The following is a 57,671-nucleotide window of genomic DNA, read 5'->3' on the forward strand; positions in this document are numbered from 1 at the left end:
CACCACAAAAAAAAAAAAAAAAAAAAAAAAAAAAAAAAAAAAACAAAAAAAAAAAAAAAAAAAAAACTCGGTAAAAACCCCCCCCCCCCCGAGAAACGAATGAATTTAACTATTCACCCTGAACGTTTTATAATTGCCCAATAATAAGTACTGCTGATCCATTAAAATCACCTGCCGCGGGTTTTGAACCATTTCCCACCACAGCAAACTTGACATAATCGCTACCTGAGCCATTGTATAACGTAGTCTGAAAACCGTCATTCGGCTTTACCGGCTTATTATTATATAGCATGACAACACCAATCCTCGGGTTTGAGGTTCTTATAGCATCGCCGAAAGATGCACTTTCTGCGATAAGGTTAACTTTAATATTTTGGCTCAGCGTGGTATTACATTTGTACTTAAGCTGACGGTTATCCTGATAAGGTGATGACAGTGCCGACGTTGTTAACACTGAGCTGTCAATCAGGCCAAAATTAATGTCCATCGTTTTCCCCTCGTTAATACTACATTCGACTGGAACAGGGATGATGGCTTGTTGCGTGATCAAACGATATATCGGTATTGTTGGACGATCGCCTGCATAGACATAGCGATATAAACTAGCCAGTTCCAATCCTGCAGGAATATGGAATGCACCACCGATTAATTTCCGGCGAAGTTTAAAATAGACCTTGCCATTGTTACCTACAAAAGCATCCTCCAGCTTGGTAACGCCCCAGCCCGTAGGCCCTTTCAGTGAGCCAAAATTGTAATCCGAAAAAGGAGGCGAATACTCACCATCAACTCCATTGGCAGCGAATACAATCCCGATACGGAAATCAACATCCTCCGTCAGTTTATTATATCCCGAGTACTTACCTGGCACATTGATACCTTTATCCACGGCAAAATAGGATGCACTCCTTGCCCCAACTGTACTATAACACCATCCCGGATAATGATTGGGTTGTGTGATAAATGGGACCGTTGCCGTCGCACCAGCCAGATTTGAACTAAATAAAGACGCATCTAATGATATAGACAAATTATTCATTGGATCGGCCCAGCATCCACCATTCGGCATTCCTGGTGGCACAGAGGGGACAGCATATGCCGTTGAAATGGTCAATGTCAGAAGCGTCAGTACCTTTATCGGAAAGCTGTTACCGAAAATGATTTTGATTAATTTCATGATTACCATCGCGAATTTATTAAATTTAAGATAAACGTTATTACAAGAAAAGATCGCGGATATTAATCAGATGGAACCCGATTGGTGATGACATTACAGCGTTCCTGGCTACATTTAAAAGTAACTTCTGGGCGGCCGCCATAGTCATTCAAATAGGTAAATACCGGAGCATTTCCATAATCGCCGATATCACCCGGCAACATTTCACTGGAGCCCGGCGCCAGCATGAATGGCGTAAAATCAGCGATTTTTTGTCCTTTATGATGGGTCTGCGCATCCACCAGCGTGATGTAATACGGGCTTGGATTTGCAATCTCCCAGCGATTATCCCGTCGGGTTAATACAAGCTGTGACTGCCATGGACTGGCAAGATCCCCATTTTTCAATCCCACAGGGCGATAGAAGATCTTGATACGATTTTGCAAAGCAATTTGGAAGGTATTCCCTCCCTTAACCCGGGGAGGGATCTCCCGCAGATTTAAGTAAAACAACGTTTCCCGGTCCTGCCGCAACAATCTCGCCGAAGGTAGCGCCTGTATTTTAATCTGCGAGTTTTCTCCAGGTTCTAAACGCTGAATAGGAGGCAGTATCAACAACGGCCCCTGGACACGCTTGCCATTTTCGTCCTCTATCCACCCCTGTGCAAGGTAAGGGTCATAAGGATTTTGATTAATCACCAACAGGCTTTGTGATGATTTATCACCGTCGAAAATGACTCGTGACTGCTGTATGGCAATCGCGGAATAGGTCATTGGGGAAAATATAAATGCCAACAGAAAAAGAAGGCGACTTACTGATAAAAACATAACGTATCCACTGTTTTTTCATCATCATCTAAAAATTAACCTACGCATCCAGTTAAATCTCGATCATCACAAATTTTTCAAATAATACCTATTGAATATTAACTAGCAAAGTTGCTGATGCATTAAAATCACCGCCAGTTGAAATATTTTCACCAATAATATTAGGGGATGCTGCCAGTATCAGACTATCTGCAGGATTAGGTAAATTGAACCATGTATTAATATCAACCCGGCTTCCATTTTTATAAAAAACAATCCCCATACCTTTCATGCTTGTATCAAGAATGTAGTCATAGGTATCTGATGTCCCTAAGATTTTCATTCTTAATCCGTCACCTGTACTCAAGCCGGTACATTTCACACTAACATTCAGATTCTTTTTAATCGTTACACCATCGGCGTCTTTCTTTGAAACATTTCCAAAAGGTACAATGATCTGATCGTCATTGTTGATAGTGCATGGGTTTTTATCAACAACGCGACCTCTGAAATTAACAGTCATCGTTCCCTTATCAACAGCGTAACCGGGTAGACAAAGCCCGAATAGAAACGCTATTGCAGCTATCTTCCATGCACACATATATCTTCCATTTTTTACTATTTCAGCAGTGGCAAGTCATCATCCAGATAAGATTATTATATACTGACGATAATAAGTTCCATCTAAGAAAAAAACGAAATTAGCCAAGTTAGATTTAATTATAATCAATTATGCTTTGGCCTGGAAATGTTAAATCATCCATGGGTTAATTTCGATAATTTCCTTTTCTGATAAAATCAGCAAATAATACATACGATATAAAAAAACATAATTTCTAAAAAAACAGTTAATAACACTACAATTGCACCATAAATGCATATTATATCAAGAGGATAAATGCTGAAACCGCGCATCTGGTAGTCAAGACCCATGCCATAACGGGAAAATTGTCAAGGACACGATCAGATTTGAACAGCGGTTCTGTCATCACCAACAACGTATCTTAACGCTGACATATATGCAGCATAAAATGCTGAAACAGAGATTTCGTCACCTCATTCCAGGAGGTATCCTGGCGCTTAATTTTTGCCAGTTCGTTGCAATTTTGTGAACCAATTCCCAACCCTGATGAAATAAAAGGCGCTGCTTTCTTCATCAAGTGAAATTTTTTGTTCATCTGGTAGAATGGCGTTCAGAAGAACATCAATTTTAAGATTAGCGAGCCGCTTAATGACCAACAATCCAACACAGCTTTCACTGCTACAGGACGACATTCGTCGCCGTTATGACACCTTAAGCAAACGCCTGAAACAGGTGGCTCGCTATATTCTGGATAACAGTAACAGTATCGCCTTCGACACCGTCGCTTCCATTGCACAGCAGGCGGACGTACCGCCCTCCACCTTAATTCGTTTCTCGAATGCCTTTGGCTTTAGCGGCTTCAATGAAATGAAGCAGGTGTTCCGTCAGCACCTGATGGAAGAAACGGTCAACTACACCGAACGTGCACGTCTGTTCCGCCAGACTGCGACAGATGAAACGCCAACGGCACCTGAAAATCCGGCTGAAATCCTCAATGTGTTCACCATGGTGAATTCACAGGCACTGCAGCAGCTGGCGATGCAGATTAACCCCGAGCAGCTGGAAAAAGCGGTCAAAATGCTCGATGAGGCCGATAACATCTATGTGATTGGCCTGCGCCGCTCGTTTAGCGTTGCCTCCTACCTGACCTATGCTCTGCGCCACCTTGAGCGCCGTGCATTTTTGATCGACGGTTTGGGTGGCATGTTTGCCGAACAGCTGAGCATGGTAAACCCAAAAGATGTGGTGATTGCCATCAGCTACTCGCCTTACGCGCGTGAAGCGGTAGAACTGGTTGAGCTGGGTGCCAAACGCGGTGCCCATCAGATCGCCATTACCGACAGCCAGGTGAGTCCGCTGGCCGCCTTTAGCGACGTCTGTTTCGTGGTACGCGAAGCGCAGGTTGACGGATTCCGTTCTCAGGTGGCTTCCCTGTGCCTGGCACAGACGCTGGCAGTTTCGCTGGCGCTGAATAACGCCAACTAAATGCATACCGGCGCTCGCCTCCTGCCTGCGCCGGTTCCACCTCATATCCGTTGATTCTTCCCTGCGGGCAGGCAAACCAGCAGTTCAAGTACCAGCAGCCCGGCCACCAGCAGCAGCGGCAGATCCCAGCTACCGACAAACTTCCACAGATAGCCCACCAGCAGCGGCCCTAATCCGGCGATCAGATAACCGACACTCTGTGCCATCGCAGAGAGCCGGGCGGCACTTTCACCACTGGCGCTGCGGACAACAAACAGATAAGTTCCCAGCCCCGGTCCGGCTCCCTGGCCAAATCCCAGCAGCAGTACCCACACCATCGCGCTATTCCCAGGGGCATACAGAATTCCGAGCGTACCCACCAGGCAGCACAAAATAGTGAGGACCATAAATCCGCGCTGATCGCGTGTGCGCGCCGCCAGGAACGGCACCAGGAACCCGCCAATCATCAGGCTAAACTGCGAAGCGGAAAACAGCAGCGCAGCACTTTCAGGCGATGAGCCTCGGCTGGTGAAAATAGTCGGCATCCACGCAAGGAAGACATACAGATTCAGCACCTGCAAACCAAAAAATAGCGTCACCGACCACGCTACGCGTTGGCGATAAAGATCGTTCCCCGCACCGTTGCGCCCCCCGGAAACCTGCCCCGCCGCAACGGAGTGGCGCAACTGTGGTAGCCAGATCAGCAGTGCCAACAGCGCCGGGAGCGCCCACAGCCCAAGAGATTGATAAGCGGCCATCTCATCCGCCCCCAGCGAAAGGAACAGTGGGAAAGCACCACCGGCACCGATGACCGCCCCGACACCCAGCATCAGAGCATAAATCCCCATTACCGATCCCATCTGCTGCGGCAGAAAACGCTTACGCGCCAGCGCGGGCATAATGACATTCATCACCGCAATACCCACACTGCCAATCGCCGTGCCCAGCAGGAGCATGGCCTCTCCTCCTCCGCGCATAGCACAACCGAGGCACAGCAGAACCAGGGCCACAAACAGCGCCCGCTCTTCCCCCATCCGCTGGCGCAGCTTCACGCCGGTCACAGAGAAAACGCTCAGTAGCACCAGTGGCAGAGTGGTCACCAGCAGCGTTGAGGTAAAACTCAGGTGCAGCGCCGACAGCAGCGGCCCCACCGTTGCAAAGATCAGCCGCATATTCAGCGACACCATGATGAAGCCCAGCCAAAGCAGCCAGAGCTGTCCTGGCCGCGCCATCGCGCCCCCGTCGAGGCGGCGATTGCCGTCCGATAATTCGTTCATTTCTCACTCCGAATTGGTGATTTCTATCCTCGCCCCGTTTGTGGCGCGATGTTGAGCCAGGCCGTGAATAGCCTGCGGGTCACTATAAGTTCTTAATGAGATTGTGTATCATTCGCTTCTTAGGCATAACGGAGCTTTGTTTAGGCAAGGCGGAGCCAACCCGCAGCAAGAAGAGGGCAAGATGAATTCAGCACCACGTTTCTGCTGGCAAAGACAGCCGAGCGCGCACGCTTCCTGCCGAGGGTTTGTCGATCGCTTACAGCTGGATGAAGGGCTGTCCATGGCCTACTGCCACTACCACCCCCGCAGGGAAGTCCGCGAGCCGGGTATTGCAGAGCGGGATATACGTAGCCTGACTATCGCCGTTGCGCTGGAAGGCAGCACCGTCACCCATGCCCGCGACGGCAGTCAGTATCATTTTCGTGCCGGTCACAGCACCGTTGCCCTGTTTTCCCGTAGCCACGGCGAGCGCTTTTTCCCGGCGGGCCAGCAGGTGCGCCAGCTACGGCTGATTATCGATGAGCCGCTAATGGAACAGTATGCGCTGACCGGTCTGCTCAGCGGTCGGCAGAGAGATAATCAGGTCCACTCTTTATTCTCCGGCCAGCACGGCAGCAGCATTCAGCAGCTGGCTGAGCGGATTGTGGCACTCCATGGCAGCGCGTCCAGCGGTCTTGAAATACAGATTGCGGCGCTGACGCTGCTGGCGGAACAGGCCCGATTGCTCTCCCCTCCGCCAGTCAATTCCCGGGAACTAAACGGTGTGGCCCAGGACAGGCTGGTACGCGCACGCGAATTGCTGCAACAGCATTACGACCGTCCACTCACCGTTGCCTGGCTCTGTACCCAGGTCGGCACCAACGAATTCGCGCTGAAACAGGGGTTCCGGGCGCTGTTCAATACCACTCCGCACCGTATGCTGACGGAAATTCGCATGGCTCACGCCTGGGAACTGCTGGAAAGCGGACTGCACGTCTCCACCGTGGCGTGGAAGGTTGGCTACCAGCATCTTTCCAGCTTCAGCGCTGCCTTCCAGCGCTTTTACGGCCGCACGCCCACCTCAGTCAGCGGTAAACGCCAGCCATAAAAAAACGGGCAGCCCGTAGGTGGCCGCCCGTTTATTAGCTTGTTTTCAACATCAACCTTTTCCTTCGGGCTTCAGACTGCATCGCTACAGCCGGAATCCCTCCGGGGTACATCACTACAACTAAACCAACTTACTTCTTGCGCGGATACTCATCGCTGTTCACCCAGGCGTGATCTTTCTCCCAGGTAAATTTCCATAAACGTACTGGCCCGGCCATGACGTTCAAATAGTAGTTGTCGTAACCGGCGATGGTCGCTACCGGATGGTAGCCACGCGGCACGGTAACAACGTCGCGGTTATACACCGCCATGCACTCATCCAGCGAGCGATCGTCGGTATAGACGCGCTGCAGGGCGAAGCCACGCTCCGGATCGAAACGGTGATAGTACGTCTCTTCCAGATAGGTTTCGTCTTCTGAATCTTCCTGGTCGTGCTTGTGGCTTGGGTAGGAGCTGGTATCACCTTCGTTGGTGTACACTTCCACCACCAGCAGGCTGTCGGCAGGCTTGTTGTCCGGCAGAATGTTATGTACCAGACGCTTGTTGTGGCCTTTGCCGCGCTGCTCCACGCCCACATCTTCAGGCGCGATCAGACGTGCCGGCAGATTGCCCTGGCTTGGCGAATTACATACCGCCAGTTCCAGATCGGACTCTGCCACCACTTCAATTTGTTCGTTGTGCGGCACGTAGACGGAATACGGCGGCGTGCGCTCAAACGGCGACATACGCTTACCGATATTCGGGAACTCGGCCTGACGGGTTTTCACCGAGGCCAGACCCGCAACCAGCACCAGACACAGCTCTTTATCACCGCTTTCAAGCTGGAGGGTCTGCCCTTTCTTCAGCAGATAAGCATCGAAGCCAACATAACGCCAGCCGGCACTTTCCGGGGTGACGTTCTGAATACGGCCCTGTGCATCGGGCTGCTTTGCTTTATTTAATAATGACATGCTGCTTTGTCCTTTGCCCACGCCGCCGCAAACTGCCCGGCGGCGCGGATTGTTGGTGAAAAGGATTAGCCCAGTGTAGGCATGCTGAACTCAGACACGGTTTTCTGGCCGCTCGGCCAGCGAACGGTGGCAGTCTTCATGCGGGTGTAGAAACGCACGCCGTCCGGACCGTGCACGTTCAGTGCGCCAAAGACGGAACGCTTCCAGCCGCCGAAGCTGTGGAAGGCCATCGGTACCGGAACCGGTACGTTAACGCCAACCATGCCCGCCTGCACTTCACGCACGAAGTCACGGCCGGTGTGGCCATTGCTGGTGAAGATAGCGCTGCCGTTACCGAATTCGTGGCTGTTAACCAGGTCCAGTGCGGTTTTGTAGTCAGGTGCGCGTACGATGCTCAGCACCGGTCCGAAGATCTCTTCACGCCAGATAACCATGTCGGTGGTGACGTTATCGAACAGGGTGCCGCCAACGTAGTAACCATCCGGGTTGCCTTCAACCTGAATGCCACGGCCGTCAACAACCAGCTTCGCGCCTTCCGCTTCGCCTTTGTCGATGTAGCCCAGCACTTTCTTCTGGTGCGCAGCAGAAACCACCGGCCCCATTTCGTTTTCGTCTTTACCTTTGTGAATGCCAGGACCCACGCGCAGCGCTTTCACCAGCGGAGTCAGTGCGGCAATCAGTTTGTCAGCAGTGTCATCGCCCACGGCAACGACGACTGGCAGCGCCATGCAGCGCTCGCCGGCAGAACCAAACGCCCCGCCCATGATGGCGTTCACGGTGGCATCCAGATCGGCATCCGGCATTACGATAGCGTGGTTTTTCGCCGCACCGAACGCCTGCACGCGCTTACCGTGTGCGCTGGCGGTAGTGTAGATGTGCTCGGCAACGCCGGAAGAACCCACGAAGCTCACTGCCTGAACGCGCGGATCTTTGTACAGCTGCTCGGCGTTTTCGTTAGAGCTGTGGATCACGTTGAACACGCCATCCGGCAGGCCCGCTTCGGTCAGCAGTTCAGCCATACGGACAGACGCTGACGGGTCCAGAGCCGGTGGCTTCAGAACGAAGGTGTTACCGCAGGCCAGTGCGATTGGGAACATCCACAGTGGCACCATCGCCGGGAAGTTGAACGGAGTAATACCCGCCACCACGCCCAGCGGCTGCATCAATGAGTAGCTGTCAACGCCGGTACCGACGTCCGCTGAGTTCTCACCTTTGATCAGGTGTGGGATACCACAGGCGAACTCAACGACTTCCAGACCACGGGTCAGTTCACCCAGCGCATCTGACCAGACTTTACCGTGCTCGCTCACGATCAGCGCGGCCAGTTCGTCACGATGCTGTTCCATCAGGGTTTTAAAGTTGAACAGGATACGGGCGCGGCGCAGTGGAGAAGTGCGTGACCAGCTATCGAAAGCGTTGTGGGCTACTTCAATGGCGTGTGCCACTTCGTCGCTGGTGCTCTGCGTCAGTTCACGGATGACTTTGCCGGTCGCCGGATCGTAAACCGGGATGGTTTCGTTGCTGGCGCTCAGGGAAGTTTTACCGCCAATAAAGTTTCCTACGATAGTCATGTTCTGGCCTCTTTGATGTGATAGTTCCCATGCAGGCAGTCTGAATCACAACGCTACCTGGCCGGGCAAAACTCTAATGCGTGGGATGACAGTATAATATTGGAATAAATTTTTCAAATATTTCACTTTAGAAAATTCGGTTTTAGCGGCATGGATCGCATTTTTCACGGTCAGGCTCTGCCGGGTAAATGGTCCTGCCTGCTGGCATCGCTAAAAAGCCCCCAGCGCAGGCCACATGCGGAACAGTGGTTTTACCACGTCACGATCACGCCCCCGGAATTGTTCGCGCTTTTCGTGGCGATTTCTCCGTGTTTTTGCTGGTGTTTTTTTATGCGCAGTGAAATTTTGAGAGGCGGATCTAAAAATTTAAATTTCATTATTCACTAATTATGAAATAAATGTTTTCTTATGCGTACTTTTACTGCACCATGCGGATCGGGTAAGACTGGCCCTGTGGTGGAGTTTTTTTTATTACCCTACTGAAACAGGAGCCATCACATGGCTATCGATCCAACCCGCATTTGCATTAACCGTAAAATTGCCCCAGCCCTGAGCATTGAAGCTTTTTTCCAGCTGGTGCAGAAGCTGGGTCTGAGCAAGGTTGAACTGCGTAATGATATGAAAGGCGGCAGCGTAACTGACGACCTCAGTCATCAGCAGGTGAGAGACCTGGCGGAAAAATACGGCATGGAAATTATTACGATTAACGCCGTTTATCCGTTCAACCAGATCAGCGACGATCTGCTGGCGCGCGCTGAAGGGTTGCTGAAGGATGCACAGGGTATCGGCGCGAAGGCGCTGGTCATGTGCCCGCTGAACGACGGTACGCCGGTTTCTGCCGAAGATACGGTTAACGCGTTGCGCACGCTGGCACCGCTGTTTGAACGCTACGGTGTAAAAGGATTGGTTGAGCCGCTGGGCTTCCCGGTCAGCTCGCTGCGCTCGGCAGGCCAGGCGTTAGCGCTGATCGACCAGGCGGACGTGCCGTTTACCCTGGTGCTGGATACCTTCCACCACCATCTGTATGAAGGCGCGGAGCAGGACTTCGCCGCCGGTCTGGATGTCAATCGCATCGGACTGGTGCACCTGTCCGGCGTGGAAGACGATCGTGAAATCAGCAAGCTGACCGACGAAGAGCGCATCATGCTGAGCGAAGGTGACCTGCTGAAGAGCGTGTCGCAGGTTCAGCGCCTGGAGAAGCTGGGTTACAAAGGCATCTACGCCTTCGAGCCGTTCGCTTCCAGCATGGACAACTGGACCGCTGCGGACATCGAGCGCGAAATCCGTCAGAGCATCGCACTGCTGCAGGACTAAACATCCCGTGGCCGGGTTTACCCGGCTGTAACGGAAAATCCGGCAAATCTGCCGGATTTCACTTCTTATCTGTGTCACTTAGCGGCCTTCCAGGGCCGCATTTTTTTATGCGATCGTCACCCGTTTTAACCGGAGCGTCGCCAGTATCGCCAGACACACCAGCAGGCTGCTGAGCAGATAAATCACCGGCACCCCGGCATAACTCATAATCAGCCCGGCCAGCGGACCGGTTATTCCCAGCGCCAGATCCATAAAGGCCGTATAGGTCGCCAGCGCACTGCCCTGATTCTGCGGCGGCACCACTTTCACCGCCACCACGCCAATCGCCGGGAACACCAGCGAGAAGCCGGCACCGGTCAACAGCGCACCCACTTTCGCCATCCACGGCTCCCACGAGCCCCAGACCATCAGCAGCCCAAACGCCTCAACCGCGAAACAGACCAGCGCCACGTTCAGTCCGCCAAAACGGTTGATGGCATTGGGGAACAGCATACGCGTACCAACAAACGCCACGCTGAACAGCGTCAGGGCGAAGGCCGCACCCTGCCAGCCTTTATCCTGATAGAACAGGGTAATAAAGGTGGCGATCACCCCGAAACCCACCGAGCCCATAGCCAGGATCAGGCCATAGCCCCAGATACGCCCGAGCACCGCGCGAAACGGCAGCGGTTTTCCCTTGCTGGTTTTCACCGCAGGCCGGGGGAACGCCAGCACAATCGCCACCAGCGCAATGGCGATCACTATCGCCGCCAGCAGCAGCAGACCACCCCACATATAGATTGCCACGCCCAGCGGCGCACCGATCGCCATCGCGCCGTAGGTGAAAATCCCGTTCCACGAAATCACCCGGCCAATATGCAGCGATCCCACCACACCCACGCCCCACAGCGTGGCCCCCGTTCCGGCAAAGCTCTGCCCCACGCCCAGCACCACGCGGCCCAGGCATAACAGCAGTAAACTCACGAGGGGAATGGAGCTGCTCAGTGCCGCCAGCGCGTAGCAGATGCCGCAAATCAGCGCGCCGAACAGGCCAAAGATCACCACTTTCTTCGGTCCCCAGAGATCGGCAAAACGCCCGGCATGAGGGCGGCTAAGCAGCGTGGCGAAATATTGCAGACTAATCACCAGACCGGCCCAGAAGGCGCTGTAGCCCATCACGTCATGGACGTATCCGGGCAGTACCGCCAGCGGGAGCCCGATGGTCAGATAGCTGGCAAAGTTGAAAATAACAACGGAGATAATGCGCAGATTTAAGCGCAGGCCGGATTGCGCGGCGTCGCCTGCTGACGGGTCTGACATGGAAATTACGGCTCGCAAAGCAAAAAAGTCGAGGCCTCACTATACCTGAACCGTTAGCGTCCTACGGATATTTATTCGCCGCAGCGGGCGCGAATACCGCCATATTTTCGTCACAAAGCCTCTCTATACTCCGCCCCACAGAGTCCCAAAGAGGATAACAATATGGTCTTTACTCCCCTGAACTTCCTTCAGGTGAGCACATGCTACCGGCCCTGGCCGGCGGCTGGTCAGGCACGCCCGCGCAATAACGGAGTGTCGCCATGACCCGCTCACCCGTCGCCGTTACGCTGAAAGGCATTGGTTATGCTTTTGGCGAACACCGCGTACTCAATCACATCGATCTGGCTATCGAACCCGGCTCTATCGTCGCCCTGCTCGGCCCTTCCGGCTGCGGCAAAAGCACGCTGCTGAAAATTCTTGCCGGGCTGCTGGAGCCGCAGCAGGGCACGCTGCATTTTGGCGAACGGCTGATTGCCAGCGCCGCGAAAAGCACGCCGCCCGAACAGCGCGATATCGGCATGGTTTTCCAGGATTACGCCCTGTGGCCGCATATGACGGTGGCGCAGAACGTGGCATTTCCCCTGCTGATGCGGCGGGTCTCCGCCCATGAGCGCCAGCAGCGGGTAATGCAGGCGCTACAGCGCGTCGGACTCGGCGATTTCGCCGCACGCAAGCCGTCCGATCTGTCGGGGGGTCAGCAGCAGCGTGTCGCATTGGCGCGCGCGATTATCGCTGAACCCAAAATCCTGCTGTTCGATGAGCCGCTATCCAATCTTGATACCGATCTGCGCGAGTCGCTGTGTCTGGAGATGGCCACGCTGCTGCGCCAGCTCGGCACCACCGCGGTGTACGTCACCCACGACCGGCGCGAGGCGGAGATCCTGGCGGATCGCATCGTCTGGCTGGCCGCGGGCTCCGTTTCTGCTATTCAAACCGTTACTTCACTCTCTGGGGAACCCGCATGACATTGTTTAATCCGATGAAGACAGGAGCTATTTTCGCCATGTTGTTGACTTCTGGCATGATGATCGCCGACGCACAGGCACTGACCGTTTATACCGCCGGGCCGGGATCGCTGGCAAAAGGCCTGGCCGCAGGCTTTGAAAAACAGACCGGCGTAAAAGTGAATATTTTCCAGGCCACCACCGGTAAGGTGATGGCACGACTGGAGGCCGAGCAGGCTAATCCGCAGGCGGACGTGCTGATTTCCGCCTCCTGGGATACCGCCGAAGAGCTACAGCAGCGCGGCTGGCTGCTGCCGTACCAAAGCCCGAACGCGGAAAAAGTCCCGGCTGAGTTCAAAACCGCCGACTATGTGGCGCAGGGGATCTCCGCACTGGGGATCGTCTGGAACACCAAGAGCGGCACCCCGGAGCCAAAAGAGTGGCAGGATCTGACCGCAGAAGCCTTTAAAGGTAAGGTGACCACGCCGGACCCGTCCCTGTCAGGTGCTTCTCTCGATCTGCTGATTGGCCTGCAAAACAGCATGGGCGATCGTGCATGGCAGCTGTTCAGCAAGCTGAAGGATAACGGCATGGTCATTGCCGGCCCTAACGCCCAGGCGCTGACGCCGGTGCTACAGGGTGCGAAAGCCGCCGTGTTTGGCGCGGTGGACTATGTTTCCTACGGCAGCATCCAGGACGGCGAAGCGATCAAAGTGATCTTCCCGGCCAGCGGTACGGTGGTGGCTCCACGCCCGATGATGATCCTGAAAAGCAGCCAGAATGCGGCGGATGCCAAAGCCTTTGTCGACTACGTGCTGTCTGAAGAAGGCCAGCAGAAAGTGGCCGATGCCTGGCTGATGCCTGCCCGTTCAGACGTCGGTGCCAAACGCCCGCTGCTGAGCGACCTGAAAATCCTTCCGGCACAGAGCAGCGGCAGTGCCGATCGCGGCAGCGTGTTAAAACGTTTCGCCGACCTGTTTAAACAACCTTAATCCCTACCCGGTGGCACCCTCAGCGGTGCCACCCTCCAGGATCGCCCATGAATTCTCGTCTGATGCCGCTGCTCACGGTGGCGCTGCTGGTGGTGCTGGTTGCGCTGCCGCTGTTGTTTATTCTGTTACAGGCGCTGTTCCCGCATCTGGCCCAGGGTTCGCTGGCCGGGGCGTTCAGCCCGATTCCGGCCCTGCTGCGCGACCCGCAGCTGCCTGCGCTGCTGAGCGGTACGCTTAAAATTGGCCTGACGGTGGCGCTGCTCAGCGCGCTGGTCGGCATTCCTCTTGGCACCCTGCGCGGGCTGTTCAATCTGCCGCTGGCGCGCCTGTGGGATCTGGTCATGCTGATCCCGTTCCTCACGCCGCCCTACATTGCTGCACTCAGCTGGATGCTGGCGCTACAGCACAACGGCTATCTGTATCAACTGATCGGCTTCGATCTCAACGATCTGCTGTTCAGCCAGAACGGCATTGCACTGGTCATGACCCTGAATATCTTCCCGGTGGTCTATTTTGCCGTGTCGCGCAGCCTGCTCGCCAGCGGGCAGCATCTGGCAATCGTGGCGCGGGTTCACGGCGCCAGCGCGTTGAGGGCCTTCTGGCACGTTACATTACCGATGATGCTGCCCGCGCTGGCGGCCGGGGTGCTGCTTTCATTTACTCTGGCCATTGAGGAGTACGGCGTTCCGGCGGCGCTCGGCTCCCGTGCTGGCGTGGTCATGCTGACGGTCGGCATCGAAGAGCGCCTGGCGGACTGGCCTATCGATCTGCCCGGTTCCTCGCTGCTGTCGATGCTGCTGGTGCTGGTGGCGCTGGCGGCTTACACCCTGCAACGCAAGCTGGTGGGCAATAAAGAAGTCACCAGCATTACCGGCAAACCCGCGCTGAACAAAGGCGCGCAGCTGGGCCACTGGCGCTGGCCCGCGCTGGTGCTGTTCAGCCTGGTGGCCTTCGTTGTGGTGATCATGCCGATGTCTTCGATGCTGCTCAGCGCCCTGCTTTCCACCCTTTCCGGAGGTATCCGGCTGGAGAACGTTACCCTGCGCCACTTCAGCGCGCTGTTTGCCCAGCACGGTGATGCGCTGGACGCGCTCTCCACCAGCCTCGGGCTGGCCTTTGCCGCCGCGCTGATTACCGGCGTGATTGGCTTTCTTGCCGCCTGGCTGGTGGTGGTGCGCAAAATCCGCGGGTCGGTCTTTATCGACGGGCTGTCGCTGCTGCCCGCCGTGCTGCCCGGGGTGGTGGTCGGCGTCGGGTTAATTTTGCTGTGGAATCAGCCGTTCTGGCCGGTAACGCCCTACAACAGCTGGCCGATCCTGCTGCTCTCCTACTGCTGCCTGCTGCTGCCGTGGCCGGTGCGCTACGTGGGCAGCGCGCTGAAGCAGCTGGGCGGCAATCTGGAACCGGCGGCGCGGGTACACGGTGCCAGCCAGTTCCAGGCGCTGCGCTACATCGTGCTGCCGCTGGTGTTCCCCAGCCTGCTGGCGGCGATGCTGATGGTGTTTGCTATCGGCTCGCGCGAGCTGGTGACCTCGCTGCTGCTGGCTCCGGCGGGTATGCAGACGGTATCGGTGTTTATCTGGCGGCAGTTCGAACAGGGTTCCGTCGGCCAGGGTATGGCGATGGCGACCATTGCGATTACCACCGGGCTGACGTTGATGCTCAGTGCGCTGGCGCTGATGCAGCGTCGGGAGCGCAGTTAGCGCCGCGATCATTCCTAAAAACGGCGGACTCACTGCCGCAGCCGCTACACTTGCTCCAGAGCGGTTAACAACGGAGGCGTCATGAGTCCACTGCCACAGGAGAAAATTGGGCAGAACATCCTGCTAAAACTGGCCACCCTGGTGGTTATCCTCGCCGGACTGAAGCTTTCGGCGGAGATCGTGGTGCCCTTCCTGCTGGCGCTGTTCCTCGCTATCGTACTGAATCCGCTGGTGACAGCGCTGATGCGGCGGGGGCTGCGGCGCGGCATGGCCATCAGCCTGGTGGTGGTCGTGATCCTGCTGATCATCGCCATGCTGGTAGGCATGATCGCCAGCTCGGCGGATGAGTTCAGCGCGATCTATCCGCAGCTCCAGTCACAGGCAGAGCAGAAACTCGCGGTGTTACAACACGCTGCCGCGCGTTTTCACATTCGGCTTTCCAGCGAAGCGCTGATGCAGCGGCTCGATCCGGGGGCGATGGTCAACGTGGCCACCAGCATGTTTACGCAGATTTCCGGCGCGATGACCCAGCTGGTGCTGGTGGTGATGACGGTGGTGTTTATGCTGTTTGAGGTCCATCACCTACCCTACAAGCTGCGTAACGCGCTGGTGAATCCACAAATCCGCATTGCCGGTCTGCACCGGGCGCTGAAGGGCGTCACGCATTATCTGGCCTTAAAAACGCTGATTGGGCTGATTACGGGATTCGCCGTCTGGCTGGTACTGCTGGCGCTGGGGGTGAAGTTCGCCCTGCTGTGGGGGGTAGTGGCCTTCCTGCTTAACTATATTCCTAACATCGGCCCGGTGATTGCCGGTATCCCGCCGGTATTGCAGGCGCTGCTGCTGAACACGCCGCTGGATGCCGGGCTGGTAGCCGCACTGTTTATCGCCATTCATATGCTGTGCGGCAATATGCTGGAACCGCGGCTGATGGGGCGCGGACTGGGGCTGTCGAGCCTGGTGGTATTCCTGTCGTTGATTTTCTGGGGCTGGCTGCTTGGGCCGGTGGGGATGCTGCTCTCCGTACCGCTGACCAGCGTCTGCAAGATTCTGATGGAAACGACGCCGGGCGGCAGCAAGCTGGCGATACTGCTGGGCAATGGCCGCCCGGTCAAATAATCAGTCGACGATAAACAGCTGTGCGCCGTGCTCGGTCCAGGAGCGGTGTGCTTCCGCATTATCGGCAACCTGATAGCTCATTCCCGCGCGCAGGGTAAAGACGCGGCCATCGTCAAGCTCGGTATGCAGCTCGCCGGACAGGCACAGCAGAATATGCCCTTTACTGCACCAGTGATCGGCAAGATAGCCGGGGGTATAATCCACCCGACGCACGCGCACGTCGCCAAACTGCTGCGTGCGCCACTGCGCGCTGCCGGTTTCCCCCGGATGTTCCGTTGCCTCAATCGTCGACCAGTCCGTTATGCCGAAAGGAATATCGCTTAATTTCATTGCCAAACTCCATGGAGTTAAACATTGAAATTACCCGGTTTATTCAAACATGCACACCGATTTCAGTCGAAAAAAATCCACCAGAGGGCAATTTTCGACGCGAAAGGTCGATTTCAACAATAATCGGCCCGTCGCCGGTCGCTTAAAATACATCATAAGAAATCCAGGCATTGACTAAACATTTAAGGCGAATTTTTCTACTTAAATCAGCCGCAGCCGCTGCGCATCAACGTAAAGTTGCTGCCATAATACTCACTTGCCTCATTCACCTTTTTTGCTGCTGTTGTTTTACCGCCGCCAGACACCACGGGAGAACACTTTGCTCGCGACTGAAAAAACCAGGCACGGCCTGCGCTGGCTGGTTGCCGCAGGACTGATACCGATCCTGCTTTGCCTGATGTTCACACTGCTGGAAGCGGGGCAAATGGTGAAGCGGCAGCTTGCCGTCACCAGTTCAATGCTGATGTCCCAGGCGGAGAATATCAGCGACAGAGCGCGGGTCATGACCGCCTCCCTGCAGGAATACAAAAATCATCGCTGCGCGGATATCAAAGATGAGCTGCAGGAATATGGCTCGATGCATCCCTACTTTCGCTCGGTGGGTCTGGTTCAGGACGGTAATGTTGTCTGTTCATCTACCTTTGGCGAACGCCAGGATTCAATAGAAGACATTATTCGTCGCCCGCTGCCGCCCGAACATAAAGACCTGTGGAGCCTCTCCGTTGCCGGAACCAGCGGAGTCAGAAATCGCCCTGCGGTACTGTTTATGCATGAAGACCGTGACGGATTCGCCAGCTACGCGCTGGTCGACGGGCAGTATTTCATTGATTTTATCTGGGCGGCAGGCATGCGCCACGATTATGACATTTCGATGAAATTTGGTGACGGATTTGCCATGTTTAGCGGCGTTCCTGCCACCCGCCAGAGTGATAAAAAGTGGGGGAACTACACGCTGAATACTCACTCTGAACGTTATGCGATCACCCTCAGCGTTACCTCTTCCCGCAGCGAGCTGCTTTATAACTGGCAGCAGGTGCTGTTCAGCCTGATGCCGATGGCGCTGATCCTTTCCCTGCTGTTTGTTGCGCTCACCAGCAACTGGCTGAAACGCAAAAGCTCGTTCCGCGATGAAATTCGCCGCGGCATAGAACGCAACGAATTCTCCGTTCACTACCAGCCGGTCTTTAATCTGCAAACGCAGAAATTTAGCGGCGCTGAGGCGCTGATGCGCTGGCAGCGCCCTGACGGACACTGGGTGCGGCCGGATGTGTTTATTTCCGCCGCCGAGTCCGAAGGTATGATTGTGCCGCTGACCCGCTACCTGCTGCAAAGGGTGATCCAGGACAGCGCGCAGTGGCAGCTGGACCCCGGCTTTCATCTCAGCGTGAATCTGGCCGCAGAGCATCTACAGCATGATGACTTCATGTCAGATATTCGCGCCTTTGCCGCCGGGATGGATCATCTCAAGCCGACGATCACCCTCGAACTGACCGAGCGCAGCCTGATCGGCGAAGATCGGATGGTTTCCCAGCGGCTGGCCGAACTGCGCCGTGAAGGGATCATTATTGCGATTGACGATTTTGGTACCGGGCACTGTGCGTTGTCATACCTGCAAACCTTCCCACTGGATTACCTGAAGATCGACAGGGGCTTCGTTAACACCATTGAATCGGTTGACGGCGAAACCCCGGTGCTGGATGCGATTATCTCGCTGGCCGATAAGCTGGCGTTAAAGGTGGTAGCGGAAGGGGTGGAGAACGAAATGCAGCTACGCTATCTGCAAAATCACGGCGTATCGCTTATCCAGGGCTACTACTTCGCCCGCCCGATGGAAAGCGCGGCCCTGTCAGAGTGGCTGCAGGAGCACAACGCCAACGGGTACCAGGATACCCGCGCCGTTTAATCCCCACATGCTGGAATATTCACCTGGTCGGGCGCTAATTAAGGCGCTCGATCGACCACCATTTCCCCTGGCTTCTGCACATCCTGCTTTTATCAATTTCTGAATTTTTTACCCGAAAAAATGCGACATCGCGCAGAGGTTCTATACTAAACGGTGGTGAGATGCGTGATTGGGCCGTGTAAGTACGCCATTGAAGCCCGTCGCCACCGCATTTTGCCGCTGGATTTTTCCTTCATTATCGCGCCGTCAGCTCATCTGCTCTGAGTGGTGATGAAGGAATTTTGGGATTAAAAACAGAAAATTACAGGGTGCTTGATATGATTTCACGTAGGAAGCGTGTCAAACCAATTGGTTTAAAAGACGTCACTATCATCGATGACAGTAGATTACGCAAAGCCATTACCGCGGCCTCACTGGGCAACGCCATGGAATGGTTCGATTTCGGCGTTTACGGCTTCGTTGCCTATGCCCTTGGTCAGGTATTTTTCCCCGGTGCCGATCCCGGCGTGCAGATGATTGCCGCGCTGGCGACGTTCTCGGTACCGTTCCTGATTCGCCCGCTTGGCGGATTGTTCTTTGGGGCACTGGGCGATAAGTATGGTCGCCAGAAAATTCTGTCCATCACCATTATCATCATGTCAGTCAGTACCTTCTGTATTGGCCTGATCCCTTCCCATGCCTCTATCGGCATTTGGGCACCGATCTTGCTGCTGCTGTGTAAAATGGCTCAGGGCTTCTCGGTGGGCGGAGAATATACCGGTGCATCAATCTTCGTTGCCGAATACTCCCCGGACCGCAAACGCGGCTTTATGGGCAGCTGGCTGGACTTCGGCTCTATCGCCGGTTTCGTGCTGGGTGCGGGTCTGGTGGTGCTGATTTCAACCGTAGTGGGTGAGGAGAAATTCCTCGACTGGGGCTGGCGTATTCCGTTCTTCGTGGCGCTGCCATTAGGGATTATCGGTCTGTATCTGCGCCACGCGCTGGAAGAAACCCCGGCGTTCCAGCAGCACGTCGATAAGCTTGAGCAGGGCGACCGTGAAGGCCTGGCCGACGGTCCGAAAATCTCCTTTAAAGAGATTGCTACCAAACACTGGCGCAGCCTGCTGTCCTGCGTCGGGCTGGTGATTGCCACCAACGTCACCTACTACATGCTGCTGACCTATATGCCGAGCTACCTGTCGCATAACCTGCACTACTCGGAAGATCATGGGGTGATGATTATTATCGCCATCATGCTGGGTATGCTGTTTGTGCAGCCGGTGATGGGGCTGATGAGCGATAAATTTGGCCGTCGTCCGTTTGTCATTATCGGCAGTATCGCGCTGCTGGTACTGGCGGTTCCCTGCTTTATGCTGATTAACAGCGGCGTGATGGGGCTGATTTTTGCCGGTCTGCTGCTGCTGGCGGTGATCCTCAACAGCTTTACCGGCGTGATGGCATCGACTCTGCCCGCCATGTTCCCAACCCACATCCGCTACAGTGCCTTAGCCAGCGCCTTTAACATTTCGGTGCTGATTGCGGGCCTGACGCCAACGCTGGCCGCCTGGCTGGTTGAAGCGACCAGCAATCTGTATATGCCGGCTTACTACCTGATGGTGGTCGCGCTGGTGGGTCTGGTGACCGGTCTGACGATGAAGGAGACGGCGAACATGCCGCTGCGCGGTGCCACTCCGGCAGCGTCGGACATTACCGAGGCGAAAGAAATCCTGCAGGAGCATCACGACAACATCGAGCAGAAGATCGAAGACATCAACGAGCAGATTGCCGAGCTGGAAGCGAAGCGTACGCACTTGATTAATCAGCATCCGCGGATTAACGAGTAATTCTTGAGGGCCGGGCATATCCGGCCCTTTTGCTATGTACCGATAACCACCATGCAGCATATTGATGCTGGCTGTAGTCATCCCCCTTTAGCTTCCACTATGGTCCAGACCGCAATTTATGCGGGCCAGACCGTGTGAAATATCGCGCTGTTGCCCATTTTCCCCGCAGTCAGTTGTTCAGATAAACCTTACGTGCGGCGCAGACACCATTTTGACTCACTAAACGGCTACACTTGTCCTTCGACCGAAAACTGAATCTGAGGTAAGAAACATGAAAATCAAAAGCTATGCGGCACTGGCTGCAGGACAGGCTCTGGAACTGTATGAGTACGAAGCCGGTGCGCTGGGCGCAGAGGAAGTGGAAGTCGAGGTGGAATACTGCGGCGTCTGCCACTCCGATCTGTCGATGATCGATAACGAGTGGGGCATCTCGCAGTTCCCGACCATCGCCGGACATGAAGTGATCGGCCGCGTGGCGGCACTCGGCGAAGCGGCAAAAACCAAAGGCCTGAAAATCGGCCAGCGCGTGGGTATTGGCTGGACGGCCAAAAGCTGCCAGCACTGCGATGCCTGTATTAACGGCGAGCAGGTCAACTGCCAGCAGGGCAGCACGCCAACCATTCTGAACCACGGCGGCTTTGCCGAGAAACTGCGTGCCGACTGGCAGTGGGTGATCCCGCTGCCGGAGAGCCTGGATGCGGCCAGCGCCGGTCCGCTGCTGTGCGGCGGCATCACGGTCTTTAAGCCGCTGCTGATGAGCAACATCACCGCCACCAGCCGGGTCGGGGTGATCGGCATCGGCGGCCTGGGCCATATTGCGATTAAAATTCTGCGCGCGATGGGTGCCGAAGTGGTGGCGTTCAGCTCCACTCCGGCCAAGAAGCAGTCAATCCTCGACATGGGCGCGGACGAAGTGGTGAACAGCCGCGATCCTGAAGCGCTGAAGGCGCTGGCGGGCCGTTTCGATCTGATTATCAGCACCGTGGCCGTTGACCTCGACTGGCAACCCTACTTCAATGCGCTGGCGCCGCAGGGCAAGTTCCACACGGTGGGCGCGGTCATGAAGCCGTTCCAGGTCAGCGCGTTTGACCTGATTATGGGCGATAAGGCGATCACCGGTTCTTCTACCGGTTCTCCGGGCCAGCTGCGTTCGCTGCTGAAGCTGGCCTCGCGCCGCGATATCGCCCCGAAAGTGGAGTTCTTCCCGATGTCGAAAATCAACGAGGCGCTGGACCACGTGCGCGCCGGTAAAGCCGATTTCCGCGTGGTGCTGAAAGCCGACTTCTAACCCCCGCGTCACGGTTGGCCACAGGGCACGCTGCCGCAGTGAGCCAACCCGCCATCCCCCTTCTTTAGCTACCTCCTGCAGGTGGCTTTTTCTTTTCAGTGCTTTGGCAATTGTTAAGATTTCGTCATTCCGGAACTTATCGAAACTTTAATTGTCCTTCGCGCCTGATAATCGTTTACAGCCACAACGCTAATACATATAGTTCTCATTCTCTTTTTTAATAAAGATGAAAACTGCGGCGCGGATTGGGCCGTACAAGCGCCTCACCGGTTAATACAGGGATAAATTAACACGCCAGAATCACCTTCCATTTATTGGGACTTAACAGCGCACGGTGCGGGAAAGCGTCAATAAATAACTGATAAATGAGGCCCGATTTTGTCTTCTTCGCGTACCCTGCCGCACCACCGTACAGCAGCATCCTCTGCCCGGTCCCTGTTTAAACCAACCCTGGCCGCTCTGCTGGTGCTCTCCGCACTTCAGCCCGTATTTGCCGCCGAGACCACTGAAAACACCCTGACCGTAGAAGCAAAAGCGGGGGACAGCGCAGCATCACCCACCGCTGACACCGACTACAGCGTTCCGGTCACCACCGCCGGGACCAAAATGCCGCTGGCGCTGCGCGATATCCCGCAGTCCGCAACCATTGTCAGCAAACAGCGTATGCAGGATCAGGCGCTGCAGAGCATCGGCGACGTGCTGACCAACACCACCGGCATCTCTGCATTTAATATCGACTCCGACCGCTCATCCTACTGGTCACGTGGCTACCTGATTAACAACTACCTGTTCGACGGCATCCCAACCGTGGTGGACGATATCTGGGACTTCGGCGATAACGCCGCCGATACCGCTATCTACGACCGCATTGAAGTGATTCGCGGCGCCAACAGCCTGAGCACCGGTTCCGGCTACCCGTCAGCCTCCGTTAACATGGTGCGCAAGCACGCCGACAGCAAGGTGCTGACCGGCAGCCTGTCTGCCGAAACCGGCAGCTGGGATAAGCAGCGCTACGTCGGCGATGTGACCGTGCCGCTGAACGAAGAAGGCACCGTGCGCGCCCGCGCCATCGGCGGCTATCAGGAAAACGACAGCTGGCTGGACCGCTACCACAAACGTAAACGTTTCCTGAGCACCATTATTGATGCGGATCTGACCGATTCGACCACGCTGTCACTCGGCTGGGATTTCCAGCAGAGCGAAATCCGCGATCCGAGCTGGGGCGGCATTCCAACCTGGTACAGCAACGGCGAGCGCACCCACTACGACCGCAGCTTTAACGCCGCGCCGGACTGGTCCTACAGCGACAAGCAGAGCAATAAAATCTTCGCCACCCTGGCACAGAAGTTTGATAACGGTTGGCAGGCGCAGATTAACGGCAGTCACAGCAAAACCACCTTCGATACTAAGCTGATGTACCCGTACGGCTACCCGGACAAAGACACTGGCCAGGGGGCTTACCTTTACAGCGGCTGGAACAAAGGCACGCGTAAAGTTAACTCGGTCGATGTCTACGCCAACGGCCCGTTTGAACTGCTGGGCCGCAGCCACGAGCTGATGCTCGGCGGCAGCTACAGCCGTCAGCAGAACGACTTTATGAACACGTACTTTGATGGCATGGTTTACAACGGCAACTACAACAACTGGGACGGCAACACGCCACAGGGTGACTGGAAAGACTGGACGGTGGAAGATGACGACACCATTCGTCAAAAATCTGCCTACACCGCAGCACGCTTCTCGCTGGCCGATCCGCTGTCGCTGCTGGTTGGCGCGCGCTACACCCAGTGGAGCGCTCGTGGGACCTCCGGCGACAAAGACAGCAAAAAAATCGCGCCTTATGCTGGCCTGACCTACGACATCAACGAGACGTACTCTGCTTATGCCAGCTACACCAGCATCTTCCAGCCGCAGAGCTCGCGCGATATCACCGCCAGCTACCTCGATCCGGTTAAAGGTAAGAGCTATGAAGCGGGCCTGAAGGGAGACTGGGCAAACAGCCGTCTGACCGCCACCCTGTCCGTATTCCGCACCGAGCAGAACAACCTCGGCGTAAATACCTACAGCTATATCCCGGGCACGACCGAATACGCTTACCAGGCGGTGGACTCCGTCAGCCGTGGGGTAGAATTCGAAGTGAACGGCGCGCTGACCGACAACTGGCAGATGACCTTCGGCGCCTCGCGCTATATCGCCGAGCAGCGTGACGGCACGGCGGTGAAACCAGAACTGCCGCGCACTACCGCCAAGCTGTTCACCAGCTATCGCCTGCCGATGCTGCAGGATCTGACCGTTGGCGGCGGCGTGAACTGGCAGAACCATACCTGGCAGGACGGCGTTTACGGCCCGCAGGGCTACACCTATGTTGAACAGGGCAGCTACACCCTGGTCAATCTGTTCAGCCGCTATCAGGTGACCAAGCAGCTTTCCGTACAGGCCAATATCAACAACCTGTTCGATAAAGAGTATTACGACTACCTGGGCACCTACGCCGTTTACGGTGCGCCACGTAACTTCTCCGTGTCGGCAAACTACACCTTCTGATGCGGTAAAAAACCTGTCTTTTGATGCCAGTCCGCTTCGGCGGCTGGCATTTCTCAGCACGATAAGCAAAAAAACGATCCGCATTATTGGTTTCCCGATACACTGCACCATGGACCGGATAAACACTGCTTATTCATGCACTATAATTCACCCGATCACAGCCATCTGAAATTGCGCTCAACGCGCTTTATCCGCCGCATGTTTGCCATGCGTCAGCTGGGTACATTTCTCTGTTTTAACCCGATCATCTCGGTGCTGCTGGAACTACAAAAAGGCAACGCCTTTTACGTTCTGCTGTTTATCAACGCCTTTGTCTGGCCCTGGGTGGCCTACCGCGTAGCGATGTCCTCCGCCGATCCAACCGCCAGCGAGCGGCGTAATCTGACCATCGATGCGGCCCTTGGCGGCTTCTGGGTGGCGATGATGGGTATCAGCCCAATGCCATCGCTGATCATCATGGCCGTGCTGGCCTCGGATCGTTACGCCGTTGGCGGCTGGCTACAGCTGCAATCGGCGATGCGGGCATTTTTACTGATCTTTATCCCGATGTGGATGCTGAACGGCATGCCGTGGCAGACCAGCTTTAGTACCCGTACAGTCTGGTTAACCCTGCCGCTGGCCGCTGGCTATATGTTCGTGCTTAGCGCCGTTTCATATAAGTTAACCCTGACGCTGCGGCGCAAAAATCGCGAACTTGAACGCATCTCACTGATGGACCCCAGCCTGGGCATCCCCAACCGCCGCCTGTTCGATCGTCGGCTGGAAAGTGAATATTTACGCACCCGGCGCGGTGAATGCCGTGCCTGGCTGCTGCTGCTTGATGTCGATAATTTCAAAACCGTGAACGACACCTTTGGTCACGAGGCGGGGGATTTCCTGCTGGCGGAAATTTCCGCCCTGCTGCGCAACGAGGTGGGCGAGCAGGATATTCCGGCACGCTTTGGCGGTGATGAGCTTGGGGTTATCGTCCACGATGCGGATGAAGTGGGCATACTCGCGCTGGCCGAAACCCTGCAGCAGAAAATTACCCGGCTGCGGCTACCGGCCTCGGCGGATTTTCACTGTTCGATCAGTATCGGCATTGCCGCCGCCAGCGAGGCGGAGAGCCTGCAACAGTGGTTGAGCCGCGCCGATCTGGCCCTGTACAGCGTGAAGCGAGCGGGCAGAAACGGCGTTCAGCTGTGGCGACCCGCGCCGGAGAACCCGACGGCATAAAAAAAGGTCCGGCCCCCCCTTACAGAAGCCGGACCCGATATCCTTACGGATAAAACGTCATGGGATATTTGCGACGCTCAGGAATCACCCCTCTTCCTTGAGCCATAATTTTTTGTACTTTATCGGGGGGATGCCGACTATCTGTTTAAAAACCCGATGGAAATTGGTCACGTTTTCAAAACCCACCTGCGTGGCAATCTGCGCGATACTGTCATCCGAGCTGAGCAACAGCGATTGCGCTTCACCAATGCGGCGGCGAATCAGGTACTGCTTGGGTGAATATCCCGAATAGGCCTTAAAGCTGTGGATCAGATAAAAGCGGTTGATATTCAGATCGCGCGCAATCGACTGTAGCGTCAGTTCCTGATTGTAGTGCGCATCGATAAACGTTTTTATTCGCTTGCCTAATACCTTGTTTTCACTGGTCGGGTCCGCCGCGGATTCCTGCCAGACTTTTTTGCAGGAAAGCAGCAGCGCTTCCACCGCGCTGTTGATAATTGCCAGCGTCCTCTGCTCTTTGCGGCTCACCTGCAGCCAGAGCAGCTCAAAAATACACAGCAGTTCACTGTAGCGGTCGCCGCTGGGGAGCACGCCCGGCTGCTTGCGATCTTCCAGCTGGTTGAGTTTCAAACCGTCAATATGCAGCCCGTCCAGCCCACAGCAGTAGATCAGTGCATCGCCGCTGACGTGCGGGCGTTCTTCATGGGTGATCCCGGCATTAAAGATCAGGATGTCACCCTCTTTCACCAGATAATGGACCCCGTCAATGCTGTAATCACCGCTGCCGCGCGCCATAAACATGATTTCCAGGCGCTCATCATGCTTGTGCATCACGCGCGGAATACCGGATTCCTCGCCGCCGATCTTGCACACAAACAACAGGCGTGGAAGACGCCATGCATCGGTGCAGAGCAGATCGCTTTCACTCTCTTTCAAAAAAACCAGCATCGTTACCTCGCCAGGCGGAGTGGAGCTTCAGATATCATCTGCCGTGGTTGCCAGCGAAGTCCCAATCTTTTACTGATTGAGTCAGTATTACCGCCGGGCGGCCCGCAAACAATCACAATGGTTGTTTTAGTGAACAATATAAGATCATGTAATTATTTAATAAAATTATCTGTACTGGCAATTTATCGCGTAAATTGCTTTTTTTAAGTCGCCGATAGCGAAAATCAGATCGGCTTCGCAGCCCGCCGCCTGTACTCTGCCGGAGCGGCAGGCTACCCGGCCTCCGCAATAATAGCGGCTGCCAGCCAGCGTACCGCCTGCTCTATTGCATCCCCGGTGAATCCCCCCAGACCGAGGATCAGCCCGGGACGACGGCTGGCATCAGCATACATATGCGAAATGGCCCGCACCGAAACGCCCGACGCCAGCGCCCGCCTGACGACCTGACGATCGTCCAGATCCTGCCTTAGCCACAGCAGCAGGTGCATCCCCTGATCGCCGGGCTGCACCGACGCCAGATCCGCCGGAATGAATCGCGCGATCGCCGCGATCAGTACGCTACGCTTTTCGGCATACACGCTACGAATGCGGCGAATGTGCCGATCCAGATGCCCCTCCCGCATAAAGTGGGCAAGCACATACTGGTCAGCGTTTGGGGGATGGCGATCCATCAGCATTCGGGCTCCCCGCCAGGCGTCCACCATGCCTTTCGGCACGACGGCATAGCCCAGGCGCAGCGACGGAAACAGGATTTTGCTAAAAGTCCCCAGGTAGATAACCTGCTCCGGAGCCAGCCCCTGTAGGGCAGGGAAAGGATGGCCGCCGTAGCGCAGCTCGCTATCGTAATCATCCTCAACGATCCAGGCCTGGTGCTCTTTCGCCCAGTTAATCAACATACTGCGGCGGGCCATAGACAGCGGCATGCCCAGCGGATACTGGTGCGAGGGCGTCACAAATACCGCCCGGGCTTCCGCACAGCGTGCAATCCCCTCCGCGACATCCAGCCCGGCATCATCGACCGGCACCCTGACCATCTGCTGCTGACGACCATGGCACTCAAAAATAGAGGTAATGCCGGGATAAGCCGGGTCCTCAACCCAGGCTTTATCCTCCTCCTCCAGCAGAACCTGTGTCGCCAGATACAACCCCTGCTGAGTGCCGGAGGTGATAATGACCTGTTCGGCATGACAGCGTACCGAACGGGATTTTCTGACGTATTCGGCGATAGCCTCACGCAGTTCAGGTGCGCCAGCGGGCTCGCCATAGCCGGAAGGTGCGCCGGGGCCTCGAGCCCTTATGCGATTGCCAATTCGCCGCCAGATATCGTCAGGCAGTGTGTCACCGGCAGGAACCGACACCGCAAACGGCACGGCCGGCATCGGTGAGATTTGCCCGGCGGCACGCGCGAAGCGCTGCGCTCTGGCAGAAAGCGGAGGGGGCGCCGAGTCCCGCAGCCGATCGGTCGGCGATTTATCCGGCAGGGTGAGATCGCTCGCTACCCGGGTGCCAGCCCCGCGCTCTGCCTGAAAAAATCCTTCAGCAATCAGTTGCTCATACGCAAGGGTCACCGTGCCCCGGGATAGCCCCAGTGCGGCGGCCAGTACGCGCGTGGAAGGCAGACGATCGCCCGCCTTAAGTTCCCCTCGCTGAATCGCCCTCTTCAACGCCCGCGCCAGCTGCTGGCTGAGCTGCCCCGACTGGCGATCTAACTCGCCAATAGAGGGAATTTCCACTACTGCTACGGTTCTGGACATGATTGTGGCCTGGTAATTTTGCGTGATACTGGCCCTTAATTGCAGGCCACTATTGGCGTAATTTAGCACGACCTTCTGCGGCAGGTCAGTAGCCAGCCACGCCCGTTCTCTTTCATGTTTACCAGGAGTGAACCATGTACCCTTCTTCTTTATTCAGCGAAAAACGGCCTGAGGTGCTCCATAGTCTGATCGCGGAGTATCCGCTGGGGATGCTGGTCAGCGCTCAGCAACAGCTTGAAGTACTGCATATCCCTTTTGAGTTTCAGCCGCGCGAGGGCGATATGGGCAGCCTGTATGCTCATATCGCCCGCGCCAATCCGCTGTGGCAAAGGGTGGCAGCGGATAGCGATGTGCTGGTGGTGTTTCGCGGCGCGGAGGCCTACATCTCCCCCAACTGGTATCCCTCAAAGCAGGAAACGCACCGTGAAGTCCCCACCTGGAACTATCAGGCGGTGCACGTCCGTGGACGCATCTCATTCCGTGACGATGAGGATTTTTTACGCCAGATGATTGCCAGCCTGACCCGGAAACAGGAGTCGGCGATGCCGCAGCCGTGGCAGCTTTCCGACGCGCCGGAAAATTTCATCAGCGCCATGCTGAAAGCGGTCGTGGGAATTGAGATCCGCATCAGTGAAATTGACGGGCTGATGAAACTGGGGCAGAACAAGAAAGCCGCCGATCGGGAAGGAGCCGTAACGGCACTCTTCGATCGCGGCCAGCAGAAGATTGCCGGGGCGATGCGGGCGGCAGGCAGGGAAAAACGTTAAACCGGCCCGCTGCGGGTCAATGCGGAGCGGCGGCGCAGAGCTACTCTGCTGGCGTCAGCAGCGCGAGCGCGATAAAGGCTTCAATATCTTCCGTCGCCTGCTGGCGTGCGCTGGCGGAAGGTTCAACGATCAGCAGATCGCTGTAGCCGTTGATCATCGCGCCCAGCTGGCGGGCTGTACGGAGTGGAGCGGCGCTGCTGAATACGCCTTCCGCAATACCGGCGTTAATAATGCCATCCAGCAGCAGCTGCCATTTATCCACCATCTGCCGGGCCAGCACTGCCCAGGTTTCATCGTGAATGGCCAGCTGCCACAGCGAACCGTAAAGCTGCCAGACCGCGTCCTGCACATCGGGCAGATAGGTTTGCATCAGCATCCGCAGCTGTTCCCTGGCGGGCTGACCGACGATCCTCGCTTTCAGATTATCCAAATCGGCCTGCAAAAATACGGTCAGCGCCTCCAGGCACAGCGCCTGCCAGTCACGAAAGTAGTGATAGATATGACTGCGGGAGAGGCCAAGATGCTCTGTCAGCTCGCGCGTGGTCACTTTTTCCACGCCTTTCTCAATAAACAATTCAATCGCGCCGCTCAGGATTCTGGCTCGTAGTTCTTCCGCAGTTTCTTTCATCTGTTATTCCGTGTGACCTCTGTATTTACTTAACGCAGTGAACCGGCCGCAAAACCCGCCGCAGAACCAGCGAAGTCAGCACCAGCAGCGCAGCGGCGCTGCCCAGCACGGCAAGGAAGGCGCGATCGAAAGCACCGTAGGCCAGGCCCGTCAGCTGAGCTGCACGCTCCGCTCCCATTCCGGCAGCAATGCGTAACGCTTCGTCAATGCTATCATAAGCCGCCTCCCCGCTGACCAGCCCTTCCGGCAGAACCAGCCCGTAACTGTAAACCGCCGTCATCATTCCCCCCAGCAGCGTCACGCCCAGTACGCCACCCAGTTCCCAGGAAACATCTTCAATCGCCGCGACCATCCCGGCTTTTTCTTCCGGGGTGTTGAGCATGATGGAGGTAGATGCAGCGGTAAACATCGCACCCAGGCCGCATCCGATTACAAACAGGGCCAGCATCTGCCATATCAACGCGCTGCTAAATAATCCCAGCAGGCAGATGATCCCCAGCGCGCTGAGCGTAAAGCTGAACATAATCACCGCCCGCTCACCGTAGCGCGGCAGCAGCACACCCGCCAACGGAGCCGCCAGTACCGACGCCACCGGCAGCGGCAACAGCATCAACGCGGACATCAGCGGCGACAGCCCCAGAACCAGTTGAAGGCGCTGGGTCAGTACCAGTTCCACGCCGGTCAGCGCAATCCCGGAAACGATAGCAATCATCACCCCACCGGAAAAGCCGCCATTACGAAACAGCGAAAAATCGATCATCGGCTGCGCAGCACGCTGCTGGCGACGAACGAACAGCGTCAGGAACAGTGCGCCGACGGCAGCAGAGGCCACAACAGAGAACAGCGATGCGTTGATGTTGCTCAGTTCTTTCAGAGCAAAAACCGCACCAACCAGACCGAACATAATTTGCAGCGATCCCACCAGATCGAAAGGCCGCTGGCGATTGCCGCCGCTGTGTGGGATGAGCCAACAGGCGAAAGGCAGCACCACCATGACCACCGGCACGTTGATTAAAAAGACCGATCCCCACCAGAAGTATTCCAGCAGCAGCCCGCCCAGAACCGGCCCCAGCGCCGCCGCACCGGACGCCACCGCGGCCCAGATGCCAATGGCCAGCGCCCGCTCGCGTTCATCGACAAATACATGGCGCACAATCGCCAGCGTGGCGGGCATCATCATGGCCGCGCCCACGGCCAGGAACACGCGGGAAGCAATCAGCAGCCCGGCGGTGGGGGAAAACGCCGCACACCAGGAAGCGAGGGCAAACAGCGGCAGGCCGATGATAAACAGCCGTTTGTGGCCCAGGCGATCGCTGAGCATCCCTGCCCCCGGCAGCAGACCGGCCACCACCAGCGGATAGGCGTTGATAATCCATAATTTTTCCGCCGCCGTGCCGTTCAGCTCCTGCATGATGCGCGGCAGCGCGGTGTACAGCACCGTCATATCAATGACGATCAAAAATAGTGTACTGGTGACGATCGCCAGCACCAGCCAGCGGTTATTAACGTGCATTGGAAACCCTCTCTGAGCGGCGTTGGTCGTCAGTCCGCACGCCGCATTGCAATTTTGAGCGGTTGCTCAAGAGCGGGAAATTACTTGAGCAACCGCTCAAAATCAAGAGGAGTTTTTACGGCAACGGCTAATGATCCGGCTATCAAACCGGATTCAGAATTGCCGTCACCTGGTCGGGGGTTAGCGATATGCCGAAGAAGTCATGATAAAAATCAAATACTTCCTTATTCATATCAACATCGCTAAAACGTGCCGGATAGAGCGTTTTCGCCAGCCACAGAATTTGCAGCACGGCTTCGCTGGTTTCCCGGCACCACCAGAACATGCCCTGCGGGTTGGTATACACCCGATGCTGCTGCACCGCCGCCACGCCCTGCCAGGCCGGGGAGTGCATGATCTCTTCCGCATCGCGGTGATTCATCGCCACAATCACCTGCGGATTCGCGGCAACCACCTGCTCCAGCGACACTTCACCGTTGCTGTTTTTGCGCTGCCCGAACCACTGTTCCGCCACGTTGCGCGCCCCGGCCAAATCCATCCAGTCCTGATTAAGCGAAGGCCGACCGCTGCTGGTCAGCGGGCTGCCCATGCTGTGATACAGCGAGACACGTTCGCTCGGCGGCAAATCCTTCAGGCCTTCACGGATCAGCGCCACGTTGCGGTCGAAATACGTCTGGTAGCGCACATCCACCGCCACCGCATCCGGCCCCAGCGCCTGCGCGGTGCGGGTAACCCGTTCGCGCAGCGCAGCCATTGAGTTCGACTTAAGCATCAGCGTGTTAATGCCCGCCGCCGTCAGCGCTTCCGGCTGGGCCAGCCGCATGCTTTCAGGCACGATCAGCAGCTGGGCATTGAGCGCAATCACCTGTTCGGCGCTGATTTCGTGGCCGTTGTTGGCGCTGATAACCGGCACGTTGGCCAGCCCCGGATAGCTTTGCAGCAGCAGCGGAATCCGCTTTGCCACGACTGACGTCCCCACCAGATTCTGGCTGTAGCCGAGCATGGCAATCGTCGCCGTTTGCGCGGGCCAGGGCGTGGCCACGCGGATCGTGGTGTGCCCCGCAGGCTCCGCCGCAGCGACGGCGGCAGGCAGCAGTATGATGGCCAGCAGCCTGAGCGCCCGCCGTTGAAGTCGTGAAATCATCATTATCTGGCGCACCCTCAGGTGCGCCCCTCGGTTATCAGAAGTCAAACGTCACCGACGCGCGAACCTCGCGGGCGGTACCGGCAAAGGCGCTGGCGGAGCTGCCGCTGCCGTCGGTATCGCCAGGGAAGATGGAGGCCCAGTAGCGCTCATTAGTGACGTTATTCACCATCAGGCGCAACGTGGCCGGAACATTGCCGATGCGGGTGCTGTAGCGCGTGCCCAGATCCAGCGTGGTATAGCTCCCGGCCCAGGTGCTGTTGGTGTTATTGGCGGCGCGCTTGCCGGTGTAGTGCAGATTCGCGCTGTAAACCAGTTCCGGCATGGAAGGCAGGTTGTACTCCACCAGCAGGTTAGATTGCACCTTCGGCACGCCCACCACCCGCTTGTTGCTGGTATCTTCAGAAACGGTATTTTTCAGTTTCGGATCGAGGAAGGTCACGCCGCTGTAAACGTTCAGCCCCTGCCACAGATTGCCGCTGGCGGTCAGCTCCAGCCCTTTATTCAGCTGGTCGCCCTGCTCTTTGTAAACCATATCGTCGGGGTCAACATAGGCAAACGGACGCTTCAGGCGGAACAGCGCCGCGCCCAGGTTCATGCCGTTCACGTCGGCCTTCAGACCGATTTCATACTGCTCGCTGCGGTACGGATCGAGGGTCGTGCCTTCGTTTTTCACGCCCTGGCCGGTCGGTGCGGTGCCGCCCTGCTCCAGCGAGTCGGCGTAGCTGATATAAGCCATCACCGACGGGGTGATTTTGTACATCAGCGCCAGGTTCGGACTGAGTCCGTCTTCATTCACCTGGTCGGTTTTTGCCGCCTGGTTATTGTAGCTGCGGGTTTCCAGCCAGCTCTGGCTCAGGTAGGCCATCGCCGACCAGCGCGGGTTAAAGGTCAGCGTATCGCCGATAGTCACGCTCTGCTGGCTGGTCACGCTGGTGCGATAGCGCGCGCCGCTGTTGATGATCCGCCCGTCGCCCGGTTCCTGCATTGCCGACGGATCGTAGTAGTTGCTGGTGCCCAGGCTGTAGCGCTGGCTGCTGCCCTTCGCCGAGTAGATCGACCAGACGTAGCCGCTGGTGGCAAAGGCAAGATCGTGGCCGATGCTGCCGGTATCGACGTGACCGTTCAGCGTCAACATATTGCTCAACACGCGGAAGCGGCCTGCGGCGGCGGAGTCGGTCACCGAGCGGCTGAGGGTTCCGCTGTTGCTGGTCAGAGTGTTCGACACGGTACGCATCGCGCGGTCGGCCTGCTGATAGCCCACACCGGCGGTCATCGACCAGCTGTTATCGAAGTAGTGGATCAGATGGCTGCTGATGGTGTCGGTGGTCAGATCGTTACCGGTGGTCGGCAGCGTGTAATTCTTGTTATTCGGGTTCGGGGCTTTTGGCAGGTCGATGCCGGTGCCGTAGCTGAAGCCGCTGACGTAGCCTTTTTGCAGGAATTCGTAGTGGCTGGCGTCCAGCTGTAATTGCGTACCCGGGCTGATATTCCAGTCCAGCGCCAGCGACACCAGCTTGCGCCGCAGAGTACTGTCATCGACGTTGCCTTCCCCCTCTTCATCCAGCAGATTCAGGCGATAGCCGAACTTATTCTCATCGTCAAAATGGCCGCCAAGGTCGATATGTCCGCTCCAGGCGTTGCGGCTCTGATAGCCCAGGGTCACGCGGCGCAGGGTCTGCTCCGTCGGGCGTTTGGCGACAAAGTTAAACTGCCCGGCCGGGCTGGCGGGGCCGTAAAGTGCCCCGGTCAGGCTGTTCAGCACATCCAGCCGCTCCAGCATTTCCACCGGGAACGCGGTGGTGGAAACAATATTCAGGCCATCAAGACGGCTGTTGGACACCACGCTGCCCTGCATACCGCGACTTTGCGGGCGGCCGACGTCCATCCCACCGCGCGCCTGCATCTGGGTGCTGGGTGAATACTTCAGCAGCTCGCTGACGCTTTTCGCCTGCTGGTTATCAATCATTTCATGAGTGACGGTAGTGGTGGAATACGGCGTATCCAGCCGATCTTTACTGCCCAGCGGACCCAGATCGGTCTCGGCGGTGGTGAAACCGGCTCCGGCCTTACTTTCATCGGTCAAATCGCGGGGGGCGCTGGCGGTGACGAGGATTTGCTGTTCTTTGCTGGGCTTTTCAGTACTGGCAGAGGACGCGGTTGATACCGAATTTTGGGCGGCGAAGCCCGGCAGCGCGACAAAAATCGCGCCGAGAAATATGTTTTTCATTAAGGAGTTAGCTGTCGTTATATAAAATACTATATTACGATCGATAAGGCGGCTATTTAGTGATCGCGATCACGTTTTGGCACCCCATCGCCTCAGGGGTAAAGCGGATAAAAAAATGCCGCACGGGAGTGCGGCATCGAATGACTCATTCAGTACCGCTTACTTTTGGCTGTCAGGCAGTGCGAAGGCAATCAGATAATCGCCCAGTTCCGCCGCGTGCGCAGCGCCACCTGCGGAAATCACCACATACTGTTTGCCGGTCTGCGGCGACTTGTACACCAGCGGAGACGCAGTCGCGCCAACCGGCAGACGGTATTTCCAAATCTCCTCGCCGGTTTTGCTGTTGAAGGCGCGCATATAGTTATCCTGGGTGCCCGCAAAGAACACGACGCCACCGGCCGTAGCGGTCGGCCCGCCCAGCGTCGGCATGCCAATTGGCATCGGCAGATGGGTTTTCATCCCCAGTGGACCGGTGTCCTCAACGGTGCCGACCGGAACCTGCCAGACCAGTTTTTTGGTATTGAGGTCAATCGCGCTCAGCGTACCGAACGGCGGATTCTGGCAGGGAACGCCCAGCGACGACATAAAGAAGTCCGATTTCAGCCCGACGTAAGGTTTGGCCAGCATCGAGCGGATCGGCGAGCCTTTATAAGTTTTGGCCTGCTCTTCCGTCTTCAGCGCCATCACTTTGCCCATGCGAATGTCGTTAACGTACATCATACCGTTACGTTCATCGATGGAGATGCCGCCCCAGTTCATTCCGCCCAGCGTGCCGGGGAACTGAATATAGTCGGATTCTGCCGACGGGGTGTAGATGCCGTTATAGCGCGCGGACTTGAAGGTGATACGGCACTCAAGCTGGTCAAATGGCGTAATCCCCCACATTTCGCTTTCTTTCAGCGTCGACAGGCCCAGGCTTGGCATATTTGTCGAGAACGGCTGGGTCGGCGACATATGGTCATCCTGCCCGGTCGGTGTGGTGGTGACCGGCAGTTCTTCCACTTTACTGGCCGGTTTGCCTGTCCGGCGGTCCAGCACGAAGATCTGGCCCATTTTGGTGGTCTGAATCAGTACGGGAACGCGTTCGCCTTCCTCATTCTTCATCTCGTACATCACCGGCTGCGACGGCACGTCATAGTCCCAGACGTCGTGGTGGACGGTCTGGAAGATCCATTTCGTCTTACCGGTGGTGGCATCAACGGCGACCACGGCGGAAGAGAACTTCTCGGCTGACGGCGTGCGCTTACCGCCCCAATAGTCAGGCGGCCCCATACCGGTCGGCAGGTAAACCGTATTCAGGTCACGATCGTAGGTCGCAGGCGCCCAGACGTTTGGCGTGCCGCCGGTGTGATTCACCGCATCAGGTGCATCTTCCTCGGCATTCCACGACCAGACCAGCGCGCCGTTACGCACGTCATACGCGCGCACGACACCCGAGGCGTCGTTATCCGAGTGATCGTGTATCCAGGTGCCAAACACGGTCAGGTGGCCCATGATCACCGGCGTACCGCTTGGGTGATAAGCCTGGCCGTTCTCGGTTGGGGTCATGCCTGCGCGCAGATCGACGGTGCCCGCATTGCCGAAATCTGTGCACGCCTGGCCGGTTTGTGCATCCAGCGCCAGCATACGTGCATCAATGGTGGTGGCGATGATGCGACGGCGGCACTCGGCCGGTGCCTGTGCTTTCTCTTCGCTGGACAGCGACGTATCTTTGTCGAGATCGTAATAACCGACGCTGCGGCAGGTAACGTGCGAGGTGGCCGCGGCTTTCGGATCGACCTTCCAGATCGGCTTACCGGTATCGGCATCCACGGCGGCGACGACGTTCTGCGGCGTACAGGTATAGAGCACGTTGCCGATCTGCAGTGGGGTATTTTCATCAACCCCGGCCACTTTACCTTCGAGAATACGGCCGGTGCGGTACGTCCATGCCACCTGCAGCTTATTCACATTTTCCGGGGTGATCTGATCGACGGCCGCAAAGCGGGTGCCGCTGGCATTGCGGGAAAGATGATCCCAGTCCTGATCTGCCTGCGCTTTATAGTCCCCTTCCAGCGCAGCGGGCTGGGTGGCAACCGCAGCGGGATTGTAGATCTTACCGTGTGGCACAAAGGCACCGGCCAGCACGCCGAGCAGGCAGACGAATACGCCCCAGCCGCTCAGGTGCGCCGCGCGTTTGCGCGAACTGATTTCCTTCGCCAGCGCGGGGAATACCCACAGGCTGAGCATCAGGATAATTGCCGGAACCACCAGACGGGCCATCAGCGGCCAGTAAGCCACGCCGCCGACCTCAATTAAGGCCCAGATTGCCGTCGCCACGAAAATAACAATCGACAGCGTCAGCCCGGGGCGCTTTTTCAGCACCAATAAAACCAGCAGAAGCAGATAGGCAATACCGGCGATGATATAGTACAGAGACCCACCCAGCGCGGCGAGTTTCCATCCACCAATGAGAAAATAAATCCCGGTGACGGCGGTAAGCAATCCAAATACCAGAACCAGTATTGGGAAAAACTTATTCACGCGCCCCCCTGAATCACCTGTAGATGACATTAGAAGAATCCCTTTTTAATTATTAAAATAATAGAACCACTCTGACCGACACGAATGTGGCGGTCCGCAAGTGAAAGCCATAGATATGGTAAATAATCACCATAATTTAAAGATACATTTCAAACCAGTGAGATGCACGAAAATATAGCCCTTACTAAATGCAGGAGAATATTTTATTGGATATATTTCACAGATAAAAATAAAGATAGCCATAGAGAAATACAGAGAGTAAATAACGTCCTGTTAGCAACACTCTCCGTTATTACTTCGCAAAAACCCGCTGAAACAGTAAATTAAAAATGAAATACCGAAACAGCACAGTTTGATTAAATATAAAACTGATAGTTTCTTTAAATAATTATCTGCCGTTATAGAAAACTTATGGAATTATATTAAAACCCCTCAGAACGTCCGTATTACTCTCTGCATAATGCCGATTGGATTATTGGGATGCGTGGGGGATGCTGGTTTGTATCGTCTGGTGGCTGCGTGGACGGGGAGCGGTTGCTTTGTATCGTCTGGTGCCTGCGTGACTGCGTGGACGGGGGGCGGCCCCGGCTGGCGGTCCTCGCGCCGCTTCGCGGTGCCTTCACTTTGTTCGTCAGCCGTTCGGACCGGCTCAGACGGCACATCCGTGTGCCGACCGAGCCTTGCGCCCGCGTCCTGCGGGCACATCCTGGCTTCCTCTCTCCGTTCAGCGCTGCGGATTGCCCGTCGCGGCCGCCCCCCGTCCGCGCTGTGACTTTTGAGCCGTTTTCAGATCAGAAAGCGTCTGTTTTGTGAAATCGTGTCTTCAGATCGAAATGGGTGATGTACCAAGTTGTGCAGCCACCCTGATGTCCTTTCTTCAGTCATCGTTATTAATTGCCCGTAGGAGCAGCAACCCGTCTGCGCTGTGACCCTTGAGCTGTCTTTAGATCGGACAACATCTGTGCCAGTCATCAAATGGAAATTGGTGTTGTGCAGGCTGTAGAGCCACGCTGATACCCTTTCTTCATTCAGCGTTTTAGATTGCACGCCGTGGCGGCGGTTCGTCCGGGCTATAACTCTTGAAACGTATTTAGAGCAGAACATATCCGCTAAATTCTCGTACTGAACCTCGTAACCCGAACTGTTTTCGAAGCAGCGATAACACTGGCCTGAGAGTGCACAGCCTATGTGGGAGATTTTGTACAATCCTTAGCTCTGGGGGGGCAGCTGGTTTGTATCTTCTGGAGCCTTAATGACTGCACGGACGGTTGAGACGCTTTTATAGAAGAACACCTCCGCCGAATTCCCTTATTGGACGCCATAGCCTGAACCTTTCGCCAATCAGCGACAACAATACCATGAAGGTGCACAGCCTCTGCCGGGGATACCGGGCAATCCACAGCGCTGAGGTGGAAGCAACTGGGCAGGAGACACCGACAGGACGTCGGTGTCAGGCGAAGTCGGGTCAGGGACGACACGTCTTCGCCGGTCCGCCCGGCCGGATGCTGAAACCGAAGGCATCACGCAGCGCGTAACGCGAGGACCGACCGGGAACCCCGGCAGAGGCCGGGAACCTGGCACCGTTTTATCCGCGACTAAATTCACCAGCCCGACTGCACCCTCAAAAGCGATCGAACCGGTACGGCGCAGGATCGATCAGCGGCGCATCCCCACACACCAGATCCGCCGCCAGCTGCCCTGCCGCCGGTGAAGTGCCGAACCCGTGCCCGGAAAAACCAGTCGCCAGCGTCAGACCGGGCAGCTTCGCCACCGGGCCAATAACCGGATTCGAATCCGGCGTCACGTCGATGGTTCCGGCCCAGGCTTCGGCAATTTCCGCCTGCGAAAACACCGGCCACGCCGCCCTGAGGTTGGTTAGCGCCTCCTGATTCAGCTCCGCATTCACCGGCGGGTCCATCGTCCGCACCTGCTCGAACGGCGACCGGCTGCTGGCCCGCCAGCGCCGCGCCAGCATCAGGTCGCGGACAAACGGCGTGCCAATTTTAATCCGCAGAAAATCCCGCTGCGCGCGAAGCTGCGGCAGATAGCGCGTTCCCAACAGAAAATGATCCAGCGTCAGCGAAGCGTCCAGCGCACCGCGCTGAGTAACAATAAAACCACCGTCGATATGCTTACGGAAGGAGAAATCCGGTGCACCAACGGCAATGTCCGTCGGCCCGTCCATCGGCTTCGTACGCAGTACCGAACACACCAGCGGCAGCACCGGTAGCGAAATACCCAGATTGCCCAGCAGACGCCTCGACCAGATACCACCAGCCAGCAGCACCTGCTCGCAGCGGATTTCCCCACGTTCGGTCACCACGCCGCTGACCCTGCCCGCTGTCGTACTCAGCGTACGCACCGCGCAGTGCTCAACAATCACCGCCCCTTTGGCCATCGCCGCGCGGGCAATGGCGCTGGAGGCCAGCGTCGGCTCCGCCCGCCCGTCGGAGGGGGTGAAAATCCCTCCGGCCCACTGGCTGCCGCCGCCAGGCACCTGGGCGGCGATCTGCTGCGCGCTCAGCAGATGGGAATCCAGATGCAGAGAACTGACCGATTTCAGCCAGCCTTCGTACATCGCCATCTGTGCTTCCGTGCGGGCGGCAAACATAATGCCTGCCTGACGATAGCCGACATCACTGCTGACCCGTTCCGACATCTCCGCCCACAGCCGATCGGCGGCCTGCGCCAGCGGAATATCCTCGGCCAGGCGGCTGGTTTTCCGCACCCAGCCGAGGTTACGGGAAGACTGCTCGCCAGCTATGCGGCCTTTTTCCAGTACCACCACCGGAATATTTCGTTCCGCCAGCGTCAGCGCCGCCGTCAGGCCAACTATGCCGCCGCCAATAATTACCACCGTGGTTTCCGGCGGGAAGTTCGCGGACGTTTGTACCGGCGTTATCGCAGGAGCCATCGCCATTACCTTCTTATGCTGAGTGAATTACTGAGAAACGTTAAGCTTTTCAACGCTGGCCGTAGAGGCTCCACGGTAAGCAGTAACCTCCAGCTCCACTTTGTACACCGTGGAACCCAGCGGCGGGCAGGTAGCCGTTAAGGCAGGGTCGATGCCACGGAATTTCTCGCCGACGATGGCCATCACCGTATGGATATCGGCAGGGTCCTGAATAAAGAGGCGTGAACAAATCACGTCGGCCAGCGTAGCATCTACCGCCGCCAGCGCCTGCTCAACATTGGCAAACACCTGCTGCGTCTGTTCGGCAATATCCTCGGGGATCTCTTTGGTCTGCGGGTTGCGCCCGGCAGTATTGGAAACGTAGATCCAGTTATCGACCGCCACCACGCGCGAGTAGCTGGCTTTTTCTTCGAAGATGGAGCCGGTTTTTACTTTAATAATTTTGGTCATGTGGTTATTCCCTTCAGATAAAAGTGTCAGAGTGAAAAAGGTGGCAATCGGGCTCAGCTCAGCGCCGGGCTGTCCCACAGGTTCAGCTTGACGCCGATGTTGTTAGCCAGCGCATTGCGGTAAACCACCGTGCCCCAGGCCACGTCTTCGACCGGCATACCGCCGACCGACATAATGATAATTTCGTCATCGTTCAGGCGGCCCGGCGCGTCCCCGGCGATGATTTTGCCGATGTCTTCCAGCTGTTCCGGGGCCAGCTGTCCGGCGGCCAGCATGTCCATAAAGCGCACGCCGATAACGGGAATGGTGTGGTGGGCTGGTTTGGGCACTTCCTCGAACCAGGCGTGATACAGGCCGGTGTTATCCAGCACCTTGCGCACGTCGGCCCGTTCCATCCCTTCGTCGATATTGCACAGCGCGGGCATCGCCAGGAACGCACCGGGCTTCACCCACTCGCGCTTGACGATCGGATAGGTCGCCGGATCGCCCACCTCGCCGGAGCTACAGTAGGTAACGATATCGGAACCGCGCACGACCTCTTCGAGGGTATCGACCACCTGCACGGTGGCGATTTGCGGCCAGGTGGCGGTGACCCAGGAGATGAAATTGTCCAGGCTACGCTGCCCGCGGCCTTTCACCTTGATGGTGTCAATCTGCGGGCAGACGGCAAGAAACGCGGCAACGGCGGTTTTGCCCATCACGCCCGGTCCCAGCAGGCCAATCACTCGGGAATCTTTACGCGCCAGATGGCGAGCACCGACCCCCGGCACCGCACCGGTGCGGTAGGCGGAAAGCAGGTTGGCGGACATATGCGCCAGCGGTGCACCGGTGTCGGCATCGTTAAGGGTGAACATCAGGATCGAGCGCGGTAATCCCTTCTGCCGGTTGGCAATATTCGAGCCGTACCACTTCACCCCAGCAGTGCAAAAGCTGCCGCCGAGGTAGGCGGGCATCGCCATCAGACGGCGGTCAGCCGTCGGCTTCGGCATAGTGGGAAACGGCGAGTTTTCAGGGAAGGTGACCATCGCACCGTGGGAATCGTTATTGGCACCGGCCATACGATAGTCGCCCTGATACAGCAGGCCAAACATCTCCTCCATCGTATCCACACAGCTCGCCATATCGGTCACTCCGGCGCGGATCATGTCCTGCTCGGAAAGGTAGAGAAAATCAATTCTGGTGTTGTCGGTCATCTCGGTCGCCTCTGGAAAACGGGTGATAGCGCAGGAATTGCGTTATGAATATCGTGAGGCTGCCGGGGCTGTATTGAATATTTGCGACACGCGCTGAAACGCCCCAAAACGGAAGTGGCACCCTGATTGCATTGACTGAGCATCATCATTGCTATGCAGGAACCGCCTATGTCACACGATCTTGCCTGCGGCCAGAGCGCCGTCATCCAGCCGGAACAGCCGTGGTTTGTGCTTAGCGCGGCGCATCAGTACTCGCTGATGGCCTCCCGCCATCCGGCGATTGCTCACTTCTACAGTTTTGACGTGGCGCACTCCGCCAGCCTGACGCTGGCCATCCCGGACGGCTGCGTGGATATCGTGTTTGACTGTGATGCGCTAAAGCCGGTAGCGCGGGTGTGCGGCACCACGCTGGAAGCACGCAGCGCGGAGCTGATCCGCGATCATCGCTACTTCGGCGTACGCTTTGCGCCGGGGGTGGTGCCGGACTTTCTGGACCTGGTGGCGGAGGAGTTAACCGATCGCGAGTTTAACTTTCTGGATGTGGTGCCGGATGCCCGGCTGGCCTGCGAGCAGATCCTGCGCCATTCGCAGTTCTCGCGGCAGATAGAGTTGTTTAATCAGCACTTTACCTCGCGACTGGTGCGCAAAACGTCCGCCGTGACCGGGCTGAGTATTCAGACCATCCTGCGGCAAAAAGGCAATATCCGCATTGAGCAGCTGGAGTCACTGACCGGCTACACCTGCCGGACGATTCAGCGCCAGTTCAGGCAGGATACCGGGATGTCGCCGAAAACCTTCGGCCGCATTATGCGCTGCCAGGCAGCGTTGAACAGCCTGCATCAGCAGGGCGCGGTGTCATTTTCCGACCTCGCGCTGGACCTGGGTTTTAGCGATCAATCGCACTTCCTGCGCGAGTTCAAAAAGCTGGTCAGCACCACGCCGCTGGACTATCAGCGCCGCACGCTGCACGAGTCCTACAACGGTCGTATTCGCCATCACTGAACCCCGGTCGTTAGCGCAAGGTTAGCGACCCGTTAGCAGAAAGTAGCACTGAAATGGTGCAGCTGTTGCACCGCCGTGCTGTCCGATTTTTTCTATCGCCGCCCTCACCGCTGAGAAATGATGCATATCAGTTTCCTGCTCAGAAAGCTCACATCTCTGGGTTCGATTTCACTCTGCAATAAGGCGCTGGCGATGAGTAACTCAAGCGGTTTACGAAAAAATACCCTCGGACTTTCTTCCCTGGTGTTCTTTGTTGTGGCGGCGGCCTCCCCCCTTACCGGGGTAGTCGGTGGGCTGCCGGTGGCGATTTTCACCGGAAACGGCGGCGGTATTCCGGTGGTTTATATTATCGCCTGCCTGATCCTGATGCTGTTTTCCGTTGGCTACCTGACCATGAGCCGCTACGTCACCGATGCCGGGGCGTTCTACACCTATATCTCAAAGGGGCTGGGTGAAAGCTGGGGCGCATCGGCTTCCATGCTGGCACTGCTGGCCTATTTCTCGGTGCAGACGGCAATTATGGCGATGCTCGGTTTCTTCAGCAGTCTGTTCCTTGAGCAGCATCTGGCGGCCCATATTCCCTGGTGGGCGCTGAGCATGCTGTTTGCGGTGATTGCCTGGGTGCTGGGCATTAAGCGGGTTGAGGTCGGCGGCAAGCTGCTGGGCGTGCTGATGCTGGCCGAGGTGGCGATTGTGCTGCTGACCGACGTGATGATCCTGTTGAAAAAGAGCGGCCCGCTGAATTTCAGTTCATTTGAGCCGTCGGTGTTTATGCACGGTAATCTCGGCATCGCCTTTGTGTTTTCCATCGCCGCGTTTATCGGTTTTGAGTCCACGGCAATCTATGCCGAGGAGTGCCGGGAGCCGAAGAAAACCATTCCACGCGCCACAATCTGTGCGCTGGTGATTATTACCGCCTTCTTCTGTTTCACCAGCTGGTCGTTTGTGCAGGTTTACGGCTTTGAGCAGATTGCGGCGATCGCCAGTAAAGATCCCGGCAACTTCGTGTTTGATATTACCCGGCAGTACGTCGGCCAGTGGGCGGTTGAAACCATGTCTGTGCTGCTGATTACCAGCCTGTTTGCCGCCACGCTGGCCTTCCACAACAATATTTCGCGCTATATCTACAGCATCAGCCGCGACGGGTTGATCTGGAAGGAGCTGTCGGAGACGCATCCGACCAACGGAACGCCGCACAAGGCCAGCCATATGCACAGCGTGATTTTACTGCTGCTGTTGGCGGGGATGGGCAGTACCAATATGGACCCGATGGTGCATATTTTTGCCTTCGGTTCGGCCATTGCCACGCTGGCGATTCTGATGTTGCAGGTGGGGGTTTCGGCGGCGGTTATCGTGTTTTTCCGTTATCGCGTTGAGCATGATAACAGTGCCTGGCAGGTGTTCTGGGCTCCGCTGCTGGCGATTATTTTTATGCTGATAACGATTGTGTTGGTGATTGGTAATCTGCAGTTGATTAGCGGCAGTGATTCGGCGCTGATTAAGTTTATTCCGTGGTTTATTGCGGCCTGCGCCTGCGCCGGTTATGTGATGTCGGGGAGACGTCGGGCGGTGCGGGCGGAATGAGTGTTCAGGCTGGGGTCGTTGATAAAACGGTGCCGGGTTCCCAGCCTCTGCCGGGATTGCGGCAAGATTGTGTAGGGTTCCCAGCCTCTGCCGGGGTTCCCGGTCGGTCCTCGCGTCACGCGCTGCGTGATGCCTTCGGTTACAGCATCCGGCCGGGCGGACCGCCGAAGACGGGTCTTCCCTGACCCGACTTCGCCTGACACCGACGTCCTGTCGGTGTCTCCTGGCCAGCTGCTTCCACCTCAGCGCTGCGGATTGCCCGGTATCCCCGGCAGAGGCTGTGCACCTTCATGGCATTGTTGTCGCTGCTTAATGATCAGTTCAGTCGAAAGTACTCAATATGAATATTGAGCCGGAATGTAGCGAAAGGCAGCAGCAGGCTTTGTTATGCAAATTTATGTACAGGCTCGTTTTGCTCTGAAAGCAACTCAGCAGTCACGGCGTGGACGGGTCGCGGCTACGACGGGCAATCCGCAGCGCTGAACGAAGCGAGGAAGCCAGGATAAGCCCGCAGGACGCGGGCGCAAGGCTCGGTCGGCACATGGATGTGCCGTCTGAGCCGGTCCGACAGGCTGACGAACAAAGTGAAGGCATCGCGAAGCGGCGCGAGGACCGCCAGCCGTAGCCGCGACCCGTCCGCGCAGTCACCGCAGTCACCGCAGTCACCATTCAGCGCAAAAAAACTACGCCCTTGTCAGCTGCGCATCATACAAATGCGCATAACGCCCGCGACGCTCCAGCAGCTGCTTATGACTGCCCTGCTCCACAATCCCACTATCGTCCACCACAATAATCCGATCGGCATTCTGAATCGTCGTCAAACGGTGGGCAATAATCAGCGACGTACGCCCCACCGACAGCTCGGACAGCGACTGCTGAATCGCCTGCTCCGTCGCCGTATCCAGCGCCGACGTCGCCTCATCCAGAATCAGAATCGGTGGATTCTTCAGGAACACGCGAGCAATCGAAATACGCTGCTTCTGACCGCCGGACAGCTTCACGCCGCGCTCGCCCACAATCGTATCCAGACCGTCCGGCAAACTGTTGATCAAATCCGCCAGACGCGCGCGGGTCGCCGCCTGCCAGATCTCCTCTTCCGTCGCGTGCAGACGACCATAGGCAATATTCTCGCGAATCGAACCGCCAAACAGGAACACGTCCTGCTGCACAATCCCGATCTGACCGCGCAGCGACTGCTGGGTCATATCGCGAATATCCAGACCGTCGACCCGAATTACCCCCTGCTGCACGTCATAAAAACGCGGCAGCAGCGAGCACAGCGTGGTTTTACCCGCACCGCTCGGCCCGACAAACGCCACCGTTTCACCGGCGCGAATAGTCAGATTCAAATCCTTCAGCACCGTTGAACCCGCGCTGTAGCCAAAGGTAACGTTATCGAACTCGATATCGCCCTTCAGCGCGCTGACCACGCGTGCATCCGGCTTATCGGTAATATCCGGCGCGGTATCCAGCAGCTGGGTGAAGCGGCGGAAACCGGCAATCCCTTTCGGATAGCTCTCCATCACTGACGAAATCTTCTGCACCGGGCGGAAGAACACTTCCACCAACAGCAGGAAACCGATAAACCCGCCGTAGCTCAGCTCACCCTTCAGCACGTACCACGTGCCCGCCACCATAATCACCAGCTGAACCAGACGGGTGCTGAGATAGCTCAGCGTCATGCTGGCGGTCATAATGCGGTAGGCCTGCAGCTTGGTGGTTTTGTAGTTGACGTTATCGCGGGCAAACAGCTTCTCTTCCTGATGCTCGTTGGCAAACGCCTTCACCACGCGCACGCCGCCGATGCTCTCTTCGATGCGGGCGTTGAAATCACCGATCTGACCAAACAGCTTGCGCCAGGTGTTGGTCATCTGGCTGCCGTGCCGGCTGACCAGCCAGGTCATCGACGGCACGATAATAATGGTCATCAGCGCCAGCGGCATATGCACCGTCGCCATCAGAATAAAGGCACCAATAAAGGTCATCACCGCAATAAACAGATCTTCCGGGCCGTGGTGGGCGATTTCCCCCACTTCTTCCAGATCTTTGGTGACGTGGGTAATAATGTGGCCGGTTTTCACGTTGTCGTAATAGCCCAGCGACAGCTTCTGCAAATGCTGGAACGCCTGCTGGCGCATATCGGTTTCAATCCCGACGCCCAGCGCGTGCCCCCAGTAGTTCACCACCGCCATCAGCCCGGTATTAATCAGGTAGATCGCCAGCAGCGCCACCGAGGCAACAATAATCATCACCCAGTCCTGGGCAGGCAGCAGCTTGTCAATAAAGGCACGAACCGCCATCGGGAAGGAAAGCTCCAGCAGCCCGGCAAGAATGGCACAGCCAAAATCGAGCAGAAAAAGCTTCTTGTAAGGTACGTAATAACTAAAAAAACGCCTGAGCATAACTCCCTCAATATTCACTATAATTTTTTAATGCCGGACGGCGGGTGCGGTAATTTTCGGCGGGATTATAACATTGTGCGGGAATATCAAGTCGTTTTAATTACGCCACAAATAACGTAGGGATTAATTTGCAGCTATTCCCGGAAAGTTAACCGGGAATAATCTCAGGGTTATTTAATCAGCATCTGGCGGAAGCATTCAGCGAATAGCAGGTACGTCAGTGACCGTTGGTCAGATGCCGTGGTTGCCGCGATAGTCCGGCGACAGTATCTCGATCAACGCACGGGTATTGGCCGTCAGCCCCTCTTTTCGCCACACCAGCTCCGTCACAATGCGGCTACCGCTGCTGTCAAAAGGATGAACCTCGACGGGCATCGGGGCAGGAAAGGTGCTGAGCAGCGGCTCGGGCACCACGCCAATGCCCATTCCGGCGCTCACCCCGCCGAGAATAGCGTGATAGGAGGACATTTCTGCCAGCCGATGCGGGCGAAGCTGATGCTGGCTGAACCAGGCCGTCAGGCGATCGCGATAGGAGCATCCATCGCGGAAAACCAGCAGCGTTTCCCTCTGTAGATCCTCCGCCGACGTCACCGGCGGAAAGCCGCTGGCCGTGATGATCACCAGCGTTTCCTCAAACACCGCCATCCGTTCAAGCCGGTCATCGGCACGGGCATCGGCAACAAAAGCGGCATCCAGCCGGTGCTCTAGCACCGCATCACAGAGATCGCGGCTGGTCCCGGTTTCCAGCTCAATCGCAATATCCCGATGAAGCCGATACAAAGCGGCAAGCGGTGCGGGGAGCCGGGTTGCTGCCATGCTATCCAACGCACCCAGTCGGAATCTGCCGCCCGGTACGGGCTGGGCAACCTGCTGCTCGGCGGTAGCCACCAGCTGCATAATTTGCAGCGCATGCTCATAGAGCGTTCTGGCTTCTGCGGTGGGGATAAAGCGTCGATTCGCCCGGACAAACAGTGTGGTGCCCAGCTGGCTTTCTATATTCTGCAGCCGGGCGGTAATGGCGGAGGGGACGCGGCAGAGCAGGTTAGCCGCCGCTGTGATGCTGCCGCTCTCTACCAGAGCGATAATGGTGCGAAAGTCGGCGATATCCATCATTTTCTCCAAAATTGAATTACAGCCACAAATTTATTCAATTGTGATGAAAGTTCCTATCCCTTAACGTCGGGAAAATGACGCAGATTAAGGCGCTGCGGCTTAACACCGCGGCCACAGCGAGGATGAGATGAAAAAACTGGGATTCATTGGCGGCACGGGCCCGGAATCGACCCTGCTTTATTACCGTAAGTTTGTTTATGAAGCTAACCGCCGGATCGGCGGTGACTTTTTTCCCAACTTAACCATTGAGAGCATCAACGTTTATCAGGTGCTGGAGATGTGCGGCCGTAGCGACTTCGCCGGGCTAACCGATTATCTGGCAAAGGCGGTTGAAAACCTCGTGGCCGCTGGCGCAGAGATCGTCGCCCTGACCGGCAACACGCCACATATCGTCTTTGAGGCGCTACAGGCCAGATCGGCAGTGCCGCTGGTAAGTATTATTGCCTCTACCCGCGACGCGGTCGTCACGCAAGGGCTGAAAAACGTGGGGCTGCTGGGCACGCGCTTTACGATGGAGGCAGATTTTTTCAAACAACCGCTGATCGATAAAGGGATTACCGTCGCGATTCCTTCCCGAACTGAAATCGATTTTATCGCCGACCGTATCCACTACGAGCTTGAGAAAGGCATCATTAATCCGCAAACCCGCCAGCGGTTCATCGCGGTGATTGAAAGAATGCGGCAGGAAGACGGTATTGAAGCGGTGATTTTAGGCTGTACCGAGCTGCCTCTTCTATTTGGTGAGGAAGCACTGCCGGTACGGGGCCTGGACACGGTGGAGATTCATATTGATGCGCTGTTCACCGCACTGCTGAATTAAGCCGACCCGGTTCGATCGGTGATGCATAGCGGAGGATTGATATTACGCTTCCCGGGTGCGCAGCGGGCGGAAGAGATAATCATACAGTGCCGAGAACTGGGTGAACCTTTTGACTAACGCCTCGAAGACGGTGCGATGCAGATCGTCCTGTAAAAAACCCAGCGTTGTAGCGTAGTTTTTCGGATGGAAAAAGGCTTTGTCATACACCATCACCGTGCCTTCCCAGGTCAGGACGGAGTGCCCGTCCGGCTGCGGCAGACTCTGGAAGTTGGCTTTATGATATGACTTGCCGTGCATGCCCAGATAGGTGGTGCGCGAGTCGTACTCTTTTTTATTCACCAGGCGGCAAAATTCATAGGGGGAATCGTACTGTGGCAGCGAGAAGTCCGGGCCCAGCAGATTACTCTCCCCCGACATGCCTTCAATCGTCACCGTCACATTGATCTTATCAAACAGGAAATCGAAGTTATTCGATTTGGCAAAGTCGATATGAATGCTGAAGTTGTCAGATTTAACGGCCCAGCAGTTCAGAAAGCCCGCCAGCAGCACGTTAAAAACCTGCCACTCGCTCATCTTCTTTTCACCGGCCAGGCTGCGGAACCGGCTGACGATCAGCTTTGATTTCGGGTGCATGAATAAGGTGTAAAGTGGATCGCTGGAGCTTAACACTTCCATCATTCAGCCCTTCATCTCAAAATCGCCATAACAGCCGAGCACCTTAGCATTTACAAAGGGCGAAATCAGCCGATCCATGGCTTTTCAGACAAAGCATTCTGCTGCGAACTATCGAGATGCTGAATAAAACGCCCATCGTAAGTCATTCTACATCGTCATTCGGAGCGTACCCGTACGCAGCCGGGCAGTAGATAAGCAGGGCCATCAATTTTCGAATATTTCGTTTATTGTTATTTTCGTTTATTTCGTATAATCTGGTTTAGTGAATACTCCCTGCGGGTATCGCACAACAAACCAGATAAAAAATGCCACTATTCAATGAGATAATCATGACAAACTCAATTCTTAAAAGCTTGAGCCTCCCAGCGCCTGAGGAAATTGAGGTGGCAATCCGTGGACAAAGAGCGCTTGCGACCTATCTGTCTACCAGGCTGGAAACGCAAAAAATTGCCATTCAGGACGCTGATAATAATACTCACCAGATTGAGTTACCCACTTCTGCACTGACGCTGCTGATGACGATTCTTGGTGAGCTGGCAGCAGGTAATGCCGTGCAGATTGTGCCAGTGCACGCTGAGTTAACGACGCAGGAAGCAGCCAATATTCTGAACGTTTCGCGCCCGCACCTGGTGAAACTGCTGGAAGATGGCGCGTTACCTTTCCACAAAACAGGTCGACATCGCCGCGTACTGTTTGCAGATCTGATGAAATTTAAAGATCAACGCGACACCAATAGCCAAAAGGCTATGCAGGAACTGTCCGACCTCAGTCAGGAAATTGGACTTTACTGATGAATCAGGCAATCCCCGATGCGATAGTTACAGGCTATGAAAATCTGATTGGGAGCCTCAACCTTCCCGATCCTGACGATCGCCATGTTGTTGCTGCCCAGTACGGTGCAATGCAGAGGTAATTGTAACGCTCAATCTGAAGAACTTCCCGGCTTCACGGATGGTTGAATTCGACATTGAATCGCTCCATCCGGATGAGTTTATTTCAGATCTGTTCGACTTAAACCACGCGCTGGCGCTGCAGGCAGTCGCAGAACAGCGAATGAGTATGAGGAAACCGCCTGTTAACGTGGAAGAGTATCTGACAGCATTACTCCGTCAGGGACTCCCCATGACCATAAAGGCAATGGAAAATTACCAGTCAATGCTGTGATAATCTCCCTTATTGAGGAAAAAACAACCAGATATCGACTGAATTTTCCGTCCTTAAAACATCACAGCGCCTGCGCACAAGCCCAGGCCGAACTCCACGCCCACTGGAAGTTATAGCCGCCCAGCCAGCCGGTAACGTCCACCACTTCGCCAATAAAGTACAGCCCCGGCACGTCGCGGGCTTCCATGGTTTTCGAGGAAAGCTGTGTGGTGTCCACGCCGCCCAGGGTCACTTCGGCGGTGCGATAGCCTTCGGTGCCGTTCGGCTGCACGCGCCACTGGTGCAGCGTCGTCACCAGCTCGCCCTGCTGGCGGCTGTTGAGCTGCTTCAGGGTGCATTCCGGCACATGGCCCAGCAGCTGCAGGCACTCGACCAGCCGCTTCGGTAGCAGTTTCGCCAGGGTATTTTTCAGGCTCTGATTCGGGTGCTGATTACGCTCTTCATTAATAAACGCATCGATATCCTGCTGCGGCGACAGATCGATGGTGACAAACTCACCCGGCTGCCAGTAGCTGGAAAGCTGGAGCACCGCCGGGCCGGACAGGCCGCGGTGGGTAAACAGCAGCGCCTCTTTAAACACCGTGCCGTCCTCCGCCGTCATCACCGACGGCACCGACACGCCGGAAAGCGTCTGTAGCTGTTCCAGCAGCGGCTTGTGCAGGGTGAACGGCACCAGTCCGGCGCGGGTCGGGAACACCTTCAGCCCGAACTGTTCGGCAATTTTATAGCCAAACGGCGATGCCCCCAGTCCCGGCATCGACAGACCGCCGCTGGCAATCACCAGTTTTTCCGCCTGCACCTCAGCGCCGTTGAGCTGAAGCGTATAGCCCGAATCGCCACGCACCACGGACATCACTTCGCTGCGCAGCCGCAGCGTCACGTTTCCCGCCTCGCACTCTTTCAGCAGCAGATCGACAATCTGCTGGGCAGAATCATCGCAGAACAGCTGGCCGAGAGTTTTCTCATGCCAGGCAATGCCGTGGCGGTTCACCATATCGATAAAATCCCACTGCGTATAACGCGCCAGTGCGGATTTACAAAAGTGGGGGTTGTGCGACAGGTAGGCCGCCGGTTCGGTATACAGATTGGTGAAGTTGCAGCGGCCACCGCCGGACATCAGGATTTTACGCCCGGCCTTTTTGCCATTATCAATCAGCAGTACGCGCAGCCCTTTCTGGCCCGCCTGCGCCGCACAAAACAGGCCCGCAGCCCCTGCGCCAATTACGATAACGTCATATTTTTCCACTGCTCACCCCGGCACTGCCCGACAAAAACGCTGATTGTAGAGAGTTGGCGGGAGGGATACCAGCATCAGGGGAAACCTCAGCGGAAACAATTTGTAACTTAATGATTTACCATAATTTTCTTAGGGTATTGTCACTATAGTGACACATTAATGTCAAAAAAAGTCTATATTTCACTTTCCCCCAGTGCGGTTTGTCGCTGATAATGCGCCGCGTTCATGTCCTCCAAAATGGCGTAACGCTTATGCTACATCTATTTGCTGGTCTTGATTTTCATACCGGCTTGTTACTGGTTCTGGCTTTGTTGTTTGTATTGATTTATGAAGCGATTAACGGCTTCCACGATACAGCCAACGCGGTCGCAACCGTGATCTACACTCGTGCAATGCGTTCGCAGTTAGCGGTCGTCATGGCAGGGGTGTTCAACTTCTTTGGTGTACTGTTGGGCGGCCTGAGCGTAGCTTATGCCATTGTCCATCTGTTACCCACCGATCTGTTATTGAACGTTGGATCGGCTCACGGGCTGGCAATGGTCTTTTCCATGCTGCTTGCCGCCATTATATGGAACCTCGGAACCTGGTATTTTGGGTTACCGGCTTCCAGCTCCCACACCCTGATTGGTGCCATTATCGGTATCGGCCTGACTAACGCGTTGCTGACCGGAACTTCGGTGGTTGATGCGCTGAACGTGCCGAAAATGATTGGCATCTTTATGTCATTGATTATCTCGCCGATTGTTGGCCTGGTTGTTGCTGGCGGACTGGTGTTCCTGCTGCGCCGTTACTGGAGCGGGAACAAAAAGCGTATGCGTGTCCACATGACGCCAGCGGAACGTGAAAAGATCGATGGCAAGAAAAAGCCGCCGTTCTGGACCCGTATCGCTCTGATCGTTTCCGCGATTGGCGTTAGCTATTCACACGGTGCAAATGACGGCCAGAAAGGCATTGGTCTGATTATGCTGGTGCTGATTGGCGTGGCGCCGGCAGGCTTCGTGGTCAATATGAATTCCACCGGTTATGACATCACCCGTACGCGTGATGCCGTTAACCATCTGGAGCAGTATTACCAGCAGCATGCCGCTTCGCTGACGCACATCATTCAGATGTCGCCACCGGCGATTCCGTCGCCGGAAGAAGTGCCGTCCGGTCCTCAGGAGTTCCACTGTGATGCCGCGCGCGCGCTGCCGGTTATCCAGCGTGCTCAGGGACTGCTGAACGACCTGTCCAGCTACGATTCACTGACCGTTGAGCAGCGCAGCCATCTGCGCCGCATGCTGATGTGTATCTCGGATACGGCGGAAAAAGCAGCCAAGCTGCCGGAAACCAGCGCGGAAGATAAACGCTTCCTGACCAAGCTGAAAGGCGATTTGCTGAACACCATCGAGTACGCTCCGGTGTGGATTATCATCGCGGTGGCACTGGCCCTATCGTTAGGTACGATGGTTGGCTGGCGTCGTGTTGCTACCACTATCGGTGAAAAAATCGGTAAGAAAGGCATGACTTACGCTCAGGGAATGTCGGCGCAGATGACGGCGGCGGTCTCGATTGGCGTGGCAAGTTATACCGGCATGCCGGTTTCAACCACTCACGTTCTCTCCTCCTCGGTGGCGGGTACGATGCTGGTTGACGGCGGTGGCGTTCAAGGCCGCACCATTAAGAATATCCTGCTGGCGTGGGTATTTACCCTGCCGGTATCGATTGTTCTTTCCGGTGTGCTGTACTGGATTGCGCTGAAGCTGATTTAAGCCAGCGCGGCGGGGTTACCCGTCACGCAAAAAGTGTAGAAAGCGGACTTCGGTCCGCTTTTTTTATGGCTGTACGCCGCGCTTAATGCCAGATAGCCAGGCCAATCAGGCTGATAACCACCAGCCCGCAGAGGGAACTGGTCAGGATAAACTGGCCGCGCACGCGCCGACAGCGGCGGATAAACTCATCGTCATGATGATCGAGATAGCGCTGGGCCCAGATGTAGTACACCAGCCGAACCTGCTTGCCCGGCTGCCCGTGCGAGGTAAAAAATCCCGCGCCATCGACGTACTGATACAGCAAAGGATCGCAACCGCGTAACACCACAAGCAAGGCGCGCAGCGAAGAGAAATAGCGCGCCATATTCACCACACAAACGACACAAAGAGCCCAGAAAAGCGCGATGGTGCTGATCATGATCCCCTCCCGGCCATTCACCACAGAAAACGTCAGACGGACAAACCTCTGCGCCCTGCGATGGTTGAACTGCCCCTGTTATCGATATCGGCTCGATACGGCGGTCAGCCGGATGAGGCGATAAGAAAGCGCTGACTGGCGCCTCTTATCAGTGTAGGAGATCTGCACAAAATTTTTCCAGCACTCTGTACGACATCCGCGATAAACGGAGGAAAATTCATGTTGATCCTGTTCGCAAAGACCGCAGGCTGCCACAACATCCTTTAACAAATTTCGCTATACTCAAGCGTATCCCGCATGTATCAGAACTTACGCGAAAAGGAGTATTCATCATGGCTTACAAACATATTCTGATTGCTGTTGACCTGTCGCCTGAGAGTAAACTGCTGGTTGATAAAGCAGTATCGATGGCTCGCCCTTATGATGCAAAAGTCTCATTGATCCACGTTGATGTGAATTATTCCGACCTCTACACCGGTCTGATCGACGTTAATCTGGGTGATATGCAGAAACGGATTTCGGAAGAAACCCACACCGCGCTGACCGAGCTGTCTAACAGTGCCGGTTATCCGATTGCTGAAACCCTTAGCGGCAGCGGCGATCTCGGCCAGGTGCTGGTTGATGCGATTAAGCAGTATCAGGTGGATTTAGTGGTCTGTGGCCACCATCAGGACTTCTGGAGCAAACTGATGTCTTCCGCCCGCCAGCTGATCAATACCGTGCACATTGATATGCTGATTGTGCCGCTGAACGACGAAGACGAAGACTAAGCTCGTTGTCTTGCACAGGCCGGGTTCGCCCGGCCTTTTTATTGCCGCCGTGCTTCAATCCAGTCCTGGACTTCCACCACGAACGTCTGCGGCGCCTTGCGATACATCTTCAGCGCTAAATCCAGAATAGAGTGCTGCGCCAGCGACTCTTCCATGCGCTGTTGCGCCATGTCCATCACCGAACGCACCCCACAAATTCCTGAACAGGCCCACTCCGGCGGGGCTTCATCAAAAATCACCGTGCGCTGGCGGATCTCACGGCAGGTAAACACCTGTTTTTCGCCGTCAATGGCGTTCACCACGTCGAGCAGCGTAATGTTGGCGGCAGGCAGCGCCAGCTGAAAACCGCCGCCCTTGCCTTCGCTGCTGCGCACCAGCCCCGCTTTTGACAGGCGGGTAAAGATCTTGGCCAGATAGTCGTAGGGCACATTTTGCAGATCGGCAATCTCCCGCACGCTCATTTCACGCGCGTCCCCGCTGCTATCAACCATAAACATCAGGCTGTGAATGCCGTACTCAACGCCAGAACTATAGAAAGCCATGTACTTATCTCAACCCTGTTAACTCGCGCTAGTGTAGCGTTTTCAGCGCCACCTTGCGCACAAATCACCTTTGCTTCTTCAAACTCCGACAAATATAATCCTAGTTAATAACCGTAACAAGAGTGACAGTAAAATGCGTAAACAGATTCTGATCGTCGGTGCAGGTTTCTCGGGTATGTGGTCAGCGCTGAGCGCCGCACGGCTGGCAGAGGGCAATGCCGATATCGACATCACCGTGATCGCCCCACAGCCGGAGCTGCGCGTGCGCCCGCGTTTTTATGAAAGCGCCGTGCGTTCGCTGGTTACCCCTTTGCAGCCGCTGTTCGACGTCACCGGGGTGAATTTCCTGCGCGGCACGGTCAGCCAGATCGATGCGGCGGCTCGCCGGGTAAGCTGGCGTGACGAATCCGGCATGACGCAGCAGCAGCGCTATGACCGCCTGATTCTGGCCAGCGGCAGCCACGTTAATCGTTCACAGGTAGAGGGTGTGGCAGAGCACGCGTTTGACCTCGACCAACTGGAGAGCGCCGAAGTCCTGGAGCAGCACCTTAACGGCCTGGCTCAGCGTCCGGATAGCCCAACACGCAACACCGTGGTGGTCTGCGGCGGTGGCTTTACCGGTATTGAGATGGCGACCGAACTTCCGGCACGCCTGCGGGAGATCCTTGGTGCCCAGGCAAAAACCCGCGTGGTGGTCATTGAACGCGGCCCTCAGCCAGCCGCGCGATTCAGCGAGGAGCTACGCAATGTGATTATCGAGGCTTCCACCGAGCTGGGCGTGGAGTGGAAGGTCAATGCGGAAGTGGAGCAGGTGACGGCGGAGGGCGTGACGCTGAAAGACGGGCAGACAATTGCCGCGCAGACCGTTATCTGGACCGTTGGCGTACAGGCCAACGATCTGACGGCGCAGATTGACGCACCGCGCGATCGCCAGGGCCGCCTGCATGTTAACACCCAGCTACAGGTCATCGGTCATGAAGAGATTTATGCCACCGGCGACGTGGCCTATGCCGCCACCGACGACAGCGGCAACCACGCGCTGATGACCTGCCAGCACGCGATTCAGCTTGGTAAATTTGCCGGTAATAACGCCGCGGCGAGCCTGCTGGATATCGCGCCGCTGCCTTATCGTCAGGAAAACTACGTCACCTGCCTCGATCTGGGTGCGTGGGGCGCGGTCTATAGCGAAGGCTGGGATCAGCAGGTTAAGCTGACGCGGTCGGAAGCGAAAAAGCTGAAAGTGTCGATCGTCAGCGAACTGATCTACCCACCGGCAGCGGATAAGGCCACCGCGTTCAGGATCGCCGACCCGCTCGCGCCGTTTGTGTGATCGCAGCCTAACCCGCACGGGCTAAAGGCAAAAAAAGCACAGCCCGGGTGCTAATCCCCAGGCTGTGCCCAACATTACGACCGCGCCGTTACGCTGTTAACGGCGCATAAATATCAAAGCGATGGCCTTTGGTTATCACCGCGTTCGGCGTGGCCACATCGGCCAGCGGCGGCGCATAGTCCGGGCGCTTTACGACAACGCGTTTGGTCGCCAGCTGACGCGCAGGTTGCAGCAGCCCGTCGGCATCGAGGTCCGGCCCGACCAGCGACTGAAACACCCGCATCTCTTTCTTCACCAGCGCACTTTTCTGTTTGTGTGGAAACATCGGATCAAGGTACACCACCTGCGGGCGCGGCGTGATATCCGTCAGCGCCGTCAGGCTGGAGGCGTGCAGCAGCGTCAGCCGCTCGCGCAGCCACGGGCCAATCTCCGCATCGGCATAGCCGCGCGCCAGGCCGTCATCCAGCAGTGCCGCCACCACCGGATTACGCTCCAGCATTCTCACGCGACAGCCCACGGATGCCAGCACAAACGCATCGCGCCCCAGCCCCGCAGTGGCATCAACCACTTCCGGCAGATAGCCGCTTTTAATGCCGACGGCTTTTGCCACCGCCTCACCGCGCCCGCCGCCGAACTTGCGGCGATGTGCCATCGCACCGCCGACGAAATCCACGAAAATGCCACCGAGCTTTGGCTCGTCGCGCTTGCGCAGTTCAAGGTGCGTGGCGGTCATCACCAGCGCCATTAACGCACTGTCGTCATGCGTCAACTGCCAGCGGTCGGCCAGAATAGATAAGGCACCGTCTCCGGTGCCCGTTTCATCCAGTAAACAGATGTTCAAAACCGCTTATCCCTTGATGCCGTAGTGTTTCAGCATCGCATCCAGCTGCGGTTCGCGGCCACGGAAGCGTTTGAACAGCTCCATTGGCTCTTCGGAACCGCCGCGCGTCAGGATGTTATCGAGGAATGACTGCCCGGTTTCGCGGTTGAAGATCCCTTCCTGTTCAAAGCGCGAGTACGCATCCGCGGCCAGCACATCCGCCCACAGATAGCTGTAGTAGCCTGCGGCATAGCCACCGGCAAAGACGTGGCTGAAGGCGTGCGGGAAGCGGCCCCACGATGGACCCGGCACTACGGCAACCAGCGCTTTCACTTCTTTCAGCGTTTCCAGGATCTGTGCGCCTTTCGCCGGGTCGAACTCGGTATGCAGGCGGAAGTCAAACAGGCCGAACTCCAGCTGGCGCAGGATAAACAGCGCGGCCTGGTAGTTTTTCGCGGCCAGCATTTTTTCCAGCAGTTCCTGCGGCAGCGGCTCACCGGTTTCATAATGACCGGAGATAAACGCCAGCGCTTCCGGCTCCCAGCACCAGTTTTCCATAAACTGGCTCGGCAGCTCGACCGCATCCCACGGCACACCGCTGATGCCGGATACGCC

The 57,671-nt window shown here is 56.5% G+C and carries 47 protein-coding genes (1 of these 47 running past the window's edge); 21 read left to right on the forward strand and 26 right to left on the reverse strand.

Translation table 11 applies throughout. The features are described from left to right. Positions 1 to 127: 127 nt before the first annotated feature. From IBT46_RS20365 to IBT46_RS20375, 3 genes are all read right to left on the reverse strand, one after another. Positions 128 to 1,174, reverse strand: a complete 1,047-nt coding sequence (locus IBT46_RS20365) for a fimbrial protein (protein ID WP_200547156.1) — start codon at positions 1,172 to 1,174, stop codon at positions 128 to 130. 62 nt (positions 1,175 to 1,236) lie between these two features. Beyond that, positions 1,237 to 1,980, reverse strand: coding sequence for a fimbria/pilus periplasmic chaperone (locus tag IBT46_RS20370; protein ID WP_200547157.1), 744 nt, complete (start codon positions 1,978 to 1,980; stop codon positions 1,237 to 1,239). An 88-nt stretch (positions 1,981 to 2,068) separates the two neighbouring features. Then, positions 2,069 to 2,560 carry a fimbrial protein gene (locus IBT46_RS20375; RefSeq protein WP_200547158.1) on the reverse strand — a complete coding sequence of 164 codons (492 nt, stop codon included), beginning with the start codon at positions 2,558 to 2,560 and terminating at the stop codon, positions 2,069 to 2,071. A gap of 630 nt (positions 2,561 to 3,190) precedes the next feature. Between IBT46_RS20375 and IBT46_RS20380 the strand changes: the two genes are divergently transcribed. Beyond that, positions 3,191 to 4,027: a MurR/RpiR family transcriptional regulator gene (locus IBT46_RS20380; protein WP_105594105.1), complete on the forward strand. Its 837-nt coding sequence runs from the start codon at positions 3,191 to 3,193 to the stop codon at positions 4,025 to 4,027. Between the two features lie 41 nt (positions 4,028 to 4,068). On the opposite strand, the gene IBT46_RS20385 is transcribed toward IBT46_RS20380, so the two are convergent. Continuing rightward, positions 4,069 to 5,283 carry an MFS transporter gene (locus IBT46_RS20385; protein ID WP_200547159.1) on the reverse strand — a complete coding sequence of 405 codons (1,215 nt, stop codon included), beginning with the start codon at positions 5,281 to 5,283 and terminating at the stop codon, positions 4,069 to 4,071. A gap of 181 nt (positions 5,284 to 5,464) precedes the next feature. On the opposite strand from IBT46_RS20385, the gene IBT46_RS20390 reads away from it, so the two are divergent. Next, positions 5,465 to 6,370, forward strand: coding sequence for an AraC family transcriptional regulator (locus IBT46_RS20390; RefSeq protein ID WP_200547160.1), 906 nt, complete (start codon positions 5,465 to 5,467; stop codon positions 6,368 to 6,370). Positions 6,371 to 6,500: 130 nt separating this feature from the next. On the opposite strand, the gene iolB is transcribed toward IBT46_RS20390, so the two are convergent. Together iolB and IBT46_RS20400 are read right to left on the reverse strand one after the other, a co-directional pair. Further along, positions 6,501 to 7,319: a 5-deoxy-glucuronate isomerase gene (iolB, locus tag IBT46_RS20395; protein WP_105594108.1), complete on the reverse strand. Its 819-nt coding sequence runs from the start codon at positions 7,317 to 7,319 to the stop codon at positions 6,501 to 6,503. A gap of 65 nt (positions 7,320 to 7,384) precedes the next feature. Beyond that, complete coding sequence (locus IBT46_RS20400) at positions 7,385 to 8,890, reverse strand: CoA-acylating methylmalonate-semialdehyde dehydrogenase (RefSeq protein WP_200547161.1); 1,506 nt, start codon at positions 8,888 to 8,890, stop codon at positions 7,385 to 7,387. A 498-nt stretch (positions 8,891 to 9,388) separates the two neighbouring features. On the opposite strand from IBT46_RS20400, the gene IBT46_RS20405 reads away from it, so the two are divergent. Next, a complete protein-coding gene (locus IBT46_RS20405; RefSeq protein WP_200547162.1) occupies positions 9,389 to 10,204 on the forward strand; it encodes a TIM barrel protein in 816 nt (271 codons plus the stop codon). Between the two features lie 105 nt (positions 10,205 to 10,309). On the opposite strand, the gene IBT46_RS20410 is transcribed toward IBT46_RS20405, so the two are convergent. Next, the gene (locus IBT46_RS20410; RefSeq protein ID WP_200547163.1) at positions 10,310 to 11,503 is read right to left on the reverse strand and encodes an MFS transporter; all 1,194 of its coding nucleotides are present in this window, start codon (positions 11,501 to 11,503) and stop codon (positions 10,310 to 10,312) included. 260 nt (positions 11,504 to 11,763) lie between these two features. Here IBT46_RS20410 and IBT46_RS20415 point away from each other — a divergent pair, with 260 nt between their 5' ends. From IBT46_RS20415 to IBT46_RS20430, 4 genes are all read left to right on the forward strand, one after another. Further along, a complete protein-coding gene (locus IBT46_RS20415) occupies positions 11,764 to 12,468 on the forward strand; it encodes an ABC transporter ATP-binding protein (protein WP_200547164.1) in 705 nt (234 codons plus the stop codon). After that, on the forward strand, positions 12,465 to 13,439 hold the full coding sequence (locus tag IBT46_RS20420; protein ID WP_200547165.1) for an ABC transporter substrate-binding protein: 975 nt from the start codon (positions 12,465 to 12,467) through the stop codon (positions 13,437 to 13,439). The genes IBT46_RS20415 and IBT46_RS20420 overlap by 4 nt, the downstream gene beginning before the upstream one ends. A gap of 47 nt (positions 13,440 to 13,486) precedes the next feature. Beyond that, positions 13,487 to 15,142, forward strand: coding sequence for an iron ABC transporter permease (locus IBT46_RS20425; RefSeq protein ID WP_200547166.1), 1,656 nt, complete (start codon positions 13,487 to 13,489; stop codon positions 15,140 to 15,142). Positions 15,143 to 15,223: 81 nt separating this feature from the next. Beyond that, a complete protein-coding gene (locus IBT46_RS20430; RefSeq protein ID WP_200547167.1) occupies positions 15,224 to 16,261 on the forward strand; it encodes an AI-2E family transporter in 1,038 nt (345 codons plus the stop codon). Here IBT46_RS20430 and IBT46_RS20435 read toward each other — a convergent pair whose 3' ends face one another. Further along, complete coding sequence (locus tag IBT46_RS20435) at positions 16,262 to 16,591, reverse strand: DHCW motif cupin fold protein (RefSeq protein WP_200547168.1); 330 nt, start codon at positions 16,589 to 16,591, stop codon at positions 16,262 to 16,264. It lies immediately after the preceding gene. A gap of 319 nt (positions 16,592 to 16,910) precedes the next feature. Here IBT46_RS20435 and IBT46_RS20440 point away from each other — a divergent pair, with 319 nt between their 5' ends. The 5 genes from IBT46_RS20440 (at position 16,911) to IBT46_RS20460 (ending at position 25,364) form a co-directional block, all read left to right on the forward strand. Continuing rightward, entirely contained in the window at positions 16,911 to 18,494 is a 1,584-nt protein-coding gene (locus IBT46_RS20440) for an EAL domain-containing protein (RefSeq protein ID WP_200547169.1), read from the forward strand. A 317-nt stretch (positions 18,495 to 18,811) separates the two neighbouring features. Next, positions 18,812 to 20,317 (forward strand): glycine betaine/L-proline transporter ProP, encoded by a 1,506-nt coding sequence (proP, locus tag IBT46_RS20445; protein WP_200547170.1) that lies wholly within the window; start codon positions 18,812 to 18,814, stop codon positions 20,315 to 20,317. Positions 20,318 to 20,588: 271 nt separating this feature from the next. Then, positions 20,589 to 21,605, forward strand: coding sequence for an NAD(P)-dependent alcohol dehydrogenase (locus IBT46_RS20450; protein WP_200547171.1), 1,017 nt, complete (start codon positions 20,589 to 20,591; stop codon positions 21,603 to 21,605). A 396-nt stretch (positions 21,606 to 22,001) separates the two neighbouring features. Further along, on the forward strand, positions 22,002 to 24,149 hold the full coding sequence (gene fhuE / locus IBT46_RS20455; RefSeq protein WP_200547231.1) for a ferric-rhodotorulic acid/ferric-coprogen receptor FhuE: 2,148 nt from the start codon (positions 22,002 to 22,004) through the stop codon (positions 24,147 to 24,149). Positions 24,150 to 24,284: 135 nt separating this feature from the next. Further along, on the forward strand, positions 24,285 to 25,364 hold the full coding sequence (locus IBT46_RS20460; RefSeq protein WP_200547172.1) for a sensor domain-containing diguanylate cyclase: 1,080 nt from the start codon (positions 24,285 to 24,287) through the stop codon (positions 25,362 to 25,364). A gap of 84 nt (positions 25,365 to 25,448) precedes the next feature. Here IBT46_RS20460 and IBT46_RS20465 read toward each other — a convergent pair whose 3' ends face one another. Both IBT46_RS20465 and IBT46_RS20470 read right to left on the reverse strand, forming a co-directional pair. Then, a complete protein-coding gene (locus IBT46_RS20465; RefSeq protein WP_200547173.1) occupies positions 25,449 to 26,312 on the reverse strand; it encodes an AraC family transcriptional regulator in 864 nt (287 codons plus the stop codon). Positions 26,313 to 26,584: 272 nt separating this feature from the next. Continuing rightward, positions 26,585 to 28,066 carry a PLP-dependent aminotransferase family protein gene (locus IBT46_RS20470; protein ID WP_200547174.1) on the reverse strand — a complete coding sequence of 494 codons (1,482 nt, stop codon included), beginning with the start codon at positions 28,064 to 28,066 and terminating at the stop codon, positions 26,585 to 26,587. 134 nt (positions 28,067 to 28,200) lie between these two features. On the opposite strand from IBT46_RS20470, the gene IBT46_RS20475 reads away from it, so the two are divergent. After that, positions 28,201 to 28,833 carry an FMN-binding negative transcriptional regulator gene (locus tag IBT46_RS20475; protein WP_200547175.1) on the forward strand — a complete coding sequence of 211 codons (633 nt, stop codon included), beginning with the start codon at positions 28,201 to 28,203 and terminating at the stop codon, positions 28,831 to 28,833. A 40-nt stretch (positions 28,834 to 28,873) separates the two neighbouring features. Here IBT46_RS20475 and IBT46_RS20480 read toward each other — a convergent pair whose 3' ends face one another. From IBT46_RS20480 to IBT46_RS20515, 8 genes are all read right to left on the reverse strand, one after another. Continuing rightward, on the reverse strand, positions 28,874 to 29,461 hold the full coding sequence (locus tag IBT46_RS20480; protein ID WP_200547176.1) for a TetR/AcrR family transcriptional regulator: 588 nt from the start codon (positions 29,459 to 29,461) through the stop codon (positions 28,874 to 28,876). Positions 29,462 to 29,486: 25 nt separating this feature from the next. After that, positions 29,487 to 30,974: an MFS transporter gene (locus IBT46_RS20485; protein ID WP_200547177.1), complete on the reverse strand. Its 1,488-nt coding sequence runs from the start codon at positions 30,972 to 30,974 to the stop codon at positions 29,487 to 29,489. Positions 30,975 to 31,116: 142 nt separating this feature from the next. Beyond that, on the reverse strand, positions 31,117 to 32,118 hold the full coding sequence (locus IBT46_RS20490; RefSeq protein WP_370569508.1) for an ABC transporter substrate-binding protein: 1,002 nt from the start codon (positions 32,116 to 32,118) through the stop codon (positions 31,117 to 31,119). A gap of 37 nt (positions 32,119 to 32,155) precedes the next feature. Next, positions 32,156 to 34,348, reverse strand: a complete 2,193-nt coding sequence (locus IBT46_RS20495; protein WP_200547179.1) for a TonB-dependent siderophore receptor — start codon at positions 34,346 to 34,348, stop codon at positions 32,156 to 32,158. A gap of 159 nt (positions 34,349 to 34,507) precedes the next feature. After that, positions 34,508 to 36,901 carry a membrane-bound PQQ-dependent dehydrogenase, glucose/quinate/shikimate family gene (locus IBT46_RS20500; protein WP_200547180.1) on the reverse strand — a complete coding sequence of 798 codons (2,394 nt, stop codon included), beginning with the start codon at positions 36,899 to 36,901 and terminating at the stop codon, positions 34,508 to 34,510. Between the two features lie 1,591 nt (positions 36,902 to 38,492). After that, the gene (locus IBT46_RS20505; protein ID WP_200547181.1) at positions 38,493 to 39,785 is read right to left on the reverse strand and encodes an FAD-binding oxidoreductase; all 1,293 of its coding nucleotides are present in this window, start codon (positions 39,783 to 39,785) and stop codon (positions 38,493 to 38,495) included. Between the two features lie 27 nt (positions 39,786 to 39,812). After that, complete coding sequence (locus tag IBT46_RS20510) at positions 39,813 to 40,235, reverse strand: RidA family protein (protein ID WP_200547182.1); 423 nt, start codon at positions 40,233 to 40,235, stop codon at positions 39,813 to 39,815. Positions 40,236 to 40,288: 53 nt separating this feature from the next. After that, on the reverse strand, positions 40,289 to 41,428 hold the full coding sequence (locus tag IBT46_RS20515) for a tyramine oxidase subunit B (protein ID WP_105594138.1): 1,140 nt from the start codon (positions 41,426 to 41,428) through the stop codon (positions 40,289 to 40,291). A 168-nt stretch (positions 41,429 to 41,596) separates the two neighbouring features. Between IBT46_RS20515 and IBT46_RS20520 the strand changes: the two genes are divergently transcribed. Together IBT46_RS20520 and IBT46_RS20525 are read left to right on the forward strand one after the other, a co-directional pair. Next, positions 41,597 to 42,430 (forward strand): helix-turn-helix domain-containing protein, encoded by an 834-nt coding sequence (locus IBT46_RS20520; protein WP_200547183.1) that lies wholly within the window; start codon positions 41,597 to 41,599, stop codon positions 42,428 to 42,430. Between the two features lie 192 nt (positions 42,431 to 42,622). Continuing rightward, on the forward strand, positions 42,623 to 44,014 hold the full coding sequence (locus IBT46_RS20525) for an APC family permease (RefSeq protein WP_200547184.1): 1,392 nt from the start codon (positions 42,623 to 42,625) through the stop codon (positions 44,012 to 44,014). Between the two features lie 683 nt (positions 44,015 to 44,697). On the opposite strand, the gene IBT46_RS20530 is transcribed toward IBT46_RS20525, so the two are convergent. Then, positions 44,698 to 46,416, reverse strand: coding sequence for an ABC transporter ATP-binding protein (locus IBT46_RS20530; protein ID WP_200547185.1), 1,719 nt, complete (start codon positions 46,414 to 46,416; stop codon positions 44,698 to 44,700). 231 nt (positions 46,417 to 46,647) lie between these two features. Next, positions 46,648 to 47,529, reverse strand: coding sequence for a LysR family transcriptional regulator (locus IBT46_RS20535; protein ID WP_234480219.1), 882 nt, complete (start codon positions 47,527 to 47,529; stop codon positions 46,648 to 46,650). Positions 47,530 to 47,656: 127 nt separating this feature from the next. On the opposite strand from IBT46_RS20535, the gene IBT46_RS20540 reads away from it, so the two are divergent. Beyond that, entirely contained in the window at positions 47,657 to 48,349 is a 693-nt protein-coding gene (locus IBT46_RS20540; RefSeq protein WP_200547186.1) for an aspartate/glutamate racemase family protein, read from the forward strand. A gap of 42 nt (positions 48,350 to 48,391) precedes the next feature. Here IBT46_RS20540 and IBT46_RS20545 read toward each other — a convergent pair whose 3' ends face one another. After that, the gene (locus IBT46_RS20545) at positions 48,392 to 49,027 is read right to left on the reverse strand and encodes a hypothetical protein (RefSeq protein WP_200547187.1); all 636 of its coding nucleotides are present in this window, start codon (positions 49,025 to 49,027) and stop codon (positions 48,392 to 48,394) included. Positions 49,028 to 49,353: 326 nt separating this feature from the next. On the opposite strand from IBT46_RS20545, the gene IBT46_RS20550 reads away from it, so the two are divergent. Together IBT46_RS20550 and IBT46_RS20555 are read left to right on the forward strand one after the other, a co-directional pair. Next, on the forward strand, positions 49,354 to 49,815 hold the full coding sequence (locus IBT46_RS20550; RefSeq protein ID WP_200547188.1) for a helix-turn-helix domain-containing protein: 462 nt from the start codon (positions 49,354 to 49,356) through the stop codon (positions 49,813 to 49,815). A 160-nt stretch (positions 49,816 to 49,975) separates the two neighbouring features. Further along, the gene (locus IBT46_RS20555) at positions 49,976 to 50,188 is read left to right on the forward strand and encodes a hypothetical protein (protein WP_200547189.1); all 213 of its coding nucleotides are present in this window, start codon (positions 49,976 to 49,978) and stop codon (positions 50,186 to 50,188) included. A gap of 61 nt (positions 50,189 to 50,249) precedes the next feature. Here the strand turns inward: IBT46_RS20555 and IBT46_RS20560 are convergent, their stop codons facing one another. Then, positions 50,250 to 51,434 carry an NAD(P)/FAD-dependent oxidoreductase gene (locus IBT46_RS20560; RefSeq protein ID WP_200547190.1) on the reverse strand — a complete coding sequence of 395 codons (1,185 nt, stop codon included), beginning with the start codon at positions 51,432 to 51,434 and terminating at the stop codon, positions 50,250 to 50,252. A 242-nt stretch (positions 51,435 to 51,676) separates the two neighbouring features. On the opposite strand from IBT46_RS20560, the gene pitA reads away from it, so the two are divergent. Next, positions 51,677 to 53,176, forward strand: a complete 1,500-nt coding sequence (gene pitA / locus IBT46_RS20565; RefSeq protein WP_200547191.1) for an inorganic phosphate transporter PitA — start codon at positions 51,677 to 51,679, stop codon at positions 53,174 to 53,176. 82 nt (positions 53,177 to 53,258) lie between these two features. Here pitA and uspB read toward each other — a convergent pair whose 3' ends face one another. Continuing rightward, on the reverse strand, positions 53,259 to 53,594 hold the full coding sequence (uspB, locus tag IBT46_RS20570) for a universal stress protein UspB (protein WP_200547192.1): 336 nt from the start codon (positions 53,592 to 53,594) through the stop codon (positions 53,259 to 53,261). 332 nt (positions 53,595 to 53,926) lie between these two features. Between uspB and uspA the strand changes: the two genes are divergently transcribed. Beyond that, positions 53,927 to 54,364, forward strand: coding sequence for a universal stress protein UspA (gene uspA, locus IBT46_RS20575; protein ID WP_105595727.1), 438 nt, complete (start codon positions 53,927 to 53,929; stop codon positions 54,362 to 54,364). Between the two features lie 38 nt (positions 54,365 to 54,402). On the opposite strand, the gene IBT46_RS20580 is transcribed toward uspA, so the two are convergent. Continuing rightward, complete coding sequence (locus IBT46_RS20580) at positions 54,403 to 54,906, reverse strand: Rrf2 family transcriptional regulator (RefSeq protein ID WP_200547193.1); 504 nt, start codon at positions 54,904 to 54,906, stop codon at positions 54,403 to 54,405. Between the two features lie 133 nt (positions 54,907 to 55,039). Between IBT46_RS20580 and IBT46_RS20585 the strand changes: the two genes are divergently transcribed. Then, a complete protein-coding gene (locus IBT46_RS20585) occupies positions 55,040 to 56,236 on the forward strand; it encodes an NAD(P)/FAD-dependent oxidoreductase (protein ID WP_200547194.1) in 1,197 nt (398 codons plus the stop codon). Between the two features lie 88 nt (positions 56,237 to 56,324). On the opposite strand, the gene rsmJ is transcribed toward IBT46_RS20585, so the two are convergent. Together rsmJ and prlC are read right to left on the reverse strand one after the other, a co-directional pair. Continuing rightward, entirely contained in the window at positions 56,325 to 57,077 is a 753-nt protein-coding gene (rsmJ, locus tag IBT46_RS20590) for a 16S rRNA (guanine(1516)-N(2))-methyltransferase RsmJ (protein ID WP_200547195.1), read from the reverse strand. A gap of 6 nt (positions 57,078 to 57,083) precedes the next feature. After that, a protein-coding gene (gene prlC, locus IBT46_RS20595; protein ID WP_200547196.1) for an oligopeptidase A crosses the window boundary here: on the reverse strand, positions 57,084 to 57,671 show its end. The gene runs 1,455 nt beyond the window's last position; the window shows 588 of its 2,043 coding nt (coding positions 1,456-2,043); its start codon lies off the right edge, out of view; the stop codon is at positions 57,084 to 57,086.

It is taken from the genome of Erwinia sp. S38, from assembly GCF_016624545.1.
Taxonomy (GTDB): Bacteria; Pseudomonadota; Gammaproteobacteria; order Enterobacterales; family Enterobacteriaceae; genus Erwinia; species Erwinia coffeiphila.

Bases quoted from the DNA above. Each gene is read 5' to 3' on its own strand.
- IBT46_RS20365 (WP_200547156.1), bottom strand. From the start codon at position 1,174: ATGAAATTAATCAAAATCATTTTCGGTAACAGCTTTCCGATAAAGGTA.
- IBT46_RS20370 (WP_200547157.1), bottom strand. From the start codon at position 1,980: ATGTTTTTATCAGTAAGTCGCCTTCTTTTTCTGTTGGCATTTATATTT.
- IBT46_RS20375 (WP_200547158.1), bottom strand. From the start codon at position 2,560: ATGTGTGCATGGAAGATAGCTGCAATAGCGTTTCTATTCGGGCTTTGT.
- IBT46_RS20380 (WP_105594105.1), top strand. From the start codon at position 3,191: ATGACCAACAATCCAACACAGCTTTCACTGCTACAGGACGACATTCGT.
- IBT46_RS20385 (WP_200547159.1), bottom strand. From the start codon at position 5,283: ATGAACGAATTATCGGACGGCAATCGCCGCCTCGACGGGGGCGCGATG.
- IBT46_RS20390 (WP_200547160.1), top strand. From the start codon at position 5,465: ATGAATTCAGCACCACGTTTCTGCTGGCAAAGACAGCCGAGCGCGCAC.
- iolB (WP_105594108.1), bottom strand. From the start codon at position 7,319: ATGTCATTATTAAATAAAGCAAAGCAGCCCGATGCACAGGGCCGTATT.
- IBT46_RS20400 (WP_200547161.1), bottom strand. From the start codon at position 8,890: ATGACTATCGTAGGAAACTTTATTGGCGGTAAAACTTCCCTGAGCGCC.
- IBT46_RS20405 (WP_200547162.1), top strand. From the start codon at position 9,389: ATGGCTATCGATCCAACCCGCATTTGCATTAACCGTAAAATTGCCCCA.
- IBT46_RS20410 (WP_200547163.1), bottom strand. From the start codon at position 11,503: ATGTCAGACCCGTCAGCAGGCGACGCCGCGCAATCCGGCCTGCGCTTA.
- IBT46_RS20415 (WP_200547164.1), top strand. From the start codon at position 11,764: ATGACCCGCTCACCCGTCGCCGTTACGCTGAAAGGCATTGGTTATGCT.
- IBT46_RS20420 (WP_200547165.1), top strand. From the start codon at position 12,465: ATGACATTGTTTAATCCGATGAAGACAGGAGCTATTTTCGCCATGTTG.
- IBT46_RS20425 (WP_200547166.1), top strand. From the start codon at position 13,487: ATGAATTCTCGTCTGATGCCGCTGCTCACGGTGGCGCTGCTGGTGGTG.
- IBT46_RS20430 (WP_200547167.1), top strand. From the start codon at position 15,224: ATGAGTCCACTGCCACAGGAGAAAATTGGGCAGAACATCCTGCTAAAA.
- IBT46_RS20435 (WP_200547168.1), bottom strand. From the start codon at position 16,591: ATGAAATTAAGCGATATTCCTTTCGGCATAACGGACTGGTCGACGATT.
- proP (WP_200547170.1), top strand. From the start codon at position 18,812: ATGATTTCACGTAGGAAGCGTGTCAAACCAATTGGTTTAAAAGACGTC.
- IBT46_RS20450 (WP_200547171.1), top strand. From the start codon at position 20,589: ATGAAAATCAAAAGCTATGCGGCACTGGCTGCAGGACAGGCTCTGGAA.
- IBT46_RS20460 (WP_200547172.1), top strand. From the start codon at position 24,285: ATGCACTATAATTCACCCGATCACAGCCATCTGAAATTGCGCTCAACG.
- IBT46_RS20465 (WP_200547173.1), bottom strand. From the start codon at position 26,312: ATGCTGGTTTTTTTGAAAGAGAGTGAAAGCGATCTGCTCTGCACCGAT.
- IBT46_RS20470 (WP_200547174.1), bottom strand. From the start codon at position 28,066: ATGTCCAGAACCGTAGCAGTAGTGGAAATTCCCTCTATTGGCGAGTTA.
- IBT46_RS20475 (WP_200547175.1), top strand. From the start codon at position 28,201: ATGTACCCTTCTTCTTTATTCAGCGAAAAACGGCCTGAGGTGCTCCAT.
- IBT46_RS20480 (WP_200547176.1), bottom strand. From the start codon at position 29,461: ATGAAAGAAACTGCGGAAGAACTACGAGCCAGAATCCTGAGCGGCGCG.
- IBT46_RS20485 (WP_200547177.1), bottom strand. From the start codon at position 30,974: ATGCACGTTAATAACCGCTGGCTGGTGCTGGCGATCGTCACCAGTACA.
- IBT46_RS20490 (WP_370569508.1), bottom strand. From the start codon at position 32,118: ATGATTTCACGACTTCAACGGCGGGCGCTCAGGCTGCTGGCCATCATA.
- IBT46_RS20495 (WP_200547179.1), bottom strand. From the start codon at position 34,348: ATGAAAAACATATTTCTCGGCGCGATTTTTGTCGCGCTGCCGGGCTTC.
- IBT46_RS20500 (WP_200547180.1), bottom strand. From the start codon at position 36,901: ATGTCATCTACAGGTGATTCAGGGGGGCGCGTGAATAAGTTTTTCCCA.
- IBT46_RS20505 (WP_200547181.1), bottom strand. From the start codon at position 39,785: ATGGCTCCTGCGATAACGCCGGTACAAACGTCCGCGAACTTCCCGCCG.
- IBT46_RS20510 (WP_200547182.1), bottom strand. From the start codon at position 40,235: ATGACCAAAATTATTAAAGTAAAAACCGGCTCCATCTTCGAAGAAAAA.
- IBT46_RS20515 (WP_105594138.1), bottom strand. From the start codon at position 41,428: ATGACCGACAACACCAGAATTGATTTTCTCTACCTTTCCGAGCAGGAC.
- IBT46_RS20520 (WP_200547183.1), top strand. From the start codon at position 41,597: ATGTCACACGATCTTGCCTGCGGCCAGAGCGCCGTCATCCAGCCGGAA.
- IBT46_RS20525 (WP_200547184.1), top strand. From the start codon at position 42,623: ATGAGTAACTCAAGCGGTTTACGAAAAAATACCCTCGGACTTTCTTCC.
- IBT46_RS20530 (WP_200547185.1), bottom strand. From the start codon at position 46,416: ATGCTCAGGCGTTTTTTTAGTTATTACGTACCTTACAAGAAGCTTTTT.
- IBT46_RS20535 (WP_234480219.1), bottom strand. From the start codon at position 47,529: ATGATGGATATCGCCGACTTTCGCACCATTATCGCTCTGGTAGAGAGC.
- IBT46_RS20540 (WP_200547186.1), top strand. From the start codon at position 47,657: ATGAAAAAACTGGGATTCATTGGCGGCACGGGCCCGGAATCGACCCTG.
- IBT46_RS20545 (WP_200547187.1), bottom strand. From the start codon at position 49,027: ATGATGGAAGTGTTAAGCTCCAGCGATCCACTTTACACCTTATTCATG.
- IBT46_RS20550 (WP_200547188.1), top strand. From the start codon at position 49,354: ATGACAAACTCAATTCTTAAAAGCTTGAGCCTCCCAGCGCCTGAGGAA.
- IBT46_RS20555 (WP_200547189.1), top strand. From the start codon at position 49,976: ATGGTTGAATTCGACATTGAATCGCTCCATCCGGATGAGTTTATTTCA.
- pitA (WP_200547191.1), top strand. From the start codon at position 51,677: ATGCTACATCTATTTGCTGGTCTTGATTTTCATACCGGCTTGTTACTG.
- uspB (WP_200547192.1), bottom strand. From the start codon at position 53,594: ATGATCAGCACCATCGCGCTTTTCTGGGCTCTTTGTGTCGTTTGTGTG.
- uspA (WP_105595727.1), top strand. From the start codon at position 53,927: ATGGCTTACAAACATATTCTGATTGCTGTTGACCTGTCGCCTGAGAGT.
- IBT46_RS20580 (WP_200547193.1), bottom strand. From the start codon at position 54,906: ATGGCTTTCTATAGTTCTGGCGTTGAGTACGGCATTCACAGCCTGATG.
- IBT46_RS20585 (WP_200547194.1), top strand. From the start codon at position 55,040: ATGCGTAAACAGATTCTGATCGTCGGTGCAGGTTTCTCGGGTATGTGG.